The sequence below is a fragment of the Rheinheimera faecalis genome (assembly GCF_021290965.1).
Taxonomy (GTDB): Bacteria; Pseudomonadota; Gammaproteobacteria; order Enterobacterales; family Alteromonadaceae; genus Pararheinheimera; species Pararheinheimera faecalis.
The window spans coordinates 1-57488 of sequence record NZ_JAJOYT010000019.1 but is presented as its reverse complement, the minus strand read 5'-3'; the positions used below and the strand labels follow the sequence as shown (position 1 = coordinate 57488).

The 57488-nt window shown below is 47.4% G+C and carries 45 protein-coding genes; 29 read left to right on the top strand and 16 right to left on the bottom strand.

Features of this window, described 5'->3' with window-relative positions:
• Positions 1-344: 344 nt before the first annotated feature.
• Positions 345-1478 (top strand): hydrolase, encoded by a 1134-nt coding sequence (locus LSG34_RS20040; RefSeq protein ID WP_233011113.1) that lies wholly within the window; start codon positions 345-347, stop codon positions 1476-1478.
• Positions 1479-1490: 12 nt separating this feature from the next.
• Here the strand turns inward: LSG34_RS20040 and LSG34_RS20035 are convergent, their stop codons facing one another.
• From LSG34_RS20035 to ylqF, 5 genes are all read right to left on the bottom strand, one after another.
• Positions 1491-2381: a DMT family transporter gene (locus tag LSG34_RS20035; RefSeq protein ID WP_233011112.1), complete on the bottom strand. Its 891-nt coding sequence runs from the start codon at positions 2379-2381 to the stop codon at positions 1491-1493.
• Positions 2381-3262: a cysteine synthase CysM gene (gene cysM / locus LSG34_RS20030; protein ID WP_233011111.1), complete on the bottom strand. Its 882-nt coding sequence runs from the start codon at positions 3260-3262 to the stop codon at positions 2381-2383. Before cysM ends, LSG34_RS20035 begins: the two co-directional genes overlap by 1 nt.
• Before the next feature lie 87 nt (positions 3263-3349).
• The gene (locus LSG34_RS20025; RefSeq protein WP_233011110.1) at positions 3350-4099 is read right to left on the bottom strand and encodes a TrmH family RNA methyltransferase; all 750 of its coding nucleotides are present in this window, start codon (positions 4097-4099) and stop codon (positions 3350-3352) included.
• A gap of 68 nt (positions 4100-4167) precedes the next feature.
• Positions 4168-5832 (bottom strand): amidohydrolase, encoded by a 1665-nt coding sequence (locus LSG34_RS20020; protein WP_233011109.1) that lies wholly within the window; start codon positions 5830-5832, stop codon positions 4168-4170.
• A gap of 40 nt (positions 5833-5872) precedes the next feature.
• Positions 5873-6808 carry a ribosome biogenesis GTPase YlqF gene (ylqF, locus tag LSG34_RS20015; RefSeq protein WP_233011108.1) on the bottom strand — a complete coding sequence of 312 codons (936 nt, stop codon included), beginning with the start codon at positions 6806-6808 and terminating at the stop codon, positions 5873-5875.
• Positions 6809-6969: 161 nt separating this feature from the next.
• On the opposite strand from ylqF, the gene LSG34_RS20010 reads away from it, so the two are divergent.
• Positions 6970-8421 (top strand): FG-GAP repeat domain-containing protein, encoded by a 1452-nt coding sequence (locus tag LSG34_RS20010; RefSeq protein WP_233011107.1) that lies wholly within the window; start codon positions 6970-6972, stop codon positions 8419-8421.
• Between the two features lie 2 nt (positions 8422-8423).
• Here the strand turns inward: LSG34_RS20010 and LSG34_RS20005 are convergent, their stop codons facing one another.
• Positions 8424-8900, bottom strand: coding sequence for a hypothetical protein (locus tag LSG34_RS20005; RefSeq protein ID WP_233011106.1), 477 nt, complete (start codon positions 8898-8900; stop codon positions 8424-8426).
• A 126-nt stretch (positions 8901-9026) separates the two neighbouring features.
• Between LSG34_RS20005 and LSG34_RS20000 the strand changes: the two genes are divergently transcribed.
• Genes LSG34_RS20000 through LSG34_RS19990 form a run of 3 tightly spaced genes read left to right on the top strand, consistent with a single transcriptional unit; the run spans position 9027 to position 12695 of the window.
• Positions 9027-9623 carry an aspartyl/asparaginyl beta-hydroxylase domain-containing protein gene (locus tag LSG34_RS20000; protein ID WP_233011105.1) on the top strand — a complete coding sequence of 199 codons (597 nt, stop codon included), beginning with the start codon at positions 9027-9029 and terminating at the stop codon, positions 9621-9623.
• A complete protein-coding gene (locus tag LSG34_RS20890) occupies positions 9592-11583 on the top strand; it encodes a phytanoyl-CoA dioxygenase family protein (protein WP_233011104.1) in 1992 nt (663 codons plus the stop codon). Before LSG34_RS20000 ends, LSG34_RS20890 begins: the two co-directional genes overlap by 32 nt.
• A complete protein-coding gene (locus LSG34_RS19990; protein ID WP_233011103.1) occupies positions 11580-12695 on the top strand; it encodes a hypothetical protein in 1116 nt (371 codons plus the stop codon). The genes LSG34_RS20890 and LSG34_RS19990 overlap by 4 nt, the downstream gene beginning before the upstream one ends.
• Here LSG34_RS19990 and LSG34_RS19985 read toward each other — a convergent pair.
• The gene (locus LSG34_RS19985; protein ID WP_233011102.1) at positions 12665-13429 is read right to left on the bottom strand and encodes a hypothetical protein; all 765 of its coding nucleotides are present in this window, start codon (positions 13427-13429) and stop codon (positions 12665-12667) included. The two genes, LSG34_RS19990 and LSG34_RS19985, sit on opposite strands and share 31 nt — an antisense overlap.
• 101 nt (positions 13430-13530) lie before the next feature.
• On the opposite strand from LSG34_RS19985, the gene LSG34_RS19980 reads away from it, so the two are divergent.
• From LSG34_RS19980 to LSG34_RS19940, 9 genes are all read left to right on the top strand, one after another.
• Positions 13531-14040: a GNAT family N-acetyltransferase gene (locus LSG34_RS19980; RefSeq protein ID WP_233011101.1), complete on the top strand. Its 510-nt coding sequence runs from the start codon at positions 13531-13533 to the stop codon at positions 14038-14040.
• Positions 14041-14174: 134 nt separating this feature from the next.
• A complete protein-coding gene (locus tag LSG34_RS19975) occupies positions 14175-14462 on the top strand; it encodes a DUF6916 family protein (protein WP_233011100.1) in 288 nt (95 codons plus the stop codon).
• A gap of 72 nt (positions 14463-14534) precedes the next feature.
• Entirely contained in the window at positions 14535-15071 is a 537-nt protein-coding gene (locus LSG34_RS19970; RefSeq protein ID WP_233011099.1) for a phage tail protein, read from the top strand.
• 13 nt (positions 15072-15084) lie between these two features.
• Positions 15085-15606, top strand: coding sequence for a phage tail protein (locus LSG34_RS19965; RefSeq protein WP_233011098.1), 522 nt, complete (start codon positions 15085-15087; stop codon positions 15604-15606).
• An 11-nt stretch (positions 15607-15617) separates the two neighbouring features.
• Positions 15618-16160, top strand: a complete 543-nt coding sequence (locus tag LSG34_RS19960) for a phage tail protein (RefSeq protein WP_233011097.1) — start codon at positions 15618-15620, stop codon at positions 16158-16160.
• A gap of 92 nt (positions 16161-16252) precedes the next feature.
• On the top strand, positions 16253-17569 hold the full coding sequence (locus LSG34_RS19955) for a S8 family peptidase (protein WP_233011096.1): 1317 nt from the start codon (positions 16253-16255) through the stop codon (positions 17567-17569).
• 30 nt (positions 17570-17599) lie between these two features.
• Positions 17600-18679 carry a TIGR03032 family protein gene (locus LSG34_RS19950; protein ID WP_233011095.1) on the top strand — a complete coding sequence of 360 codons (1080 nt, stop codon included), beginning with the start codon at positions 17600-17602 and terminating at the stop codon, positions 18677-18679.
• Positions 18680-18731: 52 nt separating this feature from the next.
• A complete protein-coding gene (locus LSG34_RS19945) occupies positions 18732-29747 on the top strand; it encodes an Ig-like domain-containing protein (protein ID WP_233011094.1) in 11016 nt (3671 codons plus the stop codon).
• Positions 29748-29907: 160 nt separating this feature from the next.
• A complete protein-coding gene (locus LSG34_RS19940; RefSeq protein ID WP_233011093.1) occupies positions 29908-30132 on the top strand; it encodes a hypothetical protein in 225 nt (74 codons plus the stop codon).
• Here LSG34_RS19940 and LSG34_RS19935 read toward each other — a convergent pair.
• Positions 30123-30788, bottom strand: a complete 666-nt coding sequence (locus tag LSG34_RS19935) for a hypothetical protein (RefSeq protein ID WP_233011092.1) — start codon at positions 30786-30788, stop codon at positions 30123-30125. The two genes, LSG34_RS19940 and LSG34_RS19935, sit on opposite strands and share 10 nt — an antisense overlap.
• Positions 30789-30858: 70 nt before the next feature.
• Positions 30859-31779, bottom strand: a complete 921-nt coding sequence (locus LSG34_RS19930) for a DUF6492 family protein (RefSeq protein ID WP_233011091.1) — start codon at positions 31777-31779, stop codon at positions 30859-30861.
• A 385-nt stretch (positions 31780-32164) separates the two neighbouring features.
• On the opposite strand from LSG34_RS19930, the gene LSG34_RS19925 reads away from it, so the two are divergent.
• Entirely contained in the window at positions 32165-33589 is a 1425-nt protein-coding gene (locus tag LSG34_RS19925; protein WP_233011090.1) for a mannose-1-phosphate guanylyltransferase/mannose-6-phosphate isomerase, read from the top strand.
• 55 nt (positions 33590-33644) lie between these two features.
• Here the strand turns inward: LSG34_RS19925 and LSG34_RS19920 are convergent, their stop codons facing one another.
• Complete coding sequence (locus LSG34_RS19920; protein ID WP_233011089.1) at positions 33645-34520, bottom strand: dihydrodipicolinate synthase family protein; 876 nt, start codon at positions 34518-34520, stop codon at positions 33645-33647.
• 10 nt (positions 34521-34530) lie between these two features.
• Positions 34531-35310: an aldolase gene (locus LSG34_RS19915; protein WP_233011088.1), complete on the bottom strand. Its 780-nt coding sequence runs from the start codon at positions 35308-35310 to the stop codon at positions 34531-34533.
• A 117-nt stretch (positions 35311-35427) separates the two neighbouring features.
• On the opposite strand from LSG34_RS19915, the gene LSG34_RS19910 reads away from it, so the two are divergent.
• Positions 35428-36846 (top strand): aminotransferase-like domain-containing protein, encoded by a 1419-nt coding sequence (locus LSG34_RS19910; RefSeq protein WP_233011087.1) that lies wholly within the window; start codon positions 35428-35430, stop codon positions 36844-36846.
• Between the two features lie 11 nt (positions 36847-36857).
• Here LSG34_RS19910 and gorA read toward each other — a convergent pair whose 3' ends face one another.
• On the bottom strand, positions 36858-38207 hold the full coding sequence (gorA, locus tag LSG34_RS19905; RefSeq protein WP_233011086.1) for a glutathione-disulfide reductase: 1350 nt from the start codon (positions 38205-38207) through the stop codon (positions 36858-36860).
• 203 nt (positions 38208-38410) lie between these two features.
• On the opposite strand from gorA, the gene prlC reads away from it, so the two are divergent.
• The 8 genes from prlC to LSG34_RS19865 all read left to right on the top strand — a co-directional run bounded on the left by prlC (position 38411) and on the right by LSG34_RS19865 (position 47851).
• Positions 38411-40432, top strand: coding sequence for an oligopeptidase A (gene prlC, locus LSG34_RS19900; RefSeq protein WP_233011085.1), 2022 nt, complete (start codon positions 38411-38413; stop codon positions 40430-40432).
• 74 nt (positions 40433-40506) lie between these two features.
• A complete protein-coding gene (locus LSG34_RS19895) occupies positions 40507-40734 on the top strand; it encodes a hypothetical protein (RefSeq protein ID WP_233011084.1) in 228 nt (75 codons plus the stop codon).
• Between the two features lie 23 nt (positions 40735-40757).
• On the top strand, positions 40758-41207 hold the full coding sequence (locus tag LSG34_RS19890) for a hypothetical protein (protein WP_233011083.1): 450 nt from the start codon (positions 40758-40760) through the stop codon (positions 41205-41207).
• Positions 41208-41223: 16 nt separating this feature from the next.
• The gene (locus LSG34_RS19885; protein WP_233011082.1) at positions 41224-41925 is read left to right on the top strand and encodes a DNA-3-methyladenine glycosylase I; all 702 of its coding nucleotides are present in this window, start codon (positions 41224-41226) and stop codon (positions 41923-41925) included.
• A gap of 136 nt (positions 41926-42061) precedes the next feature.
• On the top strand, positions 42062-42946 hold the full coding sequence (locus tag LSG34_RS19880) for an ABC transporter ATP-binding protein (RefSeq protein ID WP_233011081.1): 885 nt from the start codon (positions 42062-42064) through the stop codon (positions 42944-42946).
• Between the two features lie 8 nt (positions 42947-42954).
• Positions 42955-46509: an ABC transporter permease/M1 family aminopeptidase gene (locus tag LSG34_RS19875; protein ID WP_233011080.1), complete on the top strand. Its 3555-nt coding sequence runs from the start codon at positions 42955-42957 to the stop codon at positions 46507-46509.
• A gap of 78 nt (positions 46510-46587) precedes the next feature.
• Complete coding sequence (locus LSG34_RS19870) at positions 46588-47346, top strand: class I SAM-dependent methyltransferase (protein ID WP_233011079.1); 759 nt, start codon at positions 46588-46590, stop codon at positions 47344-47346.
• 31 nt (positions 47347-47377) lie between these two features.
• Positions 47378-47851, top strand: a complete 474-nt coding sequence (locus LSG34_RS19865; protein ID WP_233011078.1) for a peroxiredoxin — start codon at positions 47378-47380, stop codon at positions 47849-47851.
• Here the strand turns inward: LSG34_RS19865 and gmhB are convergent.
• From gmhB to LSG34_RS19845, 4 genes are read right to left on the bottom strand one after another with little or no spacing between them, the layout of a single operon-like run.
• Entirely contained in the window at positions 47848-48399 is a 552-nt protein-coding gene (gmhB, locus tag LSG34_RS19860) for a D-glycero-beta-D-manno-heptose 1,7-bisphosphate 7-phosphatase (protein ID WP_233011077.1), read from the bottom strand. The two genes, LSG34_RS19865 and gmhB, sit on opposite strands and share 4 nt — an antisense overlap.
• Positions 48396-49457, bottom strand: a complete 1062-nt coding sequence (locus LSG34_RS19855) for a glycosyltransferase family 9 protein (protein ID WP_233011076.1) — start codon at positions 49455-49457, stop codon at positions 48396-48398. The genes gmhB and LSG34_RS19855 overlap by 4 nt, the downstream gene beginning before the upstream one ends.
• Position 49458: 1 nt before the next feature.
• Complete coding sequence (gene hldE, locus LSG34_RS19850) at positions 49459-50919, bottom strand: bifunctional D-glycero-beta-D-manno-heptose-7-phosphate kinase/D-glycero-beta-D-manno-heptose 1-phosphate adenylyltransferase HldE (protein ID WP_233011075.1); 1461 nt, start codon at positions 50917-50919, stop codon at positions 49459-49461.
• Complete coding sequence (locus LSG34_RS19845; RefSeq protein ID WP_233011074.1) at positions 50919-51500, bottom strand: D-sedoheptulose-7-phosphate isomerase; 582 nt, start codon at positions 51498-51500, stop codon at positions 50919-50921. Before LSG34_RS19845 ends, hldE begins: the two co-directional genes overlap by 1 nt.
• A 175-nt stretch (positions 51501-51675) precedes the next feature.
• Here LSG34_RS19845 and LSG34_RS19840 point away from each other — a divergent pair, with 175 nt between their 5' ends.
• From LSG34_RS19840 to LSG34_RS19820, 5 genes are all read left to right on the top strand, one after another.
• On the top strand, positions 51676-52455 hold the full coding sequence (locus LSG34_RS19840; protein ID WP_233011073.1) for a glycosyltransferase family 25 protein: 780 nt from the start codon (positions 51676-51678) through the stop codon (positions 52453-52455).
• A gap of 2 nt (positions 52456-52457) precedes the next feature.
• Positions 52458-53237, top strand: a complete 780-nt coding sequence (locus LSG34_RS19835; RefSeq protein WP_127019603.1) for a glycosyltransferase family 2 protein — start codon at positions 52458-52460, stop codon at positions 53235-53237.
• Positions 53238-55307 (top strand): lipid IV(A) 3-deoxy-D-manno-octulosonic acid transferase, encoded by a 2070-nt coding sequence (gene waaA / locus LSG34_RS19830; protein WP_233011072.1) that lies wholly within the window; start codon positions 53238-53240, stop codon positions 55305-55307.
• Positions 55307-56488 (top strand): BaiN/RdsA family NAD(P)/FAD-dependent oxidoreductase, encoded by a 1182-nt coding sequence (locus LSG34_RS19825; RefSeq protein WP_233011071.1) that lies wholly within the window; start codon positions 55307-55309, stop codon positions 56486-56488. The genes waaA and LSG34_RS19825 overlap by 1 nt, the downstream gene beginning before the upstream one ends.
• 126 nt (positions 56489-56614) lie before the next feature.
• Complete coding sequence (locus tag LSG34_RS19820; RefSeq protein WP_233011070.1) at positions 56615-57439, top strand: TnsA endonuclease N-terminal domain-containing protein; 825 nt, start codon at positions 56615-56617, stop codon at positions 57437-57439.
• Positions 57440-57488 lie beyond the last annotated feature (49 nt).

Genomic DNA, 57488 nt, shown 5'->3' with positions numbered 1-57488 from the left:
CTTAGAATTTAGTGGTCAATCACCCGAGCATGGCATTTCCCATGCGACAAAAACGTCTGGAACGTTTTTGAACGGCGCAGCCGGCCCGAAGGGTGGAGGGCAGGATGCCCGGAATAATGTAGTTCACAGCCCAGAATTCAACACCTCACTGCTCTTAAAATTCCAAACGGCCGCCCACAAGGGACGCCCCTACAGGCGATCTACACCAATTCCACCTACCTTTTACCCCCCTATTTGGCTATAATGCAGCCCGTTTTTACAGCAGTTTTGGGTGTGGTTTGATTTTAGTTCGCGCGTTACAGTACCTTTGGTTCAGAATGATCCGGCTTGGCTGGCGTTCATGGTTGAAATTAACACCATTGATGTTGTTAACCCTGGTCCTGATCTCCACTTTTGTCACACCTATTCCTGATCAGCAATACCATTTTCCGGATGAAAATACGGCAAACAGCAATTTCCATGTCGTTGAATTTGACGACGAAGGTCAGCCTCATGATTTAAAGCAGCAGCAGGCTTTGTTCGATCGTATTAAAAAGCCAGACTCTGCCACCGCAGAATTGGTGATTTTTGTGCATGGCTGGCATCAGAATGCGGCACCCACAGATTCAAACTTCGTTGCTTTTCAGACCTATATCAAAGAATTACAGCAAGTTGCTCCTCAGCGTAATTTGATCGGTCTTTATCTGGGTTGGCGAGGGGATAAATACGATCCACTCTGGCTGGATGAATCTTATAAAGCAGAAGGCTGGATGGAACCTCTGGATTTTCCTACCATTTTCCAACGCAAAAGGGTGTCACGTCTGGTTGGCGAACAAGGGGTGAGTCAGTTATTGGATAAACTGGATGCTGTAGTCGAACAAGGCCAACTGAAACGATACATCTTTATTGGCCATAGCTTAGGCGGTTCAGTGGCTTTGCACGCCAGTAAAGAACGGGTAAAAAAAGCCATAGATCTCGGTAAAGACAACCCGAATTTGTATTTATTGCTCAACCCGGCCGTGACAGCTAAAGAGTATAAACCGCTCGACACTTTATTAAGCGTCGACAGGCAAAAGCCCAGTATGGTGGTATTACAGTCCAAAGGGGACTTTGCGGTAAAAGAAGCTTTTAACTTCTTAAAAGATGGTGAGCAGGCGGTGGGAAATTCCTGGGCTATCACGCACGATATTGATAAGTGCCCCAGAGGTAACTGTGAGACTCCTATTCACCTTCATAGCAGCTTAGCTCAGCATGATGCTATACCAGGTTGCATGATGCAGCTCAACCGTTCGGGCTGGCGTATTCGTGCCCGGGTACAGGCTCGTCGCACTATCCAGAGTTGTGATGACGCCAATATGCAGGCGGTCTGGGTATTGGCTGTTTCAGACGATATTATTTTAGGTCACAATGGTATTTTAACGCCAAGCCATGCAGGTGCTTTGGCGGAAATTTTGAGTCTGATTGATTACCACAGAAACCAAATCCCCGAAGCTATTTGATAACCGCATGGCCTAATGCCATAAAATCAACACTGTGCCAGCTACTGTCAGGCTGGCACCTAGCCATGCGCCTAAAGCCGGTCGTCTTTTATAAACCAGCCATAATAAAGGCACGACCAACACAGGGCTGACTGACGACAGCATACCTATTAAACCTGCATCACCCGTTTTTAAAGCCTGCAAAATCAGCGTCATACCTATCACCATCGACAACCCCGCATTAACAAACACCATGGCGAATACTTTTTTTGTCATAGGTAAATAAACACGGGCCACCTTAAATCCTGCCCAGAACAGCAGCAGATGAGCAAATAAGGCGACTGTCATCCTTACCGCCGAAGCACTGACCGCATCGATGTCAGTTTCCATCAAAGGCTTTAACATTAAGGTAGAAGCAGCCTGGCATAAAGCTGAAGTTAAACCTAAGGCGATACCAGAACGAAGTTGGGATTGATTCGATTCCCAATGATGCTGTTCTTCTGCTCTGCGCCCCAGCACTATGGCAGTCATCACCCCTGAACTTAATAAACCACAGCCGACTAAAGTCCAACCCCAAATGGATTCATCTAAAAATAGATAAGCCAGCAACACCGAAAACATCGCATGAGTGGCAAATAACACACCGGCACGGCGTGGGCCTAATCTGTTCATTGAGGCAAATAACGAGGTATCCCCAATTAAAATACCAATAAGAGCCGAGATGGCCAAAAGCGGTAATTGAGGCAATGCCAAAGTTGTAAAGCCACCGCTGAAATAAGCCCAGAGCCATAACATGCTAGCTGCGCAAGCCAGGCGCCAACGGGTAAAAGCAAAAGCCCCTAAATGACTGGAAGCTGTGGCTGATAACAAACTACCGACAGCCCAGCAGACAGCAGCCAATAAAGCTAAGTATTCAAAAGGCACTAATAAATTCCTGAAGATAAATAACGATCACCCCGATCGCAGATAATGGCCACTATCACAGCGTTATCCAGCTGTTCGGCCAGACGTAATGCTGCATAGACAGCACCACCAGAGCTGACACCACAAAAGATACCTTCCTGCTGTGCCAGTTGACGCATAGTTACTAAGGCCTGGTCCGCTGTAATATCGATGATCTGATCAACCCGCTGCTTTTCATAAAAGCCTGGTAAATAAGCTTCTGGCCAACGGCGAATGCCCGGAATACTGCTGCCTTCAGCTGGTTGCAAGCCTATGATTTGAATATCAGGGTTGTGCTGTTTCAGATAACGCGACACCCCCATAATGGTACCTGTGGTGCCCATGCTGGAGACGAAATGAGTTATTTTACCCTGACTTTGTTGCCAGATCTCAGGGCCAGTCGAGGCGAAATGAGCCGCCGGATTGTCGCTGTTATTAAACTGGTCCAGCACTAAACCCACACCTTCAGCCTGCATTTGTTTGGCTAAATCACGGGCGTACTCCATGCCTTGTTCTTTACTGACCAGTATCAGCTCAGCGCCATAAGCCCGCATCGACGCTTTACGTTCATCCGTCATATTGTCCGGCATAATCAGCTTCATTTTGTAGCCTTTGATGGCCGCAGCCATCGCCAACGCTATGCCAGTATTGCCGCTGGTGGCTTCAATCAGGCAGTCGCCCGGCTTAATATCACCCCGGGCTTCGGCTTGTTGCAGCATATAAAGAGCAGGCCTGTCTTTGACTGAGCCGGCCGGATTATTACCTTCGAGCTTCAATAGCACAGTGCTCTGCGTGTGATTGGCCATACGTTGTAGCCGCACTAAAGGTGTCTGGCCAACATGATCTTCGAGGGTAGGGAACATAAAACCTCAGCGGGGCAGAAGAAATTGCGCTTAGTGTAGCGGATCTGACTGCATGCTTACAGACGGATCCGCTATAACCAGGACTATCTAAGAGGCAGAAAGACGCTTCAGGTTGTCGCACAAAATAGCAGTGGCTATACCCACATTGAGTGACTCGGTTTCGCTGAATGCAGGGATAGTTACCGGGTGGCTGATCACGGGCTTTAGTGTAGGGCTAATACCATTGGCTTCATTACCCATCACCAGATAACCACCGGCTTTACTGAGCTTTAATTGATGCACTGATTCACCTTCGAGATAAGCACCATACACAGGCATAGAGCTTTGCTCTAATACCGGCAATAACTCCTGATAAAACATCTGCACCCGCAAAAAGGAGCCTTTAGCTGCAGCTATCACTTTGGGGTTGTATAAATCCACTGTGTCAGCTGAGCAAAGGATGTTGCGGATGCCATACCAATCGGCGACCCGAATAATAGTGCCTAAGTTGCCCGGGTCATTGATTTGATCCAAAACCAGCACCCAATCGCCTTTCTGCTCTTTAAATGGGACTGTTACTGGTATTTCAGCCACGGCCAAAGCGGCGTTATTGCTATTAAAAGTACCGACCTGCACTAGCTCATGTTCAGTGCATTGCTGTACCAAATCGGCTTTAGCGCAAAGAGCATGGTGGTGCTGCAAAAACTGTTCAGTGCCAAAGACTGCGCGCACTTTCCACGAACTGTGCAGCAACTCCAGCACAGATTTTTCGCCTTCGACAAAAAATAGTTGCTCTGCCTTGCGGTATTTTTTTTGCTGCAGGGAGCGGATCAACTTCGACCATTTCTGACTAATCATAAACCCTTCTTACTTGAAGCCTTGCTGCAACTCCAATGAATTTGGGTTACAACCTTCTTACCTGAAGCCTACATTGAGGCCTTATATTTTTGTTGTCCGGCGACCCAGCTTTGGTGCACTTTGGTTTGCCATAAAGTTTCTGGGGCTACTTTGAAAATATCGCGGTCGACCAAAATAAAATCAGCCCACATGCCTGGGGCTAATGAACCCATGCTTTGATCCTGAAAGGCGCCATAAGCAGCGTCCAGAGTAAAAGATTTTAATGCCTGAGTTAAAGTCAGACGCTGTTCTGGCAACCAGCCACCTACAGGCTGATTTTGCTGATCCTGACGTGTCACTGCGGCGTGAATACCGTAAAAAGGATTGGCCAGTTCCACCGGATAATCTGAGCCAGCTACGATACGGCTGCCTTGATCAACAAAGCTTTTCCAGGCGTAAGCGCCACGTAAACGGGCTATGCCTAAGCGATCGGCTGCCATATTTTTATCTGAGGTGGCGTGAGTCGGTTGCATAGCGGGCAGAATATGCAGCTGGGCAAAACGTGGAATGTCTTTAGGTGAAACAATCTGCGCATGCTCAATGCGGTGACGTCCTTGCTCCAGTTGCTCTTTGCTTGCCAGTTGTTCGAATCTGTCCAGCACCAGGCGGTTGGTTAAATCACCTATAGCATGCACGTTGGTTTGAAAACCTGCGTCCAGTGTCAGTTTCATTACTGCTGTTAACTTATCTGGCTGGGTAACAAATAAACCTTTTTGGCCAGGCTGATCAGAATAAGGTTCTATTAAAGCTGCACCACGGCTGCCCAGAGCGCCATCGCCATAAATTTTCACTGAGCGGGCGACAAAAATGTCGTCTTTATCCAGGATAGGACCGGCCTTTAACCAGTCGGCTAAATGCGGATCTGTTGCCGATAACATGGCGTAAATACGTAGCGGCAGTTTGTTGTCTTTGCGCAGTTGTTGATAACTTTGAAGGTTGGCCTGATCCACACCTGCATCGTGAGTAGAAGTAATACCCAAAGCCAATAAGTGCTCAAAAGCAGCATCTAGTGCAGCTAAACGTTCGGCTTCGGATTGCTGTGGAATTTGTTTTTCCAGCAATAACATAGCGTTGTCTATCAATACACCTGTTGGATTGCCTTCAGCATCCCGGATTATTTCGCCACCTGGTGGATCTATGGTTTCTTTGTTGATGCCTGCCAGTTGTAGCGCTTTGCTGTTGGCCCAGCCGGCATGACCATCCACCCTGGTTAACCAGACTGGCTTATCTTTAATGCTTTCGTCCAGCAGGGTTTTGCCTGGAAACTGCTGGGTAGGCCATAGCACCTGATTCCAGCCACGGCCTAAAATCCACTGGGATTGTGGATGCCCTTTAGCAAAAGCTGCCACTTGTGCCACGGCCTGAGCTTCGCTGCTGCTGGTGCGCAAATCCACCTGATTTAAATTTTGGCCTAAACCCAGCACATGACCATGGCCATCAATCAGACCAGGTAATAAAGTCTGGCCTTTACCATCCATTTGTTCTGCTTTGTGATAGGCCGCAACTGCGGTTTTATCGCCACGAGCTAATACTTTGCCCGTCTGATTATCAAACGCAAAATGACTGAATTCGGCGATTTGGCCTTTTTCATCAAAGCCATAACCCTGAATATTGTGCAGCACTACAGGAGCGGCTGATAACGAGCCGCTGGCAATGAATAACAGACTGAAGATTGAAGGAGTAAAAAAACGCATAGCACAATTCCCTGGTTGGTCCGTCGCCGGACCTGCCGGGCTAACGGTATTTTTTCTTAGCTTTTTGCTGACGGACTTTTTCCCGCTCGGCTTTTTCAGCAGCTCTGGTGGCTTCCTCTAACTTAGCATTCTGCAATTCCTCTGTCACCATGTCTGGCGTTTCCAGACTGACAGGGCCAAACAGACCAGCTCGAAGTTCAGTAATTAAAATCGATCCGGCTTTTTGTAAGTCAACCACACCGCCTTTACGCATACAACCACGGCGTTCGCCCAAGGCATCTAACAAGGCGACGTCATTTTCTGGCTGCTCTTTTAACTGATAACGCGCCATTACTTGTTGTGGGTAAGCTTTGAGTAAATAATCTGCGGCAAAAATAGCGATATCAGCGTAATCAAAGGCCGTATCTTTAATGGCGCCTGTCACTGCTAAACGATAACCACAGCTGGCTGGGCTTAGCTTGGGCCATAAAAAGCCCGGGGTGTCTGTCAGGATCACATTGTTATCCAGTTTGATCCGTTGTTGTATCTTGGTTACACCAGCTTCGTTGCCGGTTTTGGCGATAGTGCGGCCAGCTAATGTATTGATGATGGTTGATTTTCCAACGTTAGGAATACCCATAATCATGGCGCGGGCACCGCGTATATCTAAATTCCGATCTGGCAGCATCTGGTTGCAAAGTTGTAACAAAGCCTTGATTTGTTCAGGGTTTTGCTGACTAATAGGAATGGCTTTAATGCCTTTTTCCTGTTCAAAGCGTTCAACCCATAAGGCGGTAACCGCAGGGTCTGCTAAGTCAGCTTTGTTCAGTACTTTAATCACCGGAGTGTCACCGCGTAGCTCTGGTACCAAAGGGTTTTCACTGGAAAAAGGAATGCGGGCGTCCAGCATTTCGATAATGATATCGACCTGTGGCATTACCTCGGCAATTTCTTTACGGGCCTTGTGCATATGGCCTGGGAACCAGTTTATCGACATAAAAACTCTCTTGGGTTAGCCGCATGGCGGTTGGAACAGAAAACAATTCAATATTTTACGCTGTTATCGGGCAGGGCAGGAACTTTTTTAAGGCTTAAACCTCCGATTAGCAGCTTTTAACGTAGAAGAATCTCGTATCGTTCAAATCGGAGTCAAAGGGAATGATGAAGTTGAAGTATCTCGCTGCTTTAGTTGCCACAGTAGTTATGAGCGCCGAGCCATTAATGGCTTCGGAGTTTAAGCAAGTACAGGTGCAACTGGAGCATCCGGCTAATGGCGATAGCTTATTTATTCCCGGCGCCAAAGCTTTGTTGCAATCTGGTCATTCTTCAGACAGTCGCTGGTTAAGTTGGGTCGATTTAACCACAAACAGTGCAAAACAGGTCCCTATCCCAACACAGGCGCAGTTTTTTCATAAAGCTCAGCTCAAAGGTCAGCCGGGCGAACAACTTGTTGTATTTGGTAGTCAAGGAGTCAGTGCTTTTAACGCACAAGACAGCAGTTGGCAGCGCTTGCTGAACACCGAGTCCTTATATCGCACTGTGGATGGCAAACGATTGTTGAAACTGGACTTTGTCTACGACTTTAATAATGATGGTTTATCCGACTTTATAGTGCCTGACTTTAATGCTCATCATGTGTATATGCAGCAACAGGACGGTAGTTTTACTAAATTCTCTTTGGCCGTGGAGGCTAAATCCCGCTTATTTGATGAAAACCCGGATTACAGTATCCGTAAAGCCCGTTTTCTGGATTGGAATGCGGATGGTCGCACTGACATCGCTTTTGCAATAGACGATAGCCTGGTGTTGTATCTGCAAACTGAAACTGGCTTTTCTACAGTGGCTCAGACTGTAGAGCTGGGGCTTGGTTTAACACCTGATGCCTTGGCTGAAGTGCGGGGTGGTGATGGCCGCAGCTTTAAAGGGTTGTCTATCAACAGACTGTATGATGTGAAAGATTTAAATAACGACAGTATCGCCGACCTGATCGTACGTCAGGAGCAATTTGCCGATGCGGTGGAGCAAAGCTATAGCTACCGTATCCATTACGGTCAAACAGGGGCGGACGGCCTGCAATTTAAAGCACAACCTGATGCACGGATCAACACCAAAGGTATTCAGTCTGAACCTGAATTTACTGACCTGAATAATGATAAGAAACTGGACTTTTTCACCCCAGCTGCCGAATTTGGCATTGGTACTTTAGTGCGGGCTTTGCTGGCGGGCACAGCCAATATGGAGCTGCAATTTTTCCCTCAGCTGCAAAGTGGCAAATTCCCTGATAAAGCTGTATACCGGCAGGACGCCACAGCTCAGGTCAGCATTGGCAATGCACAGGTCAATTTGCCGGTACTGAAAGTGCTGGTGTCAGAGCAGGCTCCGGCTTTGCTGTTAATAGGGGATGAAGACCATCTGAAGCTGTATCAAAGCGCCAAAGAAAAACTATTCAGCAGCAAAAGCATCAGATTAAAACAGGCGATACCTCTGAACGGCATGCTGGCGACCACAGCCGATTTAGACCAGAACGGCAAAATGGATTTGATTTTGCCTTTTACCCATTTAGATCCGGAAGCGGTGCGTAACCAGCTGCATTTTATTTTGCAGCAATAAGCTTAAGGTCTCAACCAGAGGTTCATCTGAGGATAACCAGCTTCGGAGCCTGCAGCTTTACACATGCCATACCAGCTCAGCATGGGGTGGCCAAAACCGCTGCCCGTAGTAAAGGCCTCAATATAAGACTCTGAACCGCCCTTATAGCCCTCGCTATGGAATAAAAACTCCGGGGGCAACTTTAAATACCGCAATGCTGCCCAAGACCAGGCAATAGCAGCCATTTCCTCTGCCGGTCCCTGACCTGCTGATTCATTGACATTGTCATTTAACAGATGCCGGGTTGATTCCGGCATCACTGCTATATGTCCGGCTTCGTGCAATAAATCCCCCGGATAACTCAGTTGCTCCGGGTCAATCAGCAAGGTGCCATTTTTGATCAGAATGCCTGGTAAAAAGCCGGATGCTGGTAAAGCTTCCAACTGGTAGTGGATACCTATAGCGTCGAAAAAATCCAGCACCTGCTTTAACTCATTCATGCAATCCAAACCTTTGCTGCCAACTAAGTGATACCTGGTGGGCTAAAGGAATTTTCCGGCCAGAGCTTTCTAAGTTCCTTTTTTCTGTTAGTCTGGATTTTATAGAGGAAAACCAGTGATTTAGCTATGAGTATTTGTCATTTTTCTTTCCTTGGATATGCGGAGAATTATCAGCAAATCCAACAGGAACTGCGGCTGCTGGAAGCTCAGCCATGGATAGAACATGTCAACAGGCGGGATTATCAGGGCGAATGGGATGTACTGCCGCTGCGTTGTGCCGCAGAACATCAACATGCTCACGGTATTTTACAAAGTTTTACCCTGACAGAGGCTGAGCACTGGGTGGATTTGCCTGTGCTTGAGCTAGCCCCAGCTCTGAATCACTTTCTGGCCAGTTGGCCTTGCCCTGTCAAAGCGGCCCGTTTGATGCGGCTACACCCACAGGCTGTGATCAAACCACACCGCGATCATGGGCTTTGTCTGGAACAGGGCGAAGCCCGTTTGCATTTATGTCTGCAGTCTAACCCTCAGCTGTATTTTTATGTCGCAGGGCAAACTGTGCCTATGCAGGAAGGGCAAATTTGGTACATCAATGCGGATCAAACGCATAGCGTCGAAAATCTTGGAGCTGGCAGCAGAATTAATCTGGTGCTGGACTGTGTGGTGACCCCTTGGCTGAAGGAGCAAGTCTGTGCAAAAGCAGCAGAACAAAGAACTCTTTAACTGTGCTGATCTGGAGCGTTTTGGCCGTGCTTTGCTGGATTGCCCGTCTTCTGGTTTATCCAAACAACTGGTGGACCCAGTGCTGCATAAGCTGTGTGACCTGATTGATCTTGAATTACATCCGGAATTCTTTACCGATCCAGATGCAACAGCTACAGCTTATGGCAAGGCAGTTTCACCTACTACTGCAGCTCAATGTGCGGAAGACGCAGAACGGGGCCGGGTCTTTACCCAAGGACTGTATCAGGCTATTTGTGATCAGCTGCAGCTGAAACCCACTCAACCGGTGCGCTTATTGTATGCAGGCACAGGCCCCTTAGGCTGGTTGTTATTACCCTTGTTACCTCTGTTTACTGCAAAGCAGCTTCAGGTCACAGCTTTGGACATTCATCAGTGGTCATTACAAAGTTTGAAAGGTCTGACCGATCGTTTTGCCTTATCGGATCGGATTTGCGACTGGGTCTGTGCCGATGCCACAACATGGCAACCCAAATCAACACAGGGCTTTGATTTGATCCTGTCGGAGACGATGAAACATCTGCTGCAGCAAGAGCCTCAGGTGCAGGTATTTTGTCATTTGCAGCAATTTTTAACTGCACAAGGTCAGCTCATCCCACAACAAATTAAACTGGATGCGTATCTGGAGTGGACTGAACAACAGCAGAAAAAGCAGCAGTGGCTTGGGCCATTATTTACGCTGGATTTAGCCTTATGCCGCACTTTGGCCTCTGGTGATCAGTCGGCTTTTTACGGCGAGCTGTGTTTGCCTGAGTTTGAAGCAGGGCCAGTGGATCTGAAGTTAACCACAGAAGTGCAGGTGTACCGGGATCACTGGCTTAAAGAACAGCAGTCACAACTTACCTTACCCCGTTATAAACAGCGACTGATGCTGCAGCCAGCTTCGGTTGTGCGCTTTCAATACCAGCAGTTGGGTGAACCGGACTTTGAATTTCAGTACACCGAGTTATGGCCAACCTTGTGCGATAGTAGCGACACCAGTTGTGCTGGTTTATTCCATGCCAAAAGGTTATGGCAAAAGGCGATGCTCAAACGCTATAAAAAGTTGCAGGACTCAACCACAGAGGAGTGGGTTCTGGATAAAGCTCTGCTGGATTTGTCTGGGATTGGGCTGGAACCTGGTATTCAGGCTTTACATCGCTGTGGCCGATTAAGCGACTTTGCTGCCTTTTTAGCGCCTTATCTACAGCAACTGGACGTCGATGCGCTGAATCAGCAACTGCAGGATTTGCAGCAGCAATCCGCCACGCCGCTGCCTGTGGTACTGACAGCTGAGCAATTAGAGTTCTGGCAGCGTGAAGGTTATCTGGTGATCCCCGGCGTATTAAGCGCAGAGCAATGCCGGCAAAGCCGTGAGGTGATTTGGCAGTATTTGCAGGCGGATCCACAGCAACCAGACAGCTGGTATCAGAAAACGGACAAAATGCAGAAAATTATGCTGCAACTGTTTCGCCATCCAGTGCTGGATGCCAATCGTGAGGTACCGCTGATCCGGCAGATTTTTCAGCAGCTTTGGCAGCGCACCGATTTAGTCATGACCACAGACAGAGTGAGTTTTAATCCACCGGAAACTGCGCTTTGGTCTTTCCCCGGACCCGATATGCATTGGGATGCGGAACTGATAGCGCCAGTGCCTTATGCCACTCAAGGACTGATTTATTTAACGGACACCGAAGAGCAACAAGGCGCTTTTAGTTGTGTGCCGGGTTTTCATCACCAGATTGATGATTGGATCAGAAACTCAGGTAAATCTGCTATGCAGTTGCAGCAGCAAAACTGGGTTGAATGGCCGGTTAAAGCCATAGCCGCCAAAGCGGGCGATTTAATTATCTGGCATCAGGCTTTGCCTCATGGTGCCAGTCGTAATCTTCATCATTTGCCCCGTATGGTGCAATACATCAATATGTATCCGGCAACTATGCTATCGGCCACCATGCCATGAACAGGCCGCAGCTGTACCAGCAACTGCTGCACAATGAAGTGCAATTGCGCTCTTTATGGGGTTGTGAAGGGCTGGAGCATTTTGTCCGCCTGATGGCTGGCTTTTTACACTGGCCAGAGCTGGATTTTCAGCAAATGCTGGTATTTTTGCGTGAGCAAAACCAGCAACTGGTGCAGCCTGATCTGGAGCCGTTCAGCCGTTGCTGGTTTCCTTATGCCTACAAAAGGGCAGGGCAACAACTACTATGGATCCCGGCTTTTCAAAAACCTGAACAGCCTTTTCTGGAAGATGATCTGGTGAGCTGGCGGCAAAGTTTGCTGGCGCAATTTATCCGGCCTGTCACACAGCTGCAGCCTTTATTGGCACAACTACAGAGCCTGCCTGTGGTACAGCCTGAATTGCTGATCTTCCACTGGTCCAGATGTGGTTCTACCCTGGTGTCGGGTTGTCTGATGTTGGAGCCAGAGCTGAAGGTTTTGTCGGAATCTATGCTGATCAGTGATGTGTTGCAGGACCCTGAGCTGAGTCACTATCAGGCGCTGTGTCTGGATTTGCTGGTGCGGTTGCAGGGCAGGTTCAGGCATCAGGAGAGCAAGCTGGTGATTAAATGCAATGCCTGGGATTTACAGCACTGGCGGCTATGGATTGCGGTTTTTCCACACAACAGATTGCTGGGTTTGATCCGCCAACCTGAAGCTATTCTGGCTTCCCACCAGCGTGTATCGGGCCGGCATATGGTGCGGCAACAACCAGAGCTCTGGTCCGGCATTCAAAAAGGGCTGAGCTTATTGGAATACAGAGTAGAAGTGGTCCGGCGGATGGCGGATTTTATGCTGGAATTGCAACAGGAAAAGCCAGTGCTGGTGCTGGATTATAAGCAACTGGTCACAACTTCAGCCACTGAACTGGCCACATTGCTGGGTATTTCACTGGATAAACAACAGGCTTTGCGCTGGCAAGAGCGCAGAACTATGGATGCCAAGGCTCGGCAGACGGTATTTATTGCGGCGACACAAGACCCGGCAACGCAATTCACGCCGCAGGAGCAACAGCTGATCCGGCAGCGGCTGCACAGCTGTTATCAGCTGTTATCAGGCCAGGGGCTGGCATAACCCAGACGTTGTGCCAGTTGGGCGATTTGCTCAAATTGACGGAGCCGCGGAAACTCCAATGGCTGCGACTGCAGAGCTAAACCAAACTGATCTACCTTCTGCTGAACAGGCCAGTGGCTTGCGGTGGGGATATCTAAAAAGGCGGCCAGTTGCTGCTGGCTTTTTGCTGAAAACAACTGGCTAAAACTCAGACTCAGCCAGTCGGCTTCTGGCCAGTGTTGTTTATAACGCAAAGCCTGATGCTGTACTTCAGCCCAATACCACAAGTTCTTTTCCGCCGGATTTAATTCAGGCCAAAGTGCTTTGTGCTGCTGCAATAAATCCTGCTCATCAGCCGGAAGATACAGGTTTTTGATCGGCAAATGTGGCAAAAAAGGCGGCACAAAGGCGTTCAGTTTTAATAACGAGTGTACAGACTGCAACGGGTCGCGGTGGATATGCACCACTTTTACCTGCTCCAAATGTTGTTGAAACCAGTCCAAATGCCGCCAGCATGGAAAACCCGTTTCAATATAAGCGTAACCTTGTGCTATTTGTTGCCGGATAAAGTCCAAATGGGATTTCAGCAGTTCTGCATTGTGGGTGAGCGGAGCTGATGGACTGTTGAGATCGGGCCTGTACTGAAAATGCAAAGGCTCATGCCGTACGACAAAATTGTCAGACCACAGCTGTAAGGTATCGGCCAGCCATTGGGTGCCACAACGTCCTGTGGACAGAACAAAATACGCTGTCATTAGCTCTTCCTTTCATCGTATAGCCCGGCAACTACCGGCTGGTAATTTGAAACCCTCTTAGTTATGCTGAGCCAAAACATAATATAAAACAAGGATATGCTATGCAAAAGCTGCAACTGCCAGAGGGGTTGTCAGTGCGCCCGGCCAATGGCAAAGACAAAGTGTTTCTGGAAGCTTTGTATCAATCCACAAGGGACGATTTGGGACTGATGGATGTATCCGCAGAGCAAAAAGCAGAGCTGATGGAAATGCAATTCAGGGCTCAGACTCAGGGCTACGGCGATGCGTACCCGAATGCGATGTATTTTATTATTGAAAAACATCTCGAAGCCATAGGCAAAGCCACGCTGGATTTTGGCCCAAATGAAGTGCGGCTGATTGATCTGGCGTTAATACCAGCGGCCAGAGGCAAAGGTTTAGGCGCTGCGGTAGTTCAGGCCTTTCAGCAGGCTTCCGCCGCAGTGGCTGTGCCTATGACGTTGACCGTGTTGCAGGAAAATACAGTAGCCAAAGTTTTGTACCAGCGGCTTGGGTTTGTCACGACAGCGCTGCAACAGCCTTACGAACTGATGATCTGGTATCCGCCTGCCTTACAAAAAATCATTATTTGAGTTTTGGCTCTAAAATGTGGCGAGTGTCTTTTTAAATTAACTTATTAAAATCTATGGTTTTTAGTGGCTTTTATCTGCTTACTTTTCTAAGCTGATTTGGCGCGACTAAAGGGTCATGGTATTTGGGAACTAGAATGCAACAATTTAACTTCGATACATTAACGGCCTTGCTGAACCAGCAGATCCAGTTAAAGGATGGCAGCAACAATATGGTTCAGCTCAATGTAGACAAGGTCTCTTTACCCCGCTTTACAACCGAAGAGTATGAAGCTTTTTCGGTTGACTTGAGCAGTGCAGCAGAAGTGCATTGCCCCAGTGGTAATTATCTGTTTAGCCACCCGTCTTTTGGTGAAGTGCAGCTGTTTATGTCGCCTTATGCAGCAGATAAGTATCAAATTGTGGTATCGCGCAAAAAGAACTGACACTGCGCAAGGTGAGCTGTGTTGTGCACCTGAGTTTGTAGTGTTTCCTTTCATTTCAGGAGAACAATAATTATGTCCATGCCTTATATAGGTGAAGTCAGAATGTTCGCCATCCCCTTTGCCCCACGGCATTGGACTGACTGCTCTGGTCAGCAGTTGGCGATTAATCAAAATCAGGCCCTTTTTTCATTATTGGGTACTGTGTTTGGTGGCAACGGCACTACAACTTTTGCATTACCTGATTATCGGGGCAGAACGCCTTTAGGTATGGGTACAGACTCAAGTTCAGGTATTACCTATACTTCTGGCCAACCCGGAGGTCTGGAGAATGTGACTTTACTGACAACACAAATTCCACAGCATACCCACTTATTTTACGCAAGCAATACGCCGGGAAACAACCCTAATCCAAGCCCTGCGACCGGCGCAAACCTCTGTGCTATGCCAACGGATGGGTCTTATTATGTGGCTCCCGACAGCAATCTGGCTGCCTTAGCTGCTGATGCGATAGTAGCTACAGGTGGTAGTCAGCCACACAGTAATTTGCAACCCAGTTTAGTGTTGCGTTTTTCCATCGCCCTGCAGGGCGTATTCCCATCCCGTAATTAAGGAGAGCCAAATTATGTCAGCACCTTTTATGGGTGAAGTCCGGGTCTTTGCCGGCACCTTTGCACCAAGAGACTGGGCCTTTTGTAACGGCCAAAGTCTGGCTATTTCTCAGTACGACGCGCTGTATGCACTGTTAGGCACAACCTATGGTGGCGATGGCGTTAATACCTTTAATGCACCCGATGCCAGAGGTCGTGTCCCTGTAGGTTTGGGTACTGGTCCGGGTTTAACTGCCAGAGTGCAGGGCCAGATGTATGGCACTGAAACAGTTACTTTAGTGACGACTCAAATTCCCGCTCACACCCATCAGGCTATGGTGTCTAATACGGCCGCCAACCTAAACACACCTTCAGGTCAGTTAATAGGCCAGGGTTTGCATTATCTGGCATCGACAGAAACAGCAAACCGGGTAGCGCAGATGTTGCCAAATACGGGCGGTACAGCAGGTGGCGGCCAGCCACATGAAAATATGATGCCTTTTTTGGCGATGAGTTTTATTTTGTGTTTACAGGGTATTTTCCCTTCACGTAATTAAGGAGATGCATGATGTCAGAACCATTTGTGGGGGAAATCCGGCAGTTTCCTTATAGTTTTGCGCCACACAACTTTGCCTATTGTGCTGGCCAGTTAATGCCCATTCAACAAAATACCGCGTTATTTTCGTTATTAGGTGTGAATTATGGCGGCAATGGCACCAGTAATTTTGGTTTACCAAATCTACAAGGCCGGGCCATGATGCATCAGGGCGATGGGCCTGGTTTAACCCCCCGTGTTATAGGGGAGGCTGAAGGTGCTGCAACTGTCACCTTAATCCAGACGGAAATGCCTGTACACAGCCATCTGATGACAGTCAAAATGGCAGGTATACCCAAAGTATCAGGCAGTGGCAGCGGCAGCTACCTGAGTCTGTCTTTGTTACCAACAAATGCGCAGCAAATGGCATACAACAACACGACAACAGGTTTGGTTCCTTTAGCTCCCACTATGCTTGGTGTGGCGGGCGGGGGCGGAGCCCATGAAAACCGGCAACCTTTTTTAGTGATCCCGTTTTGTATTGCGTTGTTTGGTATGTTCCCCAGCCGTAACTAAAAAAACGGGTTATATAAAAAAGACCTGAATATTCAGGTCTTTTTTATTATGCTCTCTGCTCTTGCCGACAGACAAAGGAAAGAAAGCCCTTGATGTGGAAACTTATAAGCAGTGTTTTACTGCTGGTCTGTCCTTTGGTGTGTGCTGATTATGAATTTGCTGTGGCTGAAAAAAAACATCGGTTGGAGTTTAACAATCCGTCTGATGCCCGGCAGACAGAAGCTGTTGCATTATTAAAGCCAGAGATGCTGCGGGTAAAAGTTGCCAACCGTTTACTGGTGGTGAGTTCCAGAGCCATTTCCCGGCAGGAATTACCAGAGCAACAGCAAAAACTCATTACAAAGATGGAGTTGTTGCTGCATTACCAGCAACAGTTTGTCTATCTACTCTCTCTGAACTCGCTTGAAGACGCATTACAAAACATAGCTGTTCTGGAAAAAGTACCAGGCGTCAGCTACGTGCAACCTGATTTATTGCCTATGCGCATAGAGTCCGAAAAGGCGCCATCCTTACTTAACACTTTGTATCTGAATGAACAGACCTTTTCAGTGGCAGATTATTTGGCGCTGGAAAAAATCTGGCCTTATAGCAAAGGCAAAGGCTCAAGAGTGGCAGTTATTGATACAGGCGTTTCGCTGAATTTACCCGACTTACGCCAGACTAAACTCAGGTTCAGTTGGGATATTGATTTGAATATTCCAGGCGCTGTGCCTGAGCCACATCAAAAACACGGTAATAAAGTTGCTGGCCTAATCTGGGCACAACCTGATAAAGTACAAAATATAAACAAATTCTCGCTGGGTTATGCCTGGGGGATAGCGCCGTACTCTGAACTGATCGCATTAAAGTTACAGCGTCCCTGGACTTCTAATCTACTCCTGGCTTTTTCTTTGGCCGAGCAGCAAGGCGCTGATGTAATTAATATCAGCTGGTTATTGCCTTGGGTAGCTGCACCTGTCAGAGATTATTTACAGTATCTGACTTATGAAGCCAGACAAGGCAAAGGTGTGGTGATCATAGTGGCTGCCGATCCTAAGTTCAGAACTAATGTTGGATTAGCGGCATTACATGAATTGCTGGTGGTCAGTTCGACCGACCATCAGGGCACATTAGCTGATGCCAGCTGGGGGCCTGCGGCAGATATTGCGGCTGCCAGTTATGTGTTAACGGTTAGTCAATTGCCGGGGCGACGTTATGAGATGTTTGCCAAAACTTCATCTTCGGCCGCTTTGGTGTCCGGGTTCGTAGCATTGTTAAGGTCGTGGCGGCCGGAGTTGACGGCAGCGGAAATACAGCTATTGTTATCAGAAACGGGAACTGCGAAAATCCAGAAGATACCGCAGGGCTCAGAGTTTAGTTACAAGGTGCTTAATGCACAAAAAGTTCTGGCTGAGCTTAGCAATAATTAAATTAAGTTGTTGATGTAATGAGGATATGGAGTGTCTACACTAAACGAAGACTCTAAAAAAGGGACTATCGACCTGCCAGATTATCAAAACGAGCTGTATGATTTTTCATCCTCTGCCACCCCGTCATTTTTAGAATTTTTGCAAATTTTTCGTATTTCTGTGGCTGTGACTTCTTATGATTGTCAGCGCCTTATTGTATTCAGGCAAAAAAATGATAATATCGATACTCTTTTAGTCCCGATGGCGCGCCCAAGAGGTTTGGCTGTCCATGAAAATAAGCTGACAGTTGCTGCTTATACAGAAATCATCAACTATTACCGCCACGATCAATCTGTTGGCTTTGATGAAGCTGGCCTGGAGGCTGACTCCATATTTTTACCCCGTAACAGTCATATTACAGGTGAAATTAACGTTCACGATGTGGCATGGGGGCAAGGCGGATTATGGATGGTAAACAGCAGGTTCAGTTGTATTTGTACTTTGCAACCTGACTTAAGTTTTAAGCCGCAATGGTGGCCTAAGTTTCTGAAAGGGCCCACAGGAGATGGTGCAGGACACCTGAATTGTATGGCGATGCGGGATGGTAAACCTGCATATGCCACTTGTTTTGGCGCTTTTACTGAGGGACGTAGCTGGCGGGCTGAAAGTGATTTAAGCACAGGTTTGCTGATTGATGTGCAAACTGACGAGATAGTGCTGGAAGGCTTATGTATGCCACATTCGCCCAAGCTGTATAAAGACAAGGTGTATCTCTGCAATTCCGGCCATGGCACAGTGATGTGCTACGACCCGGGAACAAAAACTGCAGAAACAGTGCTTGAAGTTCAGGGCTTTACCAGAGCCATGACCTTTTATCGGGATTATATGATCGTTTGTTGCTCCAAATTTCGCCACAGCGAAAGAGCAGCGCCTTTGCCTGTGTCTCTGAAATATCAGGAATCGCATGCGGGCATCTATATAGTGGACATGAACACTATGTCCATAGTGGCATTCTGTCGCTTTGATGGAGATGTCAGCCAGTTATATGACGTAGCAGTTATTGAAGAATCGGTACAGCCAGAAATTCTGGGGCTGCAAGACCCAAGGGTAACGGAGCTGTTTGTGTTTTAAGCAAAAAAGCTGGACGCAGAAACCAATGCGGGCAGGGCGAAGGAGTGAACTGATGACGACAAAATATCAATGGTTAAAAAGCGGCCTGCCGCTGCTGATCGCAATGGCCCCGGGGGTGGCATCGGCTTCTCCCCGCAGCGTGTCATCCACCCTGCGTGATAAAAAGCCTGTAGTTTTGGCCCAAACCGAAGTTTCGCAGACTTCGGTTTCGTCGTTTGACAGCTTCTCTGCCTTCAGCTCTGTAGCAACAGACTCTAAAGCTAATGTAACAGCACAAGCTGAACCTAAGCTGAAACTTCAGCCGATGAATCAACAGTATCTGAGCACTATGCTGCAGAAAAACAGCCACTCAGGTCAGGCTGGTTCTCGTTTCGATGGATTGAAAGTTATCGGTGATGCACAGGAACTTATTCGGGTTGTGGGTAACTGCACCACGAGCAGTTTGTCCGGTGGTCATGTACCTGGCCAGCCGGGCATATGTGCCGACAGCCTCACTACCGCTTGTACCACAGATGCTGACTGCTCCGTGAGCATGAGTATTTCCGACGTAACTGCAAGTGAGGGGAATAGTGGGACTGCAACCTTTACCCATACGGTCAGCTTAAATATCTCTTCAGGTGTAAATACTACCGTAAACTATGCCACCAGCGATGGGACAGGCACAGCAGGTAGTGATTACACGGCCGCCAGTGGTTCTGTCGTTATTCCGGGTGGTCAAAAGACAGCGACTATTAATATTTCTGTGTTGGGTGACGGACTAGTCGAGCCGAACGAAACCTACACTATCACCCTGTCTAATCCTACAAACAATGTAGAAACTGTGGCCTTAGCTGACGCAACAGGGGTTGGCACTATTACCAATGACGATGTGGCTCCTGTAGTCAGTTCTGTCAGTAGCAGTACAGCTAATGGCACGTACAAAGTAGGGGATGTGATAGCTGTTACTGTAAACTTTTCAAAAGCAGTGACAGTCACAGGCACACCACAACTGACGTTAGAAACCGGTACTACAGATGCTGTGTTGAATTACGCCTCTGGTTCCGGCACCACAGCCCTTACCTTTAATTACACTGTGGCAACAGGTCATAGCAGCCCCGATCTGGATTATGCATCTACCAGCGCTTTAGCATTAAATGGTGGCACCATCCGTGATGCGGACACCAATAACGCCACTTTAACTTTAGCCAGCCCTGGTGCGGCAAATTCATTAGGTGCTAATAAAAATCTGGTTATTGATGGTATTGCTCCTACAGTCAGTAGTGTTTCTGTTCCTGCCAATGCGACCTATTCTTCAGGGCAAAACCTTGATTTTACTGTCAATACCAGTGAAAACGTCACAGTAAGCACTGGCGGCGGTACCCCTCGTATCGCCTTAACCATAGGCGCAACCACAAGGTATGCTACTTATGTCAGTGGCACTGGTACCAGTGCTCTACTGTTCCGTTACACTGTCGATATCACAGACGTAGATACTGATGGTATAGCTGTAGGGGCTGCTATTGATGCTAATGGTGGTACTTTAAGAGATACGGCGACCAACTCCCTGACTTTAACTCTGAACTCGGTGGGAGCGACTACTGGTGTGCTGGTTGTTTCAACACCAGCAGTGACAGATGGCAATATCAGTATTTCAGGTGCCAGTGGCACAGGTGGTGCTTATAAAATTGGCGATACCGTCACAGCAACCTGGAACAATACAGCTGGTGGGGACAATAACTCAGGCATCACTGGGGTGACGGTTGATTTCTCAGCTTTTGGCGGTGGCGCTGCAGTGGCTGCAACTGAAAGTAGCGGCACCTGGACTGCAAGCTACACCATAACAGCTGGTGCTGTAGATGCAGCTAACCGCAATGTCAGTGTGACAGCAAGTAATGCGCAAGGTGGCACTACAAGAGCAGATACCACCAATGCCACGGTCGATAGCGTCTCGCCGACAGTCAGCAATGCCAACATCAGCATCTCAGGTGCAACAGGTACTGGTGGTGCTTATAAAATTGGTGATACGGTCACTGCTAGCTGGAACAATACAGCTGGGGGGGATAACAACAGCGATACCATCAGTGGCGCAACAGTAGATTTCTCCTCTTTTGGTGGTGGGGCCGCAGTTGCTGCGACTAATAATAGCGGTACCTGGACAGCTACCTATACCCTCACAGCTGGTGTGATTGACGCTGCCAACCGTAATGTCTCTTTCAGTGCAGTGGATAACGCCGGCAACACCACGACCACCGCAGATACGACTAACGCGACGGTCGATACTGTTGCACCTATTGTGTCCGATGTTTATATCGGTATTTCAGGCGGGACTGGAACTGCGGGTGCCTACATTATCGGTGACACTGTCACTGCCAGTTGGGACAATAGCGCTATTGGTGACGATAACAGCGATACCATCAGTGCAACCACAGTTGATTTTTCAGCCTTTGGTGGTGGTGCTGCTGTAGCTGCAACCAATAGCAGCGGCACATGGACGGCTACTTATACCCTGACTTCGGGCGCTATTGAAGCGACAAATCTTAATGTGTCTGTCACAGCAATGGATAATGCTGGCAATACAAGAACCCAGGCCGACAGCAGTAATGCCGCTGTGGATAATGTGGCGCCTGCCGTGGCAAGTGTCAGTGTTCCTGCTAATGCAACTTACAAAGCGGGCGATAACCTTGATTTTGTTGTCAGCATAGCTTCTGCAAGCGATGTAGTGGTTGACAGCACTGGCGGCACTCCGCGTCTAGCTTTAACCATTGGTTCTTCAACTGTTTATGCCAGTTATATCTCTGGCTCTGCTTCGCCTAATTTAACTTTCCGTTATACAGTTCAGGCTGCTGATTTGGATGCCGATGGTATTGCAGTTGCTGCAGCTATTGATCTGAATGGTGGTACTTTAAAAGACGGTTCAGGCAATAATCTGACCTTAACTCTGAATTCTGTAGGCAGCACAGCTGCGGTATTGGTGGATGCTGCGCCTCCTGCAGCACCTTCAACTCCTGATTTAGCGGCAGGCTCAGATACAGGGGGGAGTTCGACAGATAATATTACTAACGACACCACTCCAACACTCACTGGTACTGCAGAGGCGGACAGCACAGTCACTTTGTATGATACAGACGGAACCACTGCGCTTGGAACTATACCTGCTGATGGCAGTGGTAACTGGAGTATTACCAGTTCAGCTCTGATTGACGGTGCTCATACTCTGACGGTAAAAGCCACAGATGCAGCGGGTAATGAGTCAGTCGCTTCAACCGGATTATCTGTGACTATTGATACTACAGCACCCACAGTCACAGATGCTAATATCAGCATTGCCGGAGGCTCAGGCACCAGTGGTGCTTATATAGTCGGCGATACTCTTACTGCCAGTTGGAACAATAGTGCAGGTGGCGACAACAATACGGATGTAGCCAGCACTGTTACTATTGATTTCTCTCCATTTGGTGGTGGTGCGGCTGTCGCTGCGACCAATAGCGGCGGTACCTGGAGTGCTACCTATAGCATAGTGGCTGGTGTGATTGATGGTACTAACCTGAATGTTTCGGTCAGTGCAACTGATACCGCCGGAAATTTGACCACCACAGCGGACAGCAGCAATGCCACAGTCGACACTATTGTGGCGACTATCAGCAGTGTTGGCGTGCCAGCTAATGCGACTTATGAAGTCGGGCAAAACCTTGATTTCACAGTGAACGCGAATCAAAATATTACAGTGAACACCGCTGGCGGAACGCCACGTATTGCTCTGACGCTTGGCGCTTCCACTGTGTACGCCACTTATGTTTCCGGTTCAGGTTCCGGCGTGCTGACATTCCGCTACACAGTGCAAGTGGGTGATGCGGACAGTGATGGTATTGCTGTTTCCTCCGCCGTGGATCTGAATGGCGGTACTTTAAAAGATGCCGGTGGCAATAACCTGACTTTAACTCTGAATTCTGTAGGCAGCACAGCTGCTGTGTTAGTAGATGCGGTAGCTCCGACAGCACCTGCAACTCCTGATTTAGCGGCTGGCTCAGATACAGGGGAGAGTTCAACAGATAATATTACCAACGACACCACGCCAACAATCACTGGTACTGCGGAAGCAAACAGTTCTGTTACTTTATATGATACAGACGGAACCACCGCGCTTGGAACTGTAGCTGCCGATGGGAGTGGTAATTGGAGTATTACCAGTTCGGCTCTGAGTGAAGGTGCTCATACTCTGACCGTAAAAGCGACAGATACCGCTAATAATGAATCGCTGGCTTCTGCTGGATTGTCAGTGACTATTGATAGCACTGCACCATCAGTCACGGGGTCAACTCCGGATGGTGCCGCTTTAGCTAATGCCGCCAGTGTGATTTTCACTGTGGCCTTTAATGATACGGTTTATGGTTTAGCGGCTGGCGATTTTACTGTAACAGCAACAGGTAGTGCCTCAGGTACTGCTGCCAGTGTTTCGGTGGCTTCGGGTACCAGTGTCAACGTTACAGTGAGCACTATTTCAGGTACTGGCACTTTACGACTTGATACTAACGCTTCCGGTATAACCGATCTGGCGGGTAATCAGGTTGCTGCCTTTACCAGCGGTGGTACTCATACAGTCGATCATGATGCACCTGCTATTACTGGTGTGGCTTTTGATCAGGCTTCTATTGATAGCGTGAACCAAACTACAGTTAGCTTTACTTTGGCTGGTGCTGAGGTAGGCACGACAGCTGAATACACCATCACCAGCAGCAATGGCGGCACTCCTGTTACTGCGTCTGGTATCGCAGTAAGTTCTGCTGCGCAGCAAATCAGCGGAGTCAACGTTACAGGTTTAATTGATGGCACTTTAACTATCAGCCTGACCTTAACGGATGATGCGGATAACGTCAGTTCAGCGGTCACAGATACTGTGCTCAAAGATGCCAATGTACCTGCTGTTACGGCTGTGGCTGTTGCTGATGGTAACTATAAAGCCGGAGATACCATTAACTTTACTGTGACATTAAATGATTCAGTGACAGTGTCTGGTGTTAACTCTACTTTAGGTATAGATATTGATGGGTCGACCCAGCAGGCTGCTTTTGTAAGTGCAACTGGTACTGTACTGACTTATAGCTACACAGTGTTGGCAGGGCAAAATACCGACAGCTCAGGTGTTTCTATTCTTGCAAGCAGCATAGTGCTGAATGGCGATACGATTCGTGATTCAGGCAATAATGATGCTGTCCTGACTTTTGCAGGTACCAACAATTCTGATGCTAAGGTCGATACTACAGCTCCTGTAGTGACTGTAGTGACAGACCCGGCAGAAGCAGTTTTTGTAAATGCTGCAGACTATGAAATTAAAGGTACTCATACCGAAATTGGTCTGACGATTAACTTGTACACAGATACAGGGGATGACGGTACAGCAGACGGCGGAGTATTGGTTAGTGCTGTGGTAGATGCTGATGGTAACTGGAGTCTGATACAGCCTTTAACAGCTGATACTGCGCATAACTATGTCGCCGTAGCTGAAGATGCTGCAGGTAATATTTCGGCAGCAGTCAATGTGCCAACTATTACTGAAGACTCCATAGCTCCGGTTGCTCCTGTGGTAACAAGTCCGTCTGCAGCCGATGCAGTCAATAGTCCGACTCTGCTTATTGAAGGGACTCACAGCGAAGATGGTGTGATAGTCGAAATATTTGCTGATAACGACAATGACGGTGTAGCGGATGACTCTACCGTGCTGGCCAGTGCCGAAGTTGGTGGCGTGACCACAGGTATCTGGTCATTGACTGTTCCTCTGACGGCAAACACAGCAAACAACTTTGTGGTTATAGCCAAAGACAAAGCAGGTAATGTATCTGCGCCAGTGGATGTGGCAACTGTCACTCAGGATTCTGTTGCACCACTAGTGACAGTCACTACACTGGCAACCGCAGACTCTACGCCAGCTCTGGCTGGTACTGTCGATGACACCACAGCTGTTTTAAGCCTGGTGGTGGGCGGCAATACCTACGTGCCTGTCAATAATGGCAACGGCAGCTGGGCTCTGGCCGACAACCAAATCAGCGCTTTGACCAACGGTGTTTACGATGTAGCTATCAGTGCCACTGATGCGCAGGGTAACGTCGGTAACGATGCGTCTACCAACGAGCTGACGATCGACTTATTGCCACCATCAGGTTACAGCGCTGCTATTGTGCAGGAGATTATCAATGCCGCTAATCAGACGGCCATGAGTTTTGTCTTTGCTGGTGCTGAAGTGGGTGCAACCTACAACTATAGCGTGTCAGACGGTACAAACTCTGTAACTGGCTCAGGTACTGTTAGCGGTGCAACTCAGCAAGTGGGAGCTATTAATGTCACGGCTCTGGCTGAAACCACCTTGCAGTTAAGTGTCACATTAACCGACGTTGTAGGCAATGCTGGTTCAGTGGTCACAGACACTGTGCTCAAGCGTTATAACACGACACCAGTGATTTCGGGTACTGCTGCCACTTCAGTCAACGAAGACAGTCCTTACAGTTTTACTCCGACAGCAACTGATGCCGATACTGGTACCACGCTGACGTTTAGTATCAGTAACAAACCTGTCTGGGCAACGTTCAGTACGTCAACAGGCGCACTGACAGGAACTCCAACAAACGCCAATGTCGGTACGACCAGTGGCATAGTGATTAGTGTCAGTGATGGCACAGCGACAGCTGCCTTGTCGGCTTTTGCTATCACAGTAACTAACACCAATGATGCACCTGTCGTCAGTTCTGCTGCAGTTACAGTTGCCACTCAGGGCGCAGCATACAGCTACAGCTTTGCAGGCACTGATGTGGATGTGGGGGATACCTTAACCCGCTCAGTGGTGACCAAGCCAGCCTGGCTAAACTTTAATGCCGGCACAGGTCTGTTGTCCGGTACGCCAGGTAATAGTGATGTAGGTGTACATGCAGTTACATTGAGAGTCACTGATGCGGCGGGTTTATTTGCCAATCAAAGCTTCAATATTACAGTGGCTAATATCAACGATGCACCAACGATCACGGGTTCGCCTGCTGTCACAATAGCTCAGGGCGCAGCTTATGGCTTTGTGCCAACAGCTGCGGATGTAGACACTGGCACAACGCTGACCTTCAGCATCGCGAATAAACCGACATGGGCAACGTTCAACACCGCGACAGGTGCTTTAAGTGGTACTCCGGCTAATACGGATGTAGGTGCAACAGCAGGTATTGTGATCAGTGTATCTGATGGCGCTCTAAGTGCTTCCCTGCCAGCCTTTACGCTGACAGTGACTAATATCAACGATGCACCAACCATCACGGGTTCTCCTGCTGTCACAGTAGCTCAGGGCGCAGCTTATAGCTTTGTGCCAACAGCTGCGGATGTAGACACTGGCACAACGCTGACCTTCAGCATCGCGAATAAACCGACATGGGCAACGTTCAACACCGCGACAGGTGCTTTAACTGGTACTCCGGCTAATACGGATGTAGGTGCAACAGCAGGTATTGTGATCAGTGTATCTGATGGCGCTCTAAGTGCTTCCCTGCCAGCCTTTACGCTGACAGTGACTAATATCAATGATGCACCAACGATCACGGGTTCTCCTGCTGTCACAGTAGCTCAGGGTGCAGCCTATAGCTTTGTGCCAACAGCTGCGGATGTAGACACTGGCACAACGCTGACCTTCAGCATCGCGAATAAACCGACATGGGCAACGTTCAACACCGCGACAGGTGCTTTAAGTGGTACGCCGGCTAATGCGGATGTAGGTGCAACAGCAGGTATTGTGATTAGTGTATCTGATGGTACTTTAAGTGCGTCCCTGCCAGCCTTTACGCTGACAGTGACAAACTCCAACGACGCACCAGTAGTAGCAAACAGCTCTGCAACTACAGCTGAAGACACTCCTCTGAGCCTGACGCTGACAGCGCAGGATCCGGATCAGGATGAATTGAGCTTTGAAATAGTCACTCAGCCAGAACATGGTACTGCCAGTGTGCAAGGTAGCTTGTTGGTCTACACACCAGAACAGGACTTTAATGGCACAGACAGTATTAGTTTTGTTGCAAATGATGCTGAATCCAGCTCTGCCGCGGCCACTATCAGTCTGACCGTCACAGCGGTGAACGATAACCCTGTGGTTGAAGATGACAGTTACAGCCTGCAACGAACTGACAATAGTCAGTACCAACTGGCAGTGTTAGCCAATGACACTGATGTGGATGAAGATACTCTGACCATAGATGGTGCTTCTACTTCGGTGGGTACCGTTACCTTTAATTCTCAGGGCTTAACCCTTACAACGCCTGATCGTTATGTTGGTCCTGTCAGTCTGCGTTATACAGTGACTGATGGTAACGGCGGACGTGACAGTGCTGATGTGAACCTGATTATCGAAGGTGGTGCAGCGTCAAACTTACCGGTGATTACAGTGCCTGCAGACATCGAAGTCAATGCCACAGCACTCTTTACCCGCGTGCAGCTTGGTACAGCAACAGCAGTGGATCGTAATGGTCGCCGCCTGCGGGTATCGCTGATCAACGGTAGTCTGTTCTTTGCTCCGGGCGAGCATATAGTCTACTGGCAAGCGACAGATGCTGATGGTAATACAGCGACCAAAGCTCAGCGGGTGCGGGTGAATCCACTGATCTCCTTAAGCAAAGATCAACTGGTTTCTGAAGGCAGTGAAGTAGAAGTTCAGGTGTTACTGAATGGTCCTGCTCCTGTATATCCTGTAATGGTCCCTTATATAGTCACTGGAAGTGCTGGAGTAAATGATCATACGCTGGTATCCGGTGTCGCTGAAATCAGCTCAGGCCTGAGCACAACCATTCGCTTTAATACATTGGAAGATGCGCTCGCTGAGTCACCTGAAGATGTCATTATTACGCTGGACAGCAGCGTGAATCGTGGTAGTCAGCGCAGCAGCCGCATCATCATCAGCGAAGTGAATCTAGCTCCTGTTGTGTCTTTAACTGTGAATCAGAACAGCGAAAGCCGCCTGACAGTAGGTGAAAGTGATGGCTTAGTGACTGTTGTTGCCACTGTAACTGATCCTAATCCACAGGACCAGGTGACAGGTGTATGGAGCTTTGGTCGTCTGAATAATGTAACCTCAGATCAAACTCAACTGAGTTTTGATCCGGCAGAACAGGGACCTGGTTTGTATCAGGTCAGCTACACGGCCACGGATAATGGCGCACCTAATTTGTCTTCAACATCCAGAGTCTTTATTGTGGTAAGGCCAAGCCTGCCTAATTTAGGCACCAGTGACACTGATGGCGATTTAGTGCCGGATGATCAGGAAGGTTTTGCCGATACAGACGGTGATGGTATTCCGGATTATCAGGACGCTATTAACGAATGTAATGTGATGCCAACAGAGTTATTGGGACAAACTCAGTTTGTAGCCGAGGGTGATCCTGGAGTCTGTTTACGTTTAGGTACTGTTGCAGCCGAAACAGATGCCGGTGGTTTACAGATTGCAAAAGACTCCATTGAGACGGACGATGTGGCGGTCAACATAGGGGGTATCTTTGACTTTATCGCCTACGGTTTGCCTGAACAGGGTAAGAGTTATAGCCTGGTGATACCACAACGTTTACCTGTGCCTATCAATGCTGTGTATCGTAAATTCAATGATGTCACTGGTTGGGTTGATTTTGTCAGCAATGAGCGTAACTCGGTATCCAGTACGGCGGGTGAACGCGGTTTCTGTCCTCCTCCAGGTGATGCAGTCTGGACCGAAGGTTTAACCGAAGGTCATTGGTGTGTGCAGGTTACTGTTGAAGATGGTGGTCCTAACGATGCAGACGGTATTGCCAACAGCGCTATTGTTGACCCGGGCGGTGTAGCCGTTGAGCTTAATGGTAACAATCTGCCTGTTGCAGTAGCGGATGAAGCTTCGGTTCTGGTGGACAGCAGTATAGATGTGAATGTACTGGCGAATGACACTGATGTTGACGGAGATGCTTTAACAGTCAATCAGGCAATCAGTAGCTTCGGTACTGTGACTATTCTGGCTGATCAACAGTTAAGCTACACACCAAACCCTGACTTTGTTGGTACTGATACAGTGATATACAGTATTACCGATGGCAAAGGTGGCACTGCAAGCAGTGAATTGGTGGTGGACGTGTTCAGTAATACTGCACCAGTGGCAGTAAATGACGCTGCATCCACGGATGACAGAACAGCGATATTGATAGCTGTTCTGACCAATGACACAGATGCAGAGGGTGATGTGCTAACCGTTAGTGCAGCCAGTGCGTTGGAAGGAACTGTCAGTATTGAAACTGATCAACGCCTGCGTTACACACCAAAAGCAGGTTTTGCTGGGGTAGATACCATCAGTTATACAGTGACAGACAGCTCTGGCGACTCAGCAACGGGTTCAGTCAGCGTGACAGTCCGCGCTTATCAGGATGTAGTAGTGGATAACAAATCAAGTGGGGGCAGTATGACCTGGTGGATGGGGATGGTATTAGCAGGAGCTGTGATGTTGCGTCGCCGTTCAGTCTTGGGTGTTGCCGCTGTAGCATTGCTTTCTTTCAGTCCTTTTAGTCAGGGCGAAAATTGGTACCTGCAAGGTGCGGTAGGACAGAGTAAGGCCGATCAGAAACAAAGCCGCCTGGTAGAAGAGTTACCCAGCGGCACCATCACGGCCTTTGATGACAGCGATAGCTTGTATGGCATCACTTTAGGTTACAAGCTGCACCCTTATTTCTCGCTGGAAATAGGGTATCAGGACTCAGGTGAAGCCAGCAGTCAAATCAGCGGTGATAGTCTGACTCCAGAGCAATACCATGAATTGGTCAAAGCTGTGAGCCCTGTGCTGGTGGATGGTTGGACTATAGCTGGCCGTTTTACCTTATGGCAAAACGAGCAGTGGGACCTGGAAGTGCCATTGGGAGTTTTGAATTGGGATAGTGAAGTCGAAAGTACGATGGGCGATACCACTTTATATTCAACAGATGACGGCAAAGACTGGTTCTTGGGTGTACAACTGAATTACAAAGTGTCGGATGACTGGAAAGTCGGCTTGGGTTATCAACAACTGCAATTGGAAGCGAATGATGTTAGCAGTTGGTTGTTGAGTTTACGCTACGATTTTTAATTGCGGTTTGTCTCAAAAGGGCGGTGTTTACCGCCCTTTTGTATTTCTACTGCACAGGATAGTTTTACCTTGTTATGTTTTGTGACGAATAAAGTCTGCGGGTTTTCAGACCGCTTTGTTATGTTAAGCTGAGTGCAAAAGTAAATCGGAGTAAAAGTAAATGTCAGGACAAGGCTCAGGTGGTAACGTATTAGCCGCATTATGTAGTTTGTTTATCCCAGGTTTAGGTCAACTGTTACAAGGCCGTTTGATAGCAGCTATTCTGTTTTTCGCAATCACAGTGGTGGGTTATGCACTGTGGTGGTTATTCATCCCGGCTATTATTGGCGGCATCGCACACTTGTTTGCGATACTGGATGCTGCACGTTTTAAGTCTTACCGCTGAACCTGCACAGTTAACTGACGTAGTGCGGCTTCCAATTGTGGAACTAAAGCCGCATGACGTTCATGCACATAATGAAAAATTTCGGTTTTGGCCAAATCAGGTGCAATAGTGTAAATACCTTGATAAGCCTGTTGTTTTAACAGCCATTCTGTTTCATCCCCCAAGAGCACTGCAATATCAGTTCTGCCTGATAACACCCTCTGTATAGCCTGCGAAATAGTGTTTACTTCGGTGTATTGTTGACCCTGCATATTGATTTTGGCCAGATAAATGCCCCGTAAAACATCCACTCGCCAAATGTCCAGGCTTCTCCAGTTCCTAATCTGGATGGCGGGATCACGACTAAAAGCTGTAATACGGATATGCCCTATAGGTACTTTGACCCGGACCATATTAGGTAACATGGTAGCAGCTTCAGCTGTTCGGCTAAGCTCTGCATCAAGCATCAGTCCTTTATTGCTTTCATAAGCACTGCGTTCCAGTGGCATAACCACCAGCTTCATCTGATAGCCTAATTGCTGATAGGCCTTTTCCATTAATAAGATACTGGGGTGATCAAGAGGTAAATTATTGGATGCGCCGACATCAATCTGTCGTGCTGTGGCCAGGCAAGTGCTGCACTGAAAGCAAAACAGGCAGAGTAATAAAAAGCGCATAGATGACTCCCCGACAGATCTGCTTTGACTATAGCAAGCAGATTCAGTCAGGGAACATTATTTGTAGTATTTATAAAGGAGGCTGCACAGCACAACCCTGAATAAAAGGAGCAACCTTCAACCAGACGTCTTTGGGAGGCAAGCGAGTTTTACTGCCTACCACACAAAACAGCCCGGGGTTAGCCACATCAAAGCTGCCCGCTATGTTCCAGGATTCATAAGGGTGTGAATCATGGATCAGTAACAAAGCCGGAGTTTGAGCTGTGCCTGCAATAATATGGTACTGCTCCAGTAAACCCAGTTTCATCGCGCACAGGTAATAAAGCGAATATTCAGTCCATTTAAGTTTTAAGAAACGACCTATCCACCAATTTTTTGGATTCGCTGGATCATGCAGTGAACACAAAGCATCCACCCAGTTTTCACCTGCTTTGTTGGGTGATAATTCCTGCATCAGCTTTTTGCTTAAGGTTCTGGACATCAGCGCCGGAGTCACTGTCATACCTAATTCTTTTGGACCTACATCCGGACTCATATTCAGAATGCGGGCAGAGGATTTCCACCATTTAGGGTGCTGTGCTCTTTGTTCGTATTGCAGTAAAGCTTTGCCATCGATAATAAGTTTGCTTTCATCCAAAGGTTTCAGGCAAATCACATCGGCATCAAGGGTCAGATAAAACTCATTTTCGACTAAATTGGCTATGGCAATTTTCAGCAGTTGTTGTTTGCGCCAGCCGCGCATTTTTGGATACTTTTTAAACTCTGGTAATAAATCATCTTCGGCCATCACTTTAATGTTCAGTGATTGCCAGCAGGCGTATTCTTGTTGCACCAGCTCGACTTCAGCGGCCGGAACCAGCACAAAAATCTCGGAGATGGTTCCTTCGGCAACAAAGGTTTTTAATGAAGTAAATAAGATATGAGCCCGCTTTAAATCGTTTACGTCGTAGCTACCACTCGCTTTTAATGGCAAAACTGCACTAATCGCCATGCTAAACTCCTGTTATATAGTCAGGTTTTTACTAAACCCTTTGGAAAAATGTTGGTCACAGTATGGCAACTTGCAGAACACTGTTATTCGGGCTGAAAATCAGAACCACAACTGATGTAACTTTATCTATTAGGCCTTACGTAGGGCCTGGTAAACGTCACTGAACAGTACATTAAGTTTGTGTAATATATGAAAATCGATTTTATACGTAACCCCGAATGGGTATCAAACAAAAATGTTGCGCAATTGTGATTTTTTACCCTATGAAGCCCGCTTTGGAGGGGTAAAATGCAAAAAAGTTTCGATGAGTTGCCGTTGTATCTGCAATTAGACTGTATTTTTAGCGGATAAAACGACTGTTTAGCTGATTAGACAAGGATTAATAATGATTTTACCTGTGATTATGGCGGGCGGTTCTGGTAGCAGATTGTGGCCCTTGTCCCGTGATTTGATGCCAAAGCAGTTTTTAAAACTCGATGGTGCCCTGACCATGCTACAAGCCACGGTGATGAGGTTGCAGGGGCTGAATGCGGAAGCTGCGCTGGTGATTTGCAATGAAGATCACAGATTTATCGCAGCCGAACAGCTCAGGCAAATTAATCAACTGAATCATAATATTGTGCTGGAACCCGCGGGCCGTAACACAGCACCTGCTATTGCTCTTGCTGCTTTGACTGCGATAAAAAAAGCTCAGGACCCATTATTGCTGGTGCTGGCCGCTGATCATGTCATTGCTGATGTTGATGCTTTCCAGCAGGCCGTTGTTGCGGCAACCGGGTTTGCCAATGCGGATCAATTAGTCACTTTTGGTATTGTGCCTACAGCGGCGGAAACAGGCTATGGCTATATCAAAAGGGGATCGTGCAAAAAGTTAAATGATGCTGAAGCTTATCAGGTGGCGCAGTTCGTTGAAAAACCAAAGCTGGAAACTGCTTTGGAGTACTTAAGCAGCGGCGATTATTACTGGAACAGTGGTATGTTTTTGTTCAAAGCCAGTCGTTATCTGGCGGAGCTGAAACAACACAGGCCCGATATTTATGCCGCTTGTGAGCAAGCCATGGCAGAAGTGGATCCTGATCTGGATTTTATCCGCGTCAATCAACAGGCCTTTTTAGCTTGTCCGTCTGAGTCTATTGACTATGCAGTGATGGAAAAAACCGATGCTGCCGTAGTGGTGCCCCTGGACGCCAACTGGAGCGACGTCGGCAGTTGGTCTTCCTTGTGGGATATTTCTGAAAAAAACAGTCAGGGTAATGTACATAAAGGCGATGTGCTGAGTTGCGACAGCAGCGGTAACTATGTCTTTGCCGAAACAGGTTTAGTGGCCACTGTCGGGTTGCAGAATATGGTCGTAGTGCAAACCAAAGACGCAGTACTGGTGGCCGCAAAAGACAGAGTGCAGGATGTTAAATCCATAGTGCAGCAACTAAAAGATCTGGGTCGTAGTGAACATAAAATTCACCGTGAGGTATACAGACCCTGGGGTAAATATGACTCCATCGATCAAGGACCACGTCATCAGGTAAAACACATTACCGTCAATCCTGGCCAAAAACTGTCGGTACAAATGCACCACCACAGAGCAGAACACTGGATAGTAGTGTCTGGTACGGCTTTAGTCAGCATAGATGGCGTGGATACTATGCTGTCAGAAAACCAGTCTGTGTATATTCCGCTGGGCGCTGTGCATGCCTTGGAAAATCCGGGGAAAATCCCGCTGGAACTGATTGAAGTTCAATCCGGTACTTATTTAGGGGAAGACGACATAGTCCGGTTTTCAGACCGATATGGCAGGGTAGAAGCTAAATAGTTCAGGCAAGAGAGACAATTCAGGTCAGAGCATTCCCTGACCTGGATAAATAGGATTAAATTTGACTTAATAAACGCGTTAAAGTGGCCAGATCCTGTTCGTTTGCTGCAGTTAAAGGTTTGCGGGGTTGGCCCACTTCAAAACCTTTTAATGCCAAACCAGCTTTGACTGTTTTAGGCAGTCCGCCGGACACAATAAAGCTTAACAGCGGCAACTGGCGGTAAAAGTTGTCTTTAGCAGCCTGAAGGTCACCTGCCTGAACCTGACTAAACAACTCTTTTGGTAACATACCCAATAAATTAGGCGCTGCGGTACACCAACCGCTGGCTCCGGCACATAAAGCCTCTAAAGCCAATGGATTACTGCCATTGTAAAAAGGCAGTTCTCCAGAGGAAAGCTGATAGATTTTGTGCATCCGCTGAATATCACCTGTGCTTTCTTTCACCATAGTGATTTGAGGTATGCCTCTGAACATTTTTACAATGAGCTCAGGTGACATATCAACACCACTGGTCGCCGGATTGTTATAAATCATCACCGGTAAAGAGACTTCAGCTGCAATAGCCTTGTAGTAGCCAAAAATCTCATCATCTGTCAGTTTCCAGTAGGAAACCGGGATCACCATAATGGCATCGGCACCAATTTCTGTGGCAAAGCGGGCTTTGTTTATCGCCTGATCTGTTGTCAGCTCAGAAATACCTATAATCACAGGAACACGCTTCGCAACAACCTGCACTGAGTGCTGCGCCACTTTCTGCCACTCGGCAAAACTCAGATAAGCACTTTCGCCTGTACTGCCTAACGGAGCTATGGCATCGCAACCGTTTTGTAGCAATAACTCGATACTTTGCGCCAATTTATTCAGATCCGGTTGGCTGCCGTCTGCAGTAAAAGGGGTGATGGGGTAAGCAATAATGCCGGTTAATTTCATCTTAAACTCCTCAGATGGATTCAGGGTGGGACTTCAGTGCCTTTCTGGCGTAATAGGCAAAATTGACTTTGCTGCGACGATCCGTCGACAACCAGTCATGAGCTTCCTGTGCTAAAGCAGCAGGCAACGGCTGCACCTGACCTGCGGCCATGGCCAGCAGTTGTAAACGGGCGGCGCGTTCAATCATCAGTGCAAGGTTGCAGGCTTCTTCAATGGTTTTCCCAACGACCAACTGACCGTGATGGGCCAGCAAAATGGCTCTTTTGTTGCCCAGCGCATTGGAAATAATGATGCCTTCTTCATTCCCCACAGGAACGCCTGGCCACTCACCTAAAAAGGCACAGTCATCAAATAAACTGCAGGTATCCATTTGCGCCACCATCAGCGGAACTCTGAGCATAGAAAGTGCCGCTACATGAGTGGGGTGAGTGTGAATAATGCAATTCACTTCAGGGTGTTGCTGATAAATCCAGGTATGAAATCTATTGGCTGGATTTGGCATTGCCTGTTGGTCGACAGGTTCCAGATCCTGATTGACTTCTATCAGGTTGTTCGCGGTAATTTCATCAAACCCCAGGCCAAATCGCTGGGTGATAAAGGTATTGCCCGCTTTGGTGCGGGCTGTGATTTGTCCCGCCAAACCTGCATCATGGCCGTGGTCATATAAAATTCTGCAGGTTAAAGCCAGTTTTTGCCTGTCGTTAAACTGGCTTTGATTCAGTAACTCATCCATTTGCTGTTGTGCAGTGGACATTAACTGCTGTTTATCTAAGTGTGCTGTTTTCATCATGGTCTGCCTCCGGGTCTGGGCTTCAATTCACTGCAGCCAAGATTAAATAGATTCTGGACCAGTAAGAACATCCAGTTTTATAATCAGTGGTGGTCCAGATGAGAGTGGAGAGTGAAAATGTTACGCCCCTGGCAAACGCAGTTATGGTTGGAGCACAGCACTGGTGAAACTATTCACGCCCGGCTGGTGAACAAGTTGATTGAAGACATCTTAACGGGCCGACTGGAAGCCGGAGCTTTGTTACCTGGTTCCCGCTCTTTAGCCACAGTCTTGGGGTTGAACCGCAAAACGGTGCAAATAGCCTATGACGAATTGATTGCGCAGGGCTGGTTGGTTACCCAGGCAAAACGCGGAACTTTTGTGTCAGATCGCCTACCCGAGCAGCGTATGTCTGAGCAATACCAGCACTTGCTTGCGGGTGCAGTCAAATCAGACCTCGACCGTATGGAGCTTGCGCCCCTTCCTGGCAAAGAAAAGCAATCCGGCAATGACGGTATTCCGGATGCGCGTCTTATTCCTTATGAGCTATTGGCACGGGCGTACCGAAGGGCACTCATTGCTGCCAGCCGAAAGCAGTATCTGGGTTATGGCGATCCGCAGGGCACTATCGAATTACGTTATGCCTTACAACGCATGTTGATACAGGAACGTTATCTGCACCTGAGCTCAGCGCAGATTTGCACTGTGCGTGGCAGTCAGATGGCTATTTATCTGGCTTCCCGGGTGCTTAAACCGTCCGATGGTGTGATGGTGTTTGAAGAGCTGACTTATGCACCGGCATTGGCCGCTTTTGAAGAGGCAGGATTTACCATACTACGCTGCAAAACAGATCAACAGGGGCTGGATGTTACACATTTACAACAACTGATCGCAGGCCGAAAAGTAGCGGCTATTTACACTACGCCTCATCATCACTATCCAACCACAGTCACTATGGCGATGGAACGGCGTTTGCTGTTACTGCAACTGTCGGCTCAACATGATTTTTATATAGTGGAAGACGATTATGATCACGAATTTCACTTTGACAGCAGGCCTATACCGCCACTTGCCAGCTTGCCGGGGGCAGAGCGGGTGCTGCATATAGGTTCTTTGTCCAAAGTATTTGCGCCAGGCTTGCGGGTCGGTTATCTGGTTGCCAGCGCAGCATTTATTGAAAAAGCTGTGCAACACATTTTAATGATTGACCGTCAGGGTAATACGTTAACTGAGTTGGCTTTAGCTGAACTACTCGAGTCGGGGGAAGTGAAACGTCATATTCGCAAATGCAAAAAGCTCTACAAAACCCGCAGGGATCACTGTGTAAGTGAGCTTAAACGGCTGTTTGGTGACAGAGTACGTTTTCATATTCCGGCAGGTGGGCTGGCATTCTGGCTGGAGTTTAGTACTCAGCCGCAGTTTAATCTGGCAGAGTTAGCAGCAGAGCCGCACTTTTTTGTTGATAGGCAGAGCTGCTCTGTCCGGTTTGGTTTTGGGGCCTTCACAGAGCAGGAAACTACAGCAGCGCTGACCAGGCTGCTGTCCCTTGTGAGTTGACCCCAGTGGTTTTATCTCATGGTGACGAACTCTTCAGAAGAGGTAGGGTGTATAGCCACACAGTTATCAAAGTCGGCCTTGGTGGCGCCCATTTTGATCGCCACACCAAAACCCTGCAGCATTTCATCCGCACCAAAACCTATCACATGCAAACCTACTACTTTTTCAGTCGGGCCAGCGCATACCAGTTTCATCCGGGTGAGCTGGCGATGCTGGGTTAAAGCAGTGTACATAGCAGCAAATTCACTGCGGTAGACTTTAACGTCGTCATGACCAAACTGCTGACGGGCTTCGTCTTCGGTTAAACCTATAGTGCCAATAGGAGGGTGTGAAAACACTACTGTCGGCACTGTGCTGTAATCCAGTTTGCTGTCTGGTTTGTTATTAAATAATCGCTCGGACAACCGTCGTCCGGCGGCCACTGCGACCGGAGTTAAAGCTAAGCGACCTGTATTGTCACCTACGGCATAAATGCCAGGGACCTTGGTATTCTGATACTCATCTGTTGGAATAAAACCTTCGTTGTCCAGTTTCACACCAGCTTTTTCCAGCTGTAGTTTGTCATTGGCTGGTTCGCGGCCTATAGCCCAAATCAGGCAATCGACAGTTAAGCTGCTGCCCGTAGACAGCTGCACAGTTAAAGAGCCATCGGCATTTTTACTGACAGAGCTCACTTCAGTATGAGTGTGTAGCTTAGGGCCATCTTTGGCCATCAGTTCGACTAAAGTGTCGGATAATATAGGGTCGAAGCTGCGCAGTGGTTTGTCTTTACGCACCAATAAATGGGTTTCACTGCCCAAGGCCTGCATCACGCCGGCGATTTCTACAGCGATATAACCAGCACCTACCACAACAACCCGTTTGGGCTGGCTTTGTAAGGCAAAAAAGCCATCACTGTCTATGCCAAGTTCTGCTCCCGGTAAATCAGGGCGCACAGGACGACCACCTGTGGCTATGGTTATATGGTCAGCGCTATAGAGTTTGCCATCCACTTCTACTGTATTTTTATCAACAAAACGGGCAAATCCCTGGATCACTGTGACGCCATTTTTTGCCAGTACTCTGTCGTAAGAGTCATGAATACGGGAGATATAAGCTTCGCGGCTTTCTACTAATTTGGCCCAATTTAACGCAGGCATTTGGACATCTAAACCATAATCCGGTGCGTATTTAAATGCATCAGCAATTTGACCGGCAAACCACATGGCTTTTTTCGGCACACAACCTACGTTGACGCAGGTGCCACCTAAAAATTTTGCTTCGATAATGGCGCATTTCTGGCCATGACTTGCCGCTCTGTTGGCGCTGGCAATACCGCCGCTGCCGCCACCTATGGCGATATAGTCAAAATGTTCAGTCATGTTGGTAAGCCTTGCTGTTGATTTGTTGAGTTTTAATATGAGGCTATTGTGGTCGAACTCAAGGCGTTTTTACAAAAGCTGAGCATAAATCTGCCTTGAAGCTGCAGTAAATTGCTTGAGAATGTTATAAAAGCCCCAATACTGCTGTTATACCCAGCGTGAAATCAAACGCCACTTTTTCAAAGGCCAGACAGAGATAAACTATGACCCAAGCCTTACCTGTATTTAGTCAAATTGAACCAAGCCAAATCAAAGCTCGCGTAGAGCAGCTGATCGCCCTCTGTACTGCGGATATCGAAGCTGTAGTCAAAGAGCCGAACCCAAGCTGGCAGTCGTTGATTGTAGCGCTGGAAGAAAATAGCGATGAGCTCGGCAAATTCTGGTCGCCTGTGTCGCATTTAAATTCAGTAAAAAACAGCCCAGAACTGCGTGAAGCTTACGAAAGCTGCCTGCCGCTATTATCGGATTTCAGCACTTATGTTGGTCAACACGAAGGTTTGTATCAGGCTTATTTAAAGCTGTCGCAAAGCGCAGAATACGCCAACTTAACTACAGCACAGCAAAAAGTAATTCAAAATGCGTTACGCGATTTTAAATTGTCCGGTATTGGTTTATCGGATGAGAAAAAGCAGCGCTACGGCGAAATTCAAAGTCGTTCATCCGACTTGGCCTCGAATTTTTCTAACAATACCCTGGATGCTACTCAAGCCTGGTTTAAACATATTGAAGATGAAAGCCTGCTGTCTGGTTTACCTGAAGATGCCAAGTTAGCAGCGGCAGAAGCAGCGGCGCAAAAAGAATTATCCGGCTGGGTGTTCACACTGGAATTCCCAAGCTACATCGCTATTTTGACTTACGCCGACAATCGCGATTTACGCGCTGAGTTGTATCAGGCCTATTGCACCCGAGCTTCTGATCAAGGCCCAACGGCGGGTCAGTTTGATAATACAGCCATTATCGAAGAAACCTTAGCGCTGCGTCACGAACTGGCTCAATTGCTGGACTTTGATAACGCGGCAGAAGAATCATTGGCGACCAAAATGGCCGAAAGCCCGACACAAGTGCTGGAGTTTTTAGCTGATTTAGCCCGTCGTGCCAAGCCACAGGCGTTGCAGGATTTGGCTGAACTCAAAGCTTTTGTCAAAGCTGAATTTGGCGTGGACGAGTTAAATTCCTGGGACGTGACTTATTACTCAGAAAAGTTAAAGCAGGCTAAGTATTCAATTTCTGACGAAGCTTTGCGGCCTTATTTCCCTGAAAGTAAAGTAGTGCCGGGTTTATTCAGTGTGTTAGGCAAATTGTTTGGCATCGAAGTACAAAAACGTGAAGGTGTAGATGTCTGGCATCCGGACGTCAGCTTCTACGATATTTTTGACGCCAAAGGTGAACTGCGTGGCAGCTTTTATCTGGATTTGTACGCCCGTGCTAAAAAGCGTGGTGGTGCCTGGATGGACGATTGCCAGGGCCGCCGCTGGAAAGCCGATGGCAGCCTGCAACATCCTGTGGCCTATTTAACCTGTAACTTTAATAAACCTGTAGGCGGCAAACCTGCGTTATTTACTCATGACGAAGTAGTGACTTTGTTCCATGAATTTGGCCATGGTTTACACCATATGCTGACGCAAGTGGATGCATCAGCAGTGGCTGGGATCAGTGGTGTGGCATGGGATGCAGTGGAATTACCGAGTCAGTTTTTAGAAAATTGGTGCTGGCAGCCAGAAGCTTTAGCGTTAATTTCTGGTCATTACCAGACAGGTGAAGCTTTGCCACAGGATATGCTGGATAAAATGCTGGCTGCGAAAAACTTCCAATCGGCGTTGTTTTTAGTACGCCAGCTGGAATTTGCCTTGTTTGATTTCCGTTTACATGCGGAATATGACCCTGCTTTGGGCGGTCGCGTGCAGCAAATTCTGGATGATGTACGCCAGCAAGTCTCTGTGATCATGCCGCCACGTTTTAACCGCTTCCAGCATGGCTTTAGCCATATCTTCGCTGGCGGTTATGGTGCTGGTTATTACAGCTATTTATGGGCTGAAGTGTTATCTGCCGATGCCTTTGGCCGCTTTGAAGAAGAAGGTATTTTTAATGCTGCTGTGGGCCAGGATTTCCTGCACTGCATTTTAGAAAAAGGTGGCAGTGCAGAACCTATGGAGCTATTTAAAGCCTTCCGGGGGCGCGAGCCTTCTAATGCTGCCTTATTACGTCATATGGGGATAGCGGCTTAATTCTGCTTTTGAAGTTGTTGTTTTAGGTAAAAAGACTAAAGTTACTCTGTCTTTAACTAGCACGGAGTAACTTTATGAATATCAGACAGTTTTTAAAAAATGCCACAGCCAATCCCTGGGTTAATATGCTGGTGGCAGCGGCTATGCTGATAGCTGCCGGCAATGAAATCTGGCAGAGTATCCGAAGCTTTGAATTGGGTGCTCATCACGGTGTGTTTTTGTATGCTTTATTGCAATGCCTGAAAACTTTGCCTGATTTGATGGAGCCCCTGAACAAGTTGAAAGGTGTTGACGCAGATTAACTTGCCATAGCAAAGGAGTGATGATGAACAGCAACAGATTAATTCTGATCACAGCTTTACTTCTTGGCACTGCTTCGGCTTGTGCTGAGCCTGTTACTCCGGTTCTGCCGCAGAAATCAGAGCTTGTTGCTCCGGCGGCTGCACCAACCACTGCGATGCAGTGGCGGCAATTATTACAGCAGGAAAAAGCTAAAATCATCAAACTGGTGGGTGAGGCAAAAGCTGATACCGCAAAACAATGCCGCTTGCTGGCGTTGGGGCAAAAAGCCTGTGGAGGACCAGAATCTTATCTGGCGTATTCCATCAGTGAAACGGATGAAAAGCTGTTGAAACAGCACGCATTTACCTACAAACAACTACAGCAACAAATGCAAGCACAAAGTGGCCTTATGTCCAACTGCGCTGTAGTGCCAGAGGCCCGACTAGAGTGGTCAGACGGACGCTGCAGACTCAGCGGCGCTAATAATTTTTAACAGGGCAATAGATTTTATGTCTTATCCGGAAAAGTTTTCCATTATTTATCAAAGAGCTGCCGAACGTAAAGGTGGCAAAGCGGCATTAGAGTCATTGTTAAATAAACCCCGCACTGCAGCGCAGTTACAGCAACTGACAGATGCTGAATGTTTAAGCGAATTCAGTAAAAAAATCTTCCAGTCTGGTTTTGTCTGGTCTGTGGTGGAGAAAAAGTGGCCGGGTTTTGAAGAGATTTTTTTTGGTTTTGAACCGGAAAAAATGCTGCTGATGAGTGATGAAATGCTGGCCGCCAAAGCCACAGATCCCCGTATTATCCGCAACGCGACTAAAGTCTTTGCAATACGCGACAACGCTTTAATGATCCAGCAAGTAGCTGACAAATATGGCAGTTTTGGTGCCTTTTTAGCCCAGTGGCCTGGTGAAGATATTATTGGCTTGTGGGGTTATCTAAAGAAGCATGGGGCTCGCTTGGGAGGCAATACAGGGGCTTATGCCTTACGTGTCCTGGGTAAAGATACCTTTATTATCAGTCAGGATTTAGAGGCTTATCTGCGTAACTTTGGTGTAGTTGAAGGTGGCTTAACCAGTCAGAAAAACCAAAAAGCCATTCAGCAGCAATTTAATTTGTGGCAACAGGAATCAGGTTTAAGCTTGCAGGAAATCAGCAAAGTGGTCGCTTTTAGTTGTGGTGATAACTACGTCGGTCTTCGGACCTAGGCTTAGCGGTCAGAGCCAGAGCTCTGACCCTTTAATAACTTGTTACAACTTCACTTCACCTGTAACTCATTGATTAGTTACTAATCAGCATGCTCCATGGTAGTTTGATGCAAGACACCATAACAAGGAGATCCCTATGCTGGAAATTAAAGGTCTGACCAAAACTTACGACAATGGCGTCAAAGCGCTGAATAACGTCAATTTATCCATCAGCAAAGGTATGTTTGGCCTGTTAGGTCCTAATGGTGCTGGTAAATCTTCGTTAATGCGCACTATCGCTACCTTACAGCAGCCTGACAGTGGCAGCATTGTGTTTAATGGCATTGATGTACTAAAAGACCCACAGGCATTACGTAAAACGCTAGGTTATCTGCCACAGGATTTCAGTGTTTATCCACGTATCAGTGCTTTTGATTTATTGGATCATCTGGCTGTACTTAAAGGCTTTACGCAGAAAAAAGAGCGTAAAGAACTGGTCGAAGGTTTATTGGCCCATACCAACTTATTTCAGCATAAAGATAAAGCCGTTAGTGGTTTCTCCGGCGGTATGCGCCAGCGTTTTGGTATAGCTCAGGCTCTGTTGGGTAACCCGGATTTATTGATTGTCGACGAACCCACTGCAGGTTTGGATCCGGAAGAGCGCAACAGATTTCATAACTTGCTGGTTAGTCTGGGTGAAGAAAAAGTCATTATTTTATCCACTCACATAGTCGATGACGTAGCTGAGCTGTGCCCTGCTATGGCGGTATTGGCGGGTGGCCAGATTTTATTACAGGGTAATCCACTGGATTTGATTCAGCAGGTCGGTGGTCAAATCTGGACTAAAACTGTGTCACAACAGGAAGCGGCTGAACTGGAAAAAGTCTTGCCTGTGATCTCCAAACGCCTGTTTGCAGGTCGCACTGTGCTGAATGTATTTGCAGATCAAGCACCTGAAGGTTTTGTAGCAACAGCCGCTGGCCTTGAAGATGTGTACTTCTCCTGTTTATCGAATCATCGCTCAGCTCAAGCTGCAGCATAGGAGGGGTTATGTTTGGTTTAATGACCCGCTTTGAGCTGAGCTATTATTTGCGTCAGCCGTCCTTTTATGTTGTCAGTTTGTTACTGTTTTTAATCAGCTTTTTATCTGTTGCCTCTGACAATGTCACCATTGGCGGTGGTGGAGAAGTGTTTAAAAATGGCCCTTATGCCATAGGTCAAACTCTGATCACCTTAAGCTTATTTGCGATGTTTCTGGTAGTGAACTTTGTCGGCAGCAGTGCGGTACGTAATCAGCAGCATCAGATGGAAGAGCTGATTTACAGCAAGCCGTTATCCCCTTTTGCTTACCAGTTTGGCCGCTTTTTTGGCAGTTATCTGGTGGTGTTATTGGTCTATATCGCTGTACCTTTGGGTATGTTGTTGGCGAGTTTTATGCCATGGGTTGATGCCAGCCGTTTTGGTCCCACCGACCTCTGGGCTTATGTCTATAACTATCTGGTATTGTCAGTTCCGAGCTTCTTTATCATCTCGGCTCTGTTTTACGCTATCGCTGCACGTTTTCGCTCCATGATGGCTTTGTATCTGATTGCTGTGGTGCTGCTGGTACTTTATATAGTCTCAGGTTCTGTAGCGCGTTTACCTGAATACCGGGTTTGGGCGGCCTTGTTAGATCCTTTTGGTTTACGCACCTTTTTTGATGTCACCCGCTACTGGACTATTCAGGAAAAAAACACTCTGCTGATTGGTTTTGAAGGCGTGTTATTGCAAAACCGCTTGTTATGGTTAGGTGTTGCTATCGTCTTGCTAGCGTTTTCCGGTTTATTTAAATTGCCTTCGCTGGATCGTAAAGACAGTAAAAAATCCAAGAAAACTGAACTGCAACAACCAGAACTGTCGCTGGCCACTTTGCAGAAAAAAGCATCTTCCACTGCGCTTTTGCCTGCTTTTTGGGTTCGGTTGAAGTTTGAAGTGAAGCAAGTGTTGTTGACTGCACCTTTTATTATTTTGGGTTTAATTACAGTCGCTCAGCTGATAGGTCCGCTTTTTGCTGACTTTGGCTGGTACGGCACTTCGAACTGGCCTCTGACTCAGACTATGGTGGGGCATATTATCGGCTCAGTTAGCTTGCTGATGATTATTGTCATTGTGTATTACAGCGCTGAAGTGGTATGGCGTGAACGCAATTCAGGTATGGGCGATATTATCGATACTATGCCTGTACCAAACTTAACCTTCTGGACAACCAAGTTACTGGCCATGGCGCTGGTGATGGCTACTTTGATTGTGCTTGGTATTTTAACCACTATGGGTTACCAGTTGATCAAGGGGATTGAAGACTTTGAGCTGGTGCAATACATGATCCGCTTAGGCTTTTTCTTCCTGTTGCCTTTTATGATGAGTGCTGTATTGGCGTTTTTCCTGCAGGTGTTAAGCCCGAATAAATTTGTGGGTATGGGGCTATTTGTCGGTTACTTCTTAAGTACTTTAGTGATGGCGTCCTGGGGTTTAGGCCATAGCTTATATAACTTTAGTAATTCACCTTCTATAGGTTTTTCTGATTTAAATCAGTATGCGAACAGCTTAAGCACTCACTCGGTGTATATGTTGTATTGGGGCGCTATCAGCACAGTATTATTTGTGCTGGGGTATGGTTTGTATCACAGAGGTCCGTTGCAAAGCCTGAAAGTACGCTGGAGTAAACTGGGTTATCACTTAGGTAACACCGGCAAAGCCGTAGTTGCTGTGTCTGCTCTGGTTGCTGTTGGAACCGGTGCTTTTATCTATCAGCAAACCATAGTACTGAATAACTATATAACCACTGAAGAAACCACAGATTTACAGGCTGAGTATGAGAAAGAATATATTCAGTACGCCGCTATGCCTCTGTTAGTAACCACTGCTGTGAATGCGCAGATTGACCTGTTCCCTTCACAGCAGAAAGTAGTTGCCCGTATGCAAATTCAGTGGCAAAACAAATCGCAGTTGCCTGTTGAAAAACTACTGGTGAACTGGCCTGAGAATACAGAGCAAATGACAGTGACTATTGATGGTGCAAGCCTGGGTGAGCGGGACGCTAAATTCCGTACTTCATGGTTAACCTTCAGCTCTCCGGTCGCTCCTGGTTCTACTGTGGAAGGTGTAATAGAACTGACCCGCGAATCCAAAGGGCTGCGTGAAACAGGTTTTGACTCGTCAGTGGTTGAAAACGGTACCTTTATCAATAACTGGGAGTTGTTGCCGGGTTTTGGTTATCAGGAGCGTTACGAGCTACAGGACAGACACGAGCGCTTAAAACGTGATTTAGAACCAAACGAGCGCGCCAATAAGCTGGAAGACTCGAAGTTTTATACGCAAAACTTCTTTGGTCCTGATGGTGATTTTATTCAGTTTGAAGCCACTATATCCACTGAAGCCGATCAGGTGGCTTTAACGCCTGGTTATCTGCAAAAACAATGGCAGCAGGACGGCCGTAATTACTTCAGCTACAAAATGGACCAGCCTATGGTAAATTTCTATTCCATCAGCTCAGGCCGTTACGAAGTGCAAAAAGCACAGCACCATGGTGTGGCTATTGAAGTCTATTACCATAAAGGCCATCCGTGGAACGTCGAGCGTATGGTGGAATCGGTGAAAGACTCCATTGACTACTTCACTGCTGCATTTGGTCCTTACCAGCATAAACAGCTGCGTATTATCGAGTTCCCTGGCTATCGCAGTTTTGCCCAGAGTTTCGCTAATACAGTGCCTTATTCTGAACAAATTGGCTTTATTACCGACCTGCGTGATCCGGAAAATATCGATCCTGTGTATTACGTAACAGCTCATGAAGTAGCACACCAATGGTGGGGTCATCAGGTGGGTGCAGCTAATGTGCAGGGCAGTGCGGTCATTTCGGAAAGTTTGTCACAGTATTCAGCTTTGATGGTGATGGAGAAAAAATACGGTGCTGACAAAATCCGTAAATTCCTGAAGTACGAGTTAGACCGATACCTGCAAGGTCGTTCTGGCGAACGCTTAGGCGAACAGCCTTTACTGCGTTCAGAAGGTCAGGGTTACATCCATTACCAAAAAGGTTCTGTGGTGATGATGGCAATTAAAGACCGTTTAGGTGAAGAGCGCTTAAATGCCAATTTAAAAGCCTTTAACGAACGCTATCGTTACCGAAATGACCCTTTCCCCACCACTTTGGATCTGGTCAGTTATTTAAGCCAGAACACCGCAGCAGAAGAAAAGGCCTTTATTGACGATTTGTTTAATAACATCACCTTGTACGATTTAAGGGTGAAGGATGCCAAAGTAACTGAACTGGCCGATGGTAAGTTCCAGCTGAATGTGATTCTGCATGCCGACAAGTTAGTGGCTGATGAAAAAGGCACTGAAACCACCCAAGCTTTGGCTGAGCAAATCGATATTGGTGTATTTAGTGTCGACCCGGACCAAACCAGTGGCGAAAGTGGCGTGATTTATCTGAAGAAGCATCAACTGACGACAGGTGAAAACAGCATTGAGCTGGTGCTGGATCAGAAGCCACTTTATGTAGGTGTGGATCCATTTGTCCGTCTGATTGACCGCGACGGCGCAGATAACATCCGCAAGTTGTAAAATAGAGCAGATCTTTAATTCGGGTCAGAGTAAAATTAAATTCTGAATTTAATTGAAACTGACCCGAATTAAGAGCTTATGCCAGGCACCTGTTTTTTTGTTTCTCCTGATTTCCCGCCCGATCTTGCAGTTAGCTTGCAACAGCACTATGGCCTATCGGCTACAGATTCTCCTGAAGGTTGGTATTTATGCTGGACAGGCGATGCCTTGGTGTTGCGCAACACAGAGTTAAATAAACAAGGCGATATACTGGTCGACTTCGCCAGCGGCGCTGCCACCTACAGACGTAAATTTGGAGGTGGTAAAAGTGAAGCTATCGCCAAAGCTGTGGGCTTAACGAAAAAACCGGGTTTAACAGTAGTGGATGCGACTGCAGGTTTAGGCCGTGATGCCTTAGTGCTGGCAAGCCTTGGTGCCAAAGTGACTTTAGTTGAACGTCAGCCAGCAGTCGCGGCATTACTTGCTGATGGTTTACGTCGGGCCTCACTTGATCCAGAATTAGCACATTGGCTGCCTGAACGTATGCAATTGGTGTTCGCACCATCACAGCAGGCGTTAACACAACTGCCATCGCCGGATGTAGTGTATTTAGACCCAATGTTTCCGGCTCGTGAGAAGTCGGCTTTGGTGAAAAAAGAAATGCAGGCTTTTCATCAGGTGGTAGGGACGGATGAGGATGCTGATGCGTTATTTCCGCTGGCCTGGCAATTGGCCAGCAAAAGGGTGGTAGTAAAGCGACCTGGTTATGCAGAGTTTTTAGCAGGGCAAAAACCCAGTATGCAAATTACTGGCAAAGCGAACAGATTTGATGTCTATGTCAAAGCAGCTCTCGAATAACTGAATTAGCTGGATTAAAAGGGATAAATTTATGATCAAAATTGGCGATACCTTACCCGAAGTGACCTTTGCGCGTTTAACCGACAATGGCCCAGTGAACCTGACAACGGCTGAAGTCTTTAAAGGCGAAAAAGTGGTGTTATTTGCAGTGCCTGGTGCTTTTACTCCAACCTGCAGCGCAGCTCATTTACCTGGTTTTATTGAACTGGCCCAACAGTTTTTTGATAAAGGTGTAGACCGCATAATCTGTACTTCAGTCAATGACGCTTATGTGATGGACGCCTGGGGCAAAGCTCATAACGCCACTGACATCGTATTTTTAGCGGACGGTGCTGGCAAGTTCGCCAAAGCTATTGGCCTGGATGCAGATACCGGTGATTTTGGTGGTGTGCGCTCCAAACGCTACGCTATGGTGGTCGACAATGCTGTAGTGACAGCGCTGAATGTGGACGAACCTAAACAGTTTGAAGTCAGTAAAGCTGAAGTGATGTTAGAGCTGGTTTAAACCAGCTCTAATGCTGCTTTAATCGACGGCCAGACTTCATCAGCGCTGGCCTGATCTTCTGCTGTCAGGGTCTGGCCTGATAACACCAGTACTTTGCGGCCAACGCCAGCAGCATTTGCTGCCTGCATATCGGCTTTTTTATCACCCAACATCAGGCTTTGGCCTGGGTCAATCTGATATTTTTCTATAGCCTGCAATAACATGCCCGGGGCTGGTTTACGGCACTCGCAGTCGATTTGATAAGGTGGGGTGGCATTGACCGGATGATGAGGGCAAAAAAATACATCCGTCAGAGTAACACCATGCGACTCAAACTGAGCTTTCATCCAGTCGGTTAACGCATAGAACTGCTGCTCGTTATAATAACCGCGGCCTATGCCGGATTGGTTGGTTACTACTATCAGTAAATAACCCTGCTGCTGTAAATGGCGGCAAGCATCAAATACACCTTCAATAAACTCGAATTGGTCGGGGTTGCTGACATAACCATGATCGACATTAATCACACCATCTCTGTCCAGAAAGGCAGCTTTTTGCATATTTTTCATAACTGCTGTTCTGCCACTACTTTATCGAACATCGCCGTTACAGCCTCTACAGATATTTTCTGCATAATATCGCTGCCTTTGACGCGGGTGCCCCATTTCAGCTCTGCTGCAGTTTTGCCTTGCTGTGCAATTAAAGACTGGTGATACACCTCGACCACATACTGACGGAATAAATAAGGGCCAGTGCGGTCCGGATTACTGTGGCCATATAAACCTATCACCGGAGTGCCAACTGCCACCGCCATATGAGTAGGGCCTGTATCTGGCGCCAGTACTAAACTGGCGTGTTTCAATAAAGCCAGCAGCTGTTTTAAATTGGTTTTGCCTGTTAAATCTGTGATGGGATGCTGTGCCGATGCCAAAATAGCCTGACTTAAATTCCGCTCCAGCTCTGTCGGGCCACCAGATAAGATCACTGCAAAGCCTTTAGCATTCGCATAATCGGCCAAAGCCGCATAACGTTCTGGTAACCAGTTGCGTTCGGCTTTAGAGGCTGCTGGGCTGATGATCAATATTCTGGAATTACCAGTAGCGGCCAGCTGCTCTTTAGCCCATAACTCATCCGCTTCCGGAATAGGTAACTGCCAGGAAGGGGTTTGACCCAGTTCTTGTTCTGATACGCCAATAGCTTTAGCAAACTGGCGAAAACCATCCAGCACATGGCTGCGCGGGGCTGGCTCAATACGATGACGCATAAAAAGCGCATGTAACTCTTTCGCGGTATGCCAGTCGAAACCAATTTTTTTGCGGGCCTTGATACACAGCGAGGCGACGTTAGCGCGAAAGGCCACCTGCATATGCAGCAGCACATCAAAGTAGTCGTTGTTTAAATCCTGCTTCAGCTGGCTATAAGCGGCTTTGCCAAGCTTTTTATCAAAAACCACAAAACGTACACCGGGCAAGCCTTCCAGCAAACGGGCTTCGATTTTGCCGATGATCCAGGTGATCTGCGCCTGCGGATGCTGACGCTGAATAGATTGCACCACGGACACTGCGTTACAGACATCACCAATAGCGGATAAACGCAGAATACAAATAGATGTTATGGGCTGCGACAAATCAGTTATTTCCCTGCAAGTCCTGAATTTTCCGTATTACTTTGCTGGTGGAGCGGCCATCAACAAAAGTCAGCACCTGCACTTCGCCACCATGAGCTATCACCACATCAGCGCCTACTATGGTTGCAATGCTGTAGTCGCCACCTTTGACTAAGACGTCAGGCAATATGGTGCTGATTAATTTGAGCGGCGTATCGTTTTCGGCTGTGTCATCGCCAAAAGGCACCACCCAGTCGACACTGGCCAAACTTGCCAGCACTGTGGCGCGGTCTTCCAACGTATTGATAGGGCGCTGTTCGCCTTTTAAGCGGCGCACTGAAGCATCTGAATTCAGGCCAACCACTAAACGGTCACCTAAAGCCTTAGCCTGAGCTAAATACCGCACATGACCTGCATGTAAAATATCAAAGCAGCCATTGGTGAAGACAATACGTTCGCCGTTTTGACGGGCAAACTTAATATGCTGCAGTACTTTGTCAAAAGGCGTCTGGTAAAAATCACCCTGACGGAATAAATCTTTGTTTAGCTTAGCGGCCAGCTCTTCAGGAGAAACTGTCGCTGCTCCTACTTTGCCTACCACTATGCCAGCAGCTAAGTTCGCCAGTTGAGTAGCGTCATGTAAGGACATGCCAGCACTTAACATCACAGCCAAAGTGGCGATTACGGTATCACCAGCACCTGTTACATCGCTGACTTCCAACACTTGGGCCGGGAAGTGGAAATGTTCAGTGGCGGTAATAAGGCTCATGCCTTGTTCGCTGCGGGTTAGTAAAATCGAGGCTAAACCTGCTTTTTGCATCAGCTCGCGGGCTGAACTGAGCATCTCTTCCACTGACGCTGTTTTGCCACCAGCGGTTTTAAATTCGCCTAAATTAGGCGTAATCACATCAGCACCGGCGTACACCGACAAATCGGCTTGTTTTGGGTCGACCAAGACAGTTTTGCCAGCAGCTTTGGCCAGTTTGATCATTTTAGAAATCTGCTGCAACGAGCCTTTGTTGTAATCACTGAACAGGATCACATCGTAGTTTTGATACACAGCGGCAAAACGCTCTGCCAGCAGTTCAGCATCTTCGCTGCTGAACATTTCTTCCTGATCCAGCCGCACTATTTGCTGTTGGCGCGATACCACCCGCATTTTGGCAATGGTAGGTTTATGATCCTGGCTAAACAGCTCGGAGTGAATTTGTTCACCCGCCAGCAACTGCTGCAAAGACTCGCCCGCGCTGTCGTTACCAATAATACCTAATAAGCCTACTTTACCGTCCAGATGGGCGATATTACGTGCCACGTTGGCAGCGCCACCGGCTTTGTCTTCTATTTTGCTAATTTTCACCACAGGTACCGGCGCTTCAGGCGATATACGCTGCGAGTCGCCATTAAAATAGCGGTCCAGCATCACATCACCCACCACCAATACAGAAGCAGAAGACAAATTTTGCAGCAGGCTCAGGTTAATCATTAGTTGTTTCCTACAATGGCCATATCCAGAGCTTCACAGAGCCAGTGGCCAATAAACATATGCACTTCCTGAATACGGGCTGTTTCGTCATTTTTCACAATAATAGGCAGCTTGGCGATGTCTTTGACTAAACCACCATCACGACCAGTCAGTGCTACAGTAAAAGCTCCTAAGTCATTAGCGGCTTTTAAAGCTAAATTGATATTTGGGCTTTTGCCCGACGTCGTCAGGCCAATCACCACGTCTTGTGGTCGCACTAAACCTAACACCTGACGTTCAAATACGCTGTCAAAATGGTAGTCGTTGGCGTGTGCAGTCAGAATAGAAGTGTCGGTTGTTAAGGCGATAGATGCCAGCGGGCCACGTTCTGCTTTGTAACGCACCATAAATTCAGCAGCTAAATGCTGGCTGTCGGCCGCGCTGCCGCCATTACCCATCCATACTACTTTGCCGCCTTGTTTGAGGCAGTTTTGCACTGCGTCCAACAGCTGCATTGCTTGCTCATGATAGGCTTCCACTGTGGCAAAGGCGTCACGGTGACGTTTTAAACTATCTAAAAAGCTTTGTTTTAAATCTGACATAGGAGGCTCTGTTTAGCTCTGTGATTGAAGGCATTTTAACGGATCTTAGTTATTGCAAAAGAACTTTTTATCCATGGACTCTGTCTTCAGGGCTATTGCGGGAAAAAAAGCTCTGTCTTTAGAAGGCGTTCAGGTAAAATCGTTGCATAGAAGCAGAATAAAGTGGAAGAAAAACATGGGACAGTTTGCAGGATACCCAATCTGGTTAATTAATCTGGATTCCAACCCTGAGCGTTATGAGTCAGCCAAAAAGCAGCTGCATAAGCTGGGTTTGGATGCTGAACGCTTCAGCGCTATTTATGGCAAAAACCTAAGCCAGGCTGAAGTTGCAGCTTGTTATGATCCTGCGTTAAACCAGAAAAAATTCCGTCGTCCTTTGTCGCCAGGCGAAATTGGCTGTTATTTAAGTCACCGCACTTTATGGCAGCGTATGGTGGATGAAAACATCGCCATGGCCTTTATTCTGGAAGACGATATAGATTTAGAGCCTGAATTTCTGACTGTGCTGGAAAAAATCACTCAGTTAAAACACTGGGATATGATTAAGTTGGCCGATGACAGAGCAGGCACTGGTGAGCAGAAAAAAGAGCTGGGTGATGGTTATAGCCTGGTGAATTTTGCCAAAGTGCCCAACTGCACTACGGGTTATGCCTTAACGCTGGAAGGTGCAAAAAAGCTTTTGAGCCGTCCTAAGTTTTTCCGCCCTGTTGATGTGGATCTGCAGTTTTACCCTGAGCTGAACCTGACTGTGTACTCCATGTTGCCTTACCGTTTATGGTCGGCCAGCCGTTTTGAAAGCGAAATCGATAAAATGAGTGGCGGCACCCGTAAAGGCGGCACTTCGTTTTGGCGTAACCTGAAATACCGGTTCCAGCTGAAATCTATCCGCAATAACCACGTCTCTGGTGATCTTTCACAGGTTCAGTTTACTCCAACCAAGCAGGAAGAGGTTTAAGCATGCGTAGCCGTAAAATTTCCTGTTTTGTTATCTCCTGCAATGAAGAAGACCGCATTGAAGCTTGTTTACAGTCGCTTGCTGGCTGGGTTGATCAACTGATAGTGGTCGACTCCGGCAGTAAAGACAGAACGGTAGAGATAGCAGAAAAGTACGCCGATAAAGTCTATCAAACCGACTGGCCTGGTTTTGGCCCACAGCGTAACCGTGCTTTAGCCTGGTGTGAACATGACTGGGTATTGAGCATAGACGCCGACGAAGTACTGACACCTGAGCTGAAAGTGGAAATTGATCAGGTGTTGGCAGAGCCTGATTTAGACGCCAACTTTATCAAAATGCCATGGCACACCTACTTTTTCGGCAAGTTGCTTAAACATGGTCGTTACTCCACTCCTCAGGGTAAATTGTTTTTAAAAACAGGCGCCAGTTTTAAAGACCGTCAGGTGCACGAAACCCTGTTATTGCCTTACGAAAAAGTGCGGGTACTGAAATCGGCCATTATTCACCACAGCTGGCGCAGTTATCAGCATTGTCAGGAGAAGCATGTGAAATATGCTTGTTTAGGCGCTGAAGATAAATTTGCCCGTGGTAAAAAGGCCAGTTTGGGTTTTGCCATTTTGCGCTTTTTCACCGACTTTATTCAGCAGTACGTGCTGCGTTTGGGGTTTCTCGACGGCTGGCGTGGTTTACTGATGGCCATAGTGCTGGGCCAATATGCTTTTCATAAATACGCCGCTTTAGCCACTATGGTGGCTGATGCAAAAGCCAAAGCAAAAAGCTAAATGCAAGCCGGCTTTTTCCTGTTAAGACTGTTGTACAGCGCCTTGATTCTGACGCTGACTCCGCTGTTAGTGCTGTATTTACTGCTACGCTCGCGCAAAGACCCGGCTTATCGCCAGCGTTTTGCTGAACGTTTTGCGTTGAAGCTGCCAGCAGCGTCAGCCAAAGACGGCATAGTGCTTCATACAGTTTCAGTGGGTGAGTTTAACGCTGCCAAACCATTGATTAAACAGCTGTTGTTGCAGTATCCACATTTGCCTCTTACCATTACCTGCACCACACCTACGGCTGCTGCTGCTATTCAAAAATTGCAGGCTGAACAACAGCAGCAGGGTAGAAAGATTGAGCATTGTTACCTGCCTTTTGATTACCCTGTGCTGATGCGTCTTTGGCTAAAGTGGATGCAGCCGCAGTTGTTGCTGATTTTAGAAACTGAGCTGTGGCCTAATTTGGTAGCGAATTGCAAAGCACTCTCTATTCCAACTTTAGTGGTCAACGCCCGTTTATCGGCTCGTTCAGCCAAAGGTTATCGGCGTTTTAGCGCTTTAACTCAGCCTATGCTGCAGAACATCAGCCAAATTCTGACGCAGGACAAAAACAGTGCCCGCCGTTTTAGAGCTTTGGGGGCTAAAAATGTGCAAGTAGCAGGTAACTTAAAATTTGAACTGGATGTGCCAAAAACTAGCACCCAATTGGCGCACAGCTTAAAACCTCTGCTGCAAGACCGGATCGTCTGGGTAGCTGGCAGCACTCATGCCGGTGAAGATGAGCTGCTAATTCAGGCTTATCAGCAATTAAAAGTGCAGTTCCCACAGCTACTGCTGGTGCTGGTGCCACGACATCCGGAGCGTTTTGATGTTGTCGCCCAGTTATTACAACAACAGCAGCTGAAGTTTGTCCGCCGTAGCCTGAATGGTTTACCAGATGCCAGTACTGAAGTCTGGCTTGGCGATTCAATGGGCGAGTTATTAAGCTGGTATCAACTGGCCGATTTTGTTTTTATCGGCGGCAGCCTGATTGAACGCGGTGGCCATAATCCGCTGGAAGCTATGGCGTTCGGTAAGGCCGTGTTATCCGGCCCTTATGTATTTAATTTCCAGCTGGTCTTTCAGTTGCTGCAACAACAGCAAGCCTATTTTCAGGTAACTACAGTGGCGGATCTGGTCAGCACTGTGACTCAACTGATCCAGCAACCAGAACTGGCCATTCAAACCGGTGAAAAGGGTTTAAAACTCTATCAACAGCAACAAGGTGCAGTGGCTCGTATGATGGCTCAGGTCCAACATTTATTGCCCATGGCTGAAATTAAAAAGTTAAATACAGACAATGCTTTAGCTTGGTTTGATCCGCACTTTTATCCGAACTTTGAGTTGGCTTATTTCCAACCTGAATTTTGGCAACAACAGGGCTTAGTCATAGGCCAATCCAAAGGCCGTAATACGGTGTGGTTTATCCGCCAGCAAAACGGTAAAGAGGCGGTACTGCGGCATTATTACCGTGGTGGTTTAGTGGGGAAACTGAATAAAGATAAGTTCTGGCCAGAGCCTGCAGCCCAAAGCCGGGCTATGGCGGAATTCAGTTTACTCTGGCAAATGCGCTTATGGGGTTTACCAGTGCCACGGCCCTGCGCTGCTTTGTATCAAAAGCATGGGTTTAGCTTTGGCTTTTATAGTTATAGCGCCGATATTCTGATTGAACGCATCCCGGGCACCACAGACTTGGCTCATCTGCTGCAACAACGGCCTTTAACTAATGCCGAATGGCAACAGCTAGGTGCATTAATAGCCTCTTTTCATCAGCATCAGGTGTATCACTCCGACTTAAACTGCCACAATATTTTGCTGGATCAGCAAGGCCAGTTTTGGCTGATCGACTTTGATAAATGCGCTATTCGCACAGCAGCAGACTTTCCGGATCAAAGCTGGAAACAACAGAATCTTCAGCGTTTATTACGCTCGCTAAACAAAGAAAAACAGCAGTTGCCAGTCTTTCATTGGCAGCCCGACCAATTCGCCGCGCTTGAGCTGGGTTATCAGCAAGCGGCAAGCCAAACCATACAGAGTACAAACTAATGCAGCAGTGGGACGTGATCATCATAGGGGCAGGCGCAGCAGGTTTATTCAGCGCTATTGAAGCGGCCAAAAGAGGCCGTAAAACCCTGGTGCTGGATAACGGCAAACGTATAGGCCGCAAAATTCTGATGTCTGGTGGTGGCCGCTGTAACTTCACCAATATCTACGCCAGCCCGGCTAATTTTTTATCGCAAAACCCACACTTTTGTAAGTCGGCGTTAAGTCGTTATACCCAATGGGATTTTATCGCTTTGGTGCAGCAATACGGTATTGCCTACCACGAAAAAACGCTGGGCCAGCTGTTTTGTGACGATAGCGCCAAAGACATTGTCGATATGCTGCAACAAGAGTGCGACAAGGCCGGCGTGTCTATAGCGCTGCAGCAGGATATTCAAAACGTCAGTTTTGCCGATGGAGTGTATACAGTCACTACGCCACAACTTAGCCGTAGCTGTCAGAGTTTAGTGGTGGCTTCTGGTGGTTTAAGCCTGCCAAATTTAGGCGCCACAGCTTATGGTTTTCAGCTGGCTGAACAGTTTGGCTTAAACGTATTACCAGTGCGAGCTGCCTTAGTGCCACTGACCTGGCAACCAGCTGATAAAGCGGTATTCGAAGAAATCAGCGGTGTGTCTTTACCTGTCACGGCCGAAGCCAATGATGTGGTGTTTCCGGAAGATATGCTGTTTACCCACAGGGGCTTAAGTGGCCCTGCTATTTTGCAAATCTCCAGCTACTGGCAACCGGGCGACGAGCTGATTATTAACTTATCGCCGCAGCAGGATTTAAACGAATTCCTGCTGGAGCAACAGCAAAAACACCCTGAGCAGGAACTCAAAACTATACTGTCGCGCTTGCTGCCAAAACGTTTAGTCGAAAAACTGCTGGAACTGAATGTATTTCAGAATCAGGCTATTAAAGCACTGCATGCCAAATCTATTCAGCGTTTAGCCGACAGCCTGACGCACTATGTATTTAAACCCAACGGCACCGAAGGCTACCGCACAGCCGAAGTGACTTTAGGTGGTGTCGACACCAACGAACTATCCTCCAAAACCATGGAAGCAAAAAAACAACCAGGCCTGTATTTTGTCGGCGAAGTAGTAGACGTCACCGGCTGGTTAGGAGGCTACAATTTTCAATGGGCTTGGGCTTCTGGTTGGGTGGCGGGGCAGTATTGTTAGTTTTTGTTATGGAACAATAAAGTTTGTACATTGCTGAAATAGTTTGTACACAACGCTCATTTGGGTTAATAAAGTTTGCACACTAGGCTATAGTATATTAAAGATAAATTAGGTCGAGTATATGCTGTGGCGAGACGGAGAAAACTGGATACGCTTGCTGATCTAAAGCGAGCATTACAACAAAAATATGGATTAGGCTCAGGTGCTAGTTACACTCCGTGGATAAGAGTTCAAGATGTTAACTCTCAAGGCCACAGCGGCAAGATCGACGGAATCAAATCAGGCCGAATTCACCATACGCTATCTGAGCAAGAGACGTGCTTTTTCTACTTGGCTGAGTTCTCTGATTCAGTGCTTGATATCCGAGAGCAGTTTCCTCTGTTTCCTCTCACACTCTCGTTAAAAATATCTAAGTTACTTAATGTTGCCCACCCCTCTCATCCAATAACTAAAGAGCCCATCATCATAACTACTGATTTCCTTTTAACGTGCAGTGATGGAAAGCGTATTTGGTATGAGGCGGTATCTGTTAAGCCGAGTGAAAAGCTTTTTGATAAACGAACGGCAGAAAAGCTGGATATTGAGCGAATTTGGTGGGAACTATTAGGTGTACCCTTCCATGTATTTTGCTCAACAGAAATCAATCAAATTAAGTCTAGGAACATTCAGTGGATTACAGATGCTAAACGTAAAAAGTACCCATCATTTGGGACTGAAATAAGAGAAAAAGCCAAGCGCATGTTATCTATCGGTACCATGCAATTGAGTGATATTTGCGAAACGATGTCTCATGAGGTTTGTATTTCGAATGATGATGCTTTGACGTTGTTAAAGTATTTAATTGCCGAGAAAGAGGTCATTGTAGATTTAGCTATGCCTATAGCGTCATCTGGGATGATAGAAATTATCCAAATCAAAATGAATGGGAATTTAAAGCAATATGCAAGTTGAATTAAATAGTGTTTGGCGAATTCACGACTTGGATGGTTTTAAAGACGGC

What these genes read in the sequence shown, in the direction of transcription:
- cysM (WP_233011111.1), bottom strand. Translation starts at nt 3,262, where the DNA reads ATGTTCCCTACCCTCGAAGATCATGTTGGCCAGACACCTTTAGTGCGG.
- LSG34_RS20025 (WP_233011110.1), bottom strand. Translation starts at nt 4,099, where the DNA reads ATGATTAGTCAGAAATGGTCGAAGTTGATCCGCTCCCTGCAGCAAAAA.
- LSG34_RS20020 (WP_233011109.1), bottom strand. Translation starts at nt 5,832, where the DNA reads ATGCGTTTTTTTACTCCTTCAATCTTCAGTCTGTTATTCATTGCCAGC.
- ylqF (WP_233011108.1), bottom strand. Translation starts at nt 6,808, where the DNA reads ATGTCGATAAACTGGTTCCCAGGCCATATGCACAAGGCCCGTAAAGAA.
- LSG34_RS20010 (WP_233011107.1), top strand. Translation starts at nt 6,970, where the DNA reads ATGATGAAGTTGAAGTATCTCGCTGCTTTAGTTGCCACAGTAGTTATG.
- LSG34_RS20005 (WP_233011106.1), bottom strand. Translation starts at nt 8,900, where the DNA reads ATGAATGAGTTAAAGCAGGTGCTGGATTTTTTCGACGCTATAGGTATC.
- LSG34_RS20000 (WP_233011105.1), top strand. Translation starts at nt 9,027, where the DNA reads ATGAGTATTTGTCATTTTTCTTTCCTTGGATATGCGGAGAATTATCAG.
- LSG34_RS19990 (WP_233011103.1), top strand. Translation starts at nt 11,580, where the DNA reads ATGAACAGGCCGCAGCTGTACCAGCAACTGCTGCACAATGAAGTGCAA.
- LSG34_RS19985 (WP_233011102.1), bottom strand. Translation starts at nt 13,429, where the DNA reads ATGACAGCGTATTTTGTTCTGTCCACAGGACGTTGTGGCACCCAATGG.
- LSG34_RS19980 (WP_233011101.1), top strand. Translation starts at nt 13,531, where the DNA reads ATGCAAAAGCTGCAACTGCCAGAGGGGTTGTCAGTGCGCCCGGCCAAT.
- LSG34_RS19975 (WP_233011100.1), top strand. Translation starts at nt 14,175, where the DNA reads ATGCAACAATTTAACTTCGATACATTAACGGCCTTGCTGAACCAGCAG.
- LSG34_RS19970 (WP_233011099.1), top strand. Translation starts at nt 14,535, where the DNA reads ATGTCCATGCCTTATATAGGTGAAGTCAGAATGTTCGCCATCCCCTTT.
- LSG34_RS19965 (WP_233011098.1), top strand. Translation starts at nt 15,085, where the DNA reads ATGTCAGCACCTTTTATGGGTGAAGTCCGGGTCTTTGCCGGCACCTTT.
- LSG34_RS19960 (WP_233011097.1), top strand. Translation starts at nt 15,618, where the DNA reads ATGTCAGAACCATTTGTGGGGGAAATCCGGCAGTTTCCTTATAGTTTT.
- LSG34_RS19955 (WP_233011096.1), top strand. Translation starts at nt 16,253, where the DNA reads ATGTGGAAACTTATAAGCAGTGTTTTACTGCTGGTCTGTCCTTTGGTG.
- LSG34_RS19945 (WP_233011094.1), top strand. Translation starts at nt 18,732, where the DNA reads ATGACGACAAAATATCAATGGTTAAAAAGCGGCCTGCCGCTGCTGATC.
- LSG34_RS19940 (WP_233011093.1), top strand. Translation starts at nt 29,908, where the DNA reads ATGTCAGGACAAGGCTCAGGTGGTAACGTATTAGCCGCATTATGTAGT.
- LSG34_RS19935 (WP_233011092.1), bottom strand. Translation starts at nt 30,788, where the DNA reads ATGCGCTTTTTATTACTCTGCCTGTTTTGCTTTCAGTGCAGCACTTGC.
- LSG34_RS19930 (WP_233011091.1), bottom strand. Translation starts at nt 31,779, where the DNA reads ATGGCGATTAGTGCAGTTTTGCCATTAAAAGCGAGTGGTAGCTACGAC.
- LSG34_RS19925 (WP_233011090.1), top strand. Translation starts at nt 32,165, where the DNA reads ATGATTTTACCTGTGATTATGGCGGGCGGTTCTGGTAGCAGATTGTGG.
- LSG34_RS19920 (WP_233011089.1), bottom strand. Translation starts at nt 34,520, where the DNA reads ATGAAATTAACCGGCATTATTGCTTACCCCATCACCCCTTTTACTGCA.
- LSG34_RS19915 (WP_233011088.1), bottom strand. Translation starts at nt 35,310, where the DNA reads ATGATGAAAACAGCACACTTAGATAAACAGCAGTTAATGTCCACTGCA.
- LSG34_RS19910 (WP_233011087.1), top strand. Translation starts at nt 35,428, where the DNA reads ATGTTACGCCCCTGGCAAACGCAGTTATGGTTGGAGCACAGCACTGGT.
- gorA (WP_233011086.1), bottom strand. Translation starts at nt 38,207, where the DNA reads ATGACTGAACATTTTGACTATATCGCCATAGGTGGCGGCAGCGGCGGT.
- prlC (WP_233011085.1), top strand. Translation starts at nt 38,411, where the DNA reads ATGACCCAAGCCTTACCTGTATTTAGTCAAATTGAACCAAGCCAAATC.
- LSG34_RS19895 (WP_233011084.1), top strand. Translation starts at nt 40,507, where the DNA reads ATGAATATCAGACAGTTTTTAAAAAATGCCACAGCCAATCCCTGGGTT.
- LSG34_RS19890 (WP_233011083.1), top strand. Translation starts at nt 40,758, where the DNA reads ATGAACAGCAACAGATTAATTCTGATCACAGCTTTACTTCTTGGCACT.
- LSG34_RS19885 (WP_233011082.1), top strand. Translation starts at nt 41,224, where the DNA reads ATGTCTTATCCGGAAAAGTTTTCCATTATTTATCAAAGAGCTGCCGAA.
- LSG34_RS19880 (WP_233011081.1), top strand. Translation starts at nt 42,062, where the DNA reads ATGCTGGAAATTAAAGGTCTGACCAAAACTTACGACAATGGCGTCAAA.
- LSG34_RS19875 (WP_233011080.1), top strand. Translation starts at nt 42,955, where the DNA reads ATGTTTGGTTTAATGACCCGCTTTGAGCTGAGCTATTATTTGCGTCAG.
- LSG34_RS19870 (WP_233011079.1), top strand. Translation starts at nt 46,588, where the DNA reads ATGCCAGGCACCTGTTTTTTTGTTTCTCCTGATTTCCCGCCCGATCTT.
- LSG34_RS19865 (WP_233011078.1), top strand. Translation starts at nt 47,378, where the DNA reads ATGATCAAAATTGGCGATACCTTACCCGAAGTGACCTTTGCGCGTTTA.
- gmhB (WP_233011077.1), bottom strand. Translation starts at nt 48,399, where the DNA reads ATGAAAAATATGCAAAAAGCTGCCTTTCTGGACAGAGATGGTGTGATT.
- hldE (WP_233011075.1), bottom strand. Translation starts at nt 50,919, where the DNA reads ATGATTAACCTGAGCCTGCTGCAAAATTTGTCTTCTGCTTCTGTATTG.
- LSG34_RS19845 (WP_233011074.1), bottom strand. Translation starts at nt 51,500, where the DNA reads ATGTCAGATTTAAAACAAAGCTTTTTAGATAGTTTAAAACGTCACCGT.
- LSG34_RS19840 (WP_233011073.1), top strand. Translation starts at nt 51,676, where the DNA reads ATGGGACAGTTTGCAGGATACCCAATCTGGTTAATTAATCTGGATTCC.
- LSG34_RS19835 (WP_127019603.1), top strand. Translation starts at nt 52,458, where the DNA reads ATGCGTAGCCGTAAAATTTCCTGTTTTGTTATCTCCTGCAATGAAGAA.
- waaA (WP_233011072.1), top strand. Translation starts at nt 53,238, where the DNA reads ATGCAAGCCGGCTTTTTCCTGTTAAGACTGTTGTACAGCGCCTTGATT.
- LSG34_RS19825 (WP_233011071.1), top strand. Translation starts at nt 55,307, where the DNA reads ATGCAGCAGTGGGACGTGATCATCATAGGGGCAGGCGCAGCAGGTTTA.